The organism is Streptomyces sp. NPDC007157, from assembly GCF_040634235.1.
Classification (GTDB): domain Bacteria; phylum Actinomycetota; class Actinomycetes; order Streptomycetales; family Streptomycetaceae; genus Streptomyces.
On sequence record NZ_JBEYFE010000030.1, the window covers coordinates 1 to 55,693 of the forward strand.

The 55,693-nt window shown below is 70.7% G+C and carries 53 protein-coding genes and 2 pseudogenes (1 of these 55 cut by a window edge); 28 read left to right on the forward strand and 27 right to left on the reverse strand.

Annotated features, from left to right (window positions below; all coding sequences use genetic code 11):
• The 6 genes from ABZ642_RS38165 to ABZ642_RS38190 form a co-directional block, all read left to right on the forward strand.
• Positions 1 to 3,554, forward strand: a 3,554-nt coding sequence (locus tag ABZ642_RS38165) for a DUF6531 domain-containing protein (RefSeq protein WP_360493408.1), incomplete at its 5' end; no start/stop codon positions are given.
• A 9-nt stretch (positions 3,555 to 3,563) separates the two neighbouring features.
• On the forward strand, positions 3,564 to 4,127 hold the full coding sequence (locus tag ABZ642_RS38170; protein ID WP_360493411.1) for a hypothetical protein: 564 nt from the start codon (positions 3,564 to 3,566) through the stop codon (positions 4,125 to 4,127).
• Between the two features lie 217 nt (positions 4,128 to 4,344).
• Positions 4,345 to 5,160 carry an SAM-dependent methyltransferase gene (locus ABZ642_RS38175; RefSeq protein ID WP_360493414.1) on the forward strand — a complete coding sequence of 272 codons (816 nt, stop codon included), beginning with the start codon at positions 4,345 to 4,347 and terminating at the stop codon, positions 5,158 to 5,160.
• Between the two features lie 213 nt (positions 5,161 to 5,373).
• Positions 5,374 to 5,913 carry a hypothetical protein gene (locus ABZ642_RS38180; RefSeq protein ID WP_360493417.1) on the forward strand — a complete coding sequence of 180 codons (540 nt, stop codon included), beginning with the start codon at positions 5,374 to 5,376 and terminating at the stop codon, positions 5,911 to 5,913.
• A gap of 336 nt (positions 5,914 to 6,249) precedes the next feature.
• Positions 6,250 to 7,083, forward strand: a complete 834-nt coding sequence (locus tag ABZ642_RS38185) for a PIG-L family deacetylase (RefSeq protein WP_360493420.1) — start codon at positions 6,250 to 6,252, stop codon at positions 7,081 to 7,083.
• 409 nt (positions 7,084 to 7,492) lie between these two features.
• Positions 7,493 to 8,611 (forward strand): polyprenyl synthetase family protein, encoded by a 1,119-nt coding sequence (locus ABZ642_RS38190; RefSeq protein WP_360493423.1) that lies wholly within the window; start codon positions 7,493 to 7,495, stop codon positions 8,609 to 8,611.
• A gap of 118 nt (positions 8,612 to 8,729) precedes the next feature.
• Here the strand turns inward: ABZ642_RS38190 and ABZ642_RS38195 are convergent, their stop codons facing one another.
• Positions 8,730 to 9,293, reverse strand: coding sequence for a PadR family transcriptional regulator (locus tag ABZ642_RS38195; protein WP_360493426.1), 564 nt, complete (start codon positions 9,291 to 9,293; stop codon positions 8,730 to 8,732).
• A gap of 169 nt (positions 9,294 to 9,462) precedes the next feature.
• Here ABZ642_RS38195 and ABZ642_RS38200 point away from each other — a divergent pair, with 169 nt between their 5' ends.
• On the forward strand, positions 9,463 to 10,137 hold the full coding sequence (locus tag ABZ642_RS38200; RefSeq protein ID WP_360493429.1) for a sigma-70 family RNA polymerase sigma factor: 675 nt from the start codon (positions 9,463 to 9,465) through the stop codon (positions 10,135 to 10,137).
• A gap of 94 nt (positions 10,138 to 10,231) precedes the next feature.
• Here ABZ642_RS38200 and ABZ642_RS38205 read toward each other — a convergent pair whose 3' ends face one another.
• The 6 genes from ABZ642_RS38205 to ABZ642_RS38230 form a co-directional block, all read right to left on the reverse strand.
• On the reverse strand, positions 10,232 to 10,642 hold the full coding sequence (locus ABZ642_RS38205) for an NUDIX hydrolase (protein ID WP_360493432.1): 411 nt from the start codon (positions 10,640 to 10,642) through the stop codon (positions 10,232 to 10,234).
• A gap of 109 nt (positions 10,643 to 10,751) precedes the next feature.
• Entirely contained in the window at positions 10,752 to 11,384 is a 633-nt protein-coding gene (locus ABZ642_RS38210; RefSeq protein WP_360493435.1) for a DUF1345 domain-containing protein, read from the reverse strand.
• A 103-nt stretch (positions 11,385 to 11,487) separates the two neighbouring features.
• A complete protein-coding gene (locus ABZ642_RS38215; protein ID WP_360493438.1) occupies positions 11,488 to 12,387 on the reverse strand; it encodes a dihydrodipicolinate synthase family protein in 900 nt (299 codons plus the stop codon).
• Positions 12,388 to 12,525: 138 nt separating this feature from the next.
• Positions 12,526 to 13,524: a MerR family transcriptional regulator gene (locus ABZ642_RS38220; RefSeq protein WP_360493441.1), complete on the reverse strand. Its 999-nt coding sequence runs from the start codon at positions 13,522 to 13,524 to the stop codon at positions 12,526 to 12,528.
• 162 nt (positions 13,525 to 13,686) lie between these two features.
• On the reverse strand, positions 13,687 to 14,088 hold the full coding sequence (locus tag ABZ642_RS38225; RefSeq protein ID WP_360493444.1) for a MazG-like family protein: 402 nt from the start codon (positions 14,086 to 14,088) through the stop codon (positions 13,687 to 13,689).
• Between the two features lie 31 nt (positions 14,089 to 14,119).
• Entirely contained in the window at positions 14,120 to 14,665 is a 546-nt protein-coding gene (locus ABZ642_RS38230) for a DoxX family membrane protein (RefSeq protein WP_360493447.1), read from the reverse strand.
• A gap of 120 nt (positions 14,666 to 14,785) precedes the next feature.
• On the opposite strand from ABZ642_RS38230, the gene ABZ642_RS38235 reads away from it, so the two are divergent.
• Positions 14,786 to 15,112, forward strand: a complete 327-nt coding sequence (locus ABZ642_RS38235; protein ID WP_360493450.1) for a nuclear transport factor 2 family protein — start codon at positions 14,786 to 14,788, stop codon at positions 15,110 to 15,112.
• 115 nt (positions 15,113 to 15,227) lie between these two features.
• A complete protein-coding gene (locus ABZ642_RS38240; RefSeq protein ID WP_360493453.1) occupies positions 15,228 to 16,214 on the forward strand; it encodes an aldo/keto reductase in 987 nt (328 codons plus the stop codon).
• A 144-nt stretch (positions 16,215 to 16,358) separates the two neighbouring features.
• On the opposite strand, the pseudogene ABZ642_RS38245 reads toward ABZ642_RS38240, so the two are convergent.
• Positions 16,359 to 17,033: pseudogene (locus ABZ642_RS38245) on the reverse strand (ABC transporter ATP-binding protein); the annotation flags it as partial.
• An 88-nt stretch (positions 17,034 to 17,121) separates the two neighbouring features.
• Entirely contained in the window at positions 17,122 to 18,588 is a 1,467-nt protein-coding gene (locus ABZ642_RS38250; RefSeq protein ID WP_360493456.1) for an FtsX-like permease family protein, read from the reverse strand.
• A gap of 200 nt (positions 18,589 to 18,788) precedes the next feature.
• Between ABZ642_RS38250 and ABZ642_RS38255 the strand changes: the two genes are divergently transcribed.
• On the forward strand, positions 18,789 to 19,967 hold the full coding sequence (locus ABZ642_RS38255; RefSeq protein WP_360493459.1) for a D-alanyl-D-alanine carboxypeptidase: 1,179 nt from the start codon (positions 18,789 to 18,791) through the stop codon (positions 19,965 to 19,967).
• Between the two features lie 233 nt (positions 19,968 to 20,200).
• On the opposite strand, the gene ABZ642_RS38260 is transcribed toward ABZ642_RS38255, so the two are convergent.
• Entirely contained in the window at positions 20,201 to 20,959 is a 759-nt protein-coding gene (locus ABZ642_RS38260) for an SDR family oxidoreductase (RefSeq protein ID WP_360493462.1), read from the reverse strand.
• A gap of 33 nt (positions 20,960 to 20,992) precedes the next feature.
• A complete protein-coding gene (locus ABZ642_RS38265) occupies positions 20,993 to 21,991 on the reverse strand; it encodes a Gfo/Idh/MocA family oxidoreductase (protein WP_360493465.1) in 999 nt (332 codons plus the stop codon).
• Positions 21,992 to 22,135: 144 nt separating this feature from the next.
• Here ABZ642_RS38265 and ABZ642_RS38270 point away from each other — a divergent pair, with 144 nt between their 5' ends.
• From ABZ642_RS38270 to ABZ642_RS38285, 4 genes are all read left to right on the forward strand, one after another.
• The gene (locus ABZ642_RS38270) at positions 22,136 to 23,440 is read left to right on the forward strand and encodes a multidrug effflux MFS transporter (RefSeq protein ID WP_360493720.1); all 1,305 of its coding nucleotides are present in this window, start codon (positions 22,136 to 22,138) and stop codon (positions 23,438 to 23,440) included.
• Positions 23,380 to 24,579, forward strand: coding sequence for a serine hydrolase domain-containing protein (locus tag ABZ642_RS38275; RefSeq protein ID WP_360493468.1), 1,200 nt, complete (start codon positions 23,380 to 23,382; stop codon positions 24,577 to 24,579). Before ABZ642_RS38270 ends, ABZ642_RS38275 begins: the two co-directional genes overlap by 61 nt.
• A gap of 54 nt (positions 24,580 to 24,633) precedes the next feature.
• Positions 24,634 to 25,632, forward strand: a complete 999-nt coding sequence (locus tag ABZ642_RS38280) for a small ribosomal subunit Rsm22 family protein (protein WP_360493471.1) — start codon at positions 24,634 to 24,636, stop codon at positions 25,630 to 25,632.
• 307 nt (positions 25,633 to 25,939) lie between these two features.
• Positions 25,940 to 26,683, forward strand: coding sequence for a bifunctional DNA primase/polymerase (locus ABZ642_RS38285; RefSeq protein ID WP_360493474.1), 744 nt, complete (start codon positions 25,940 to 25,942; stop codon positions 26,681 to 26,683).
• 1 nt (position 26,684) lies between these two features.
• On the opposite strand, the gene ABZ642_RS38290 is transcribed toward ABZ642_RS38285, so the two are convergent.
• From ABZ642_RS38290 to efeO, 4 genes are read right to left on the reverse strand one after another with little or no spacing between them, the layout of a single operon-like run.
• Positions 26,685 to 27,599, reverse strand: a complete 915-nt coding sequence (locus tag ABZ642_RS38290) for a hypothetical protein (RefSeq protein WP_360493477.1) — start codon at positions 27,597 to 27,599, stop codon at positions 26,685 to 26,687.
• A 34-nt stretch (positions 27,600 to 27,633) separates the two neighbouring features.
• Positions 27,634 to 28,527: an iron uptake transporter permease EfeU gene (gene efeU, locus ABZ642_RS38295; protein ID WP_360493480.1), complete on the reverse strand. Its 894-nt coding sequence runs from the start codon at positions 28,525 to 28,527 to the stop codon at positions 27,634 to 27,636.
• A 3-nt stretch (positions 28,528 to 28,530) separates the two neighbouring features.
• A complete protein-coding gene (gene efeB / locus ABZ642_RS38300; protein ID WP_360493483.1) occupies positions 28,531 to 29,784 on the reverse strand; it encodes an iron uptake transporter deferrochelatase/peroxidase subunit in 1,254 nt (417 codons plus the stop codon).
• A gap of 10 nt (positions 29,785 to 29,794) precedes the next feature.
• Positions 29,795 to 30,931, reverse strand: coding sequence for an iron uptake system protein EfeO (efeO, locus tag ABZ642_RS38305; RefSeq protein ID WP_360493486.1), 1,137 nt, complete (start codon positions 30,929 to 30,931; stop codon positions 29,795 to 29,797).
• Between the two features lie 147 nt (positions 30,932 to 31,078).
• Between efeO and ABZ642_RS38310 the strand changes: the two genes are divergently transcribed.
• Positions 31,079 to 31,333 carry a hypothetical protein gene (locus ABZ642_RS38310; protein WP_360493489.1) on the forward strand — a complete coding sequence of 85 codons (255 nt, stop codon included), beginning with the start codon at positions 31,079 to 31,081 and terminating at the stop codon, positions 31,331 to 31,333.
• Complete coding sequence (locus tag ABZ642_RS38315) at positions 31,326 to 31,997, forward strand: PhzF family phenazine biosynthesis protein (protein WP_360493492.1); 672 nt, start codon at positions 31,326 to 31,328, stop codon at positions 31,995 to 31,997. The genes ABZ642_RS38310 and ABZ642_RS38315 overlap by 8 nt, the downstream gene beginning before the upstream one ends.
• Here the strand turns inward: ABZ642_RS38315 and ABZ642_RS38320 are convergent.
• The 3 genes from ABZ642_RS38320 to ABZ642_RS38330 form a co-directional block, all read right to left on the reverse strand.
• Positions 31,987 to 32,169, reverse strand: a complete 183-nt coding sequence (locus ABZ642_RS38320; RefSeq protein WP_360493495.1) for a hypothetical protein — start codon at positions 32,167 to 32,169, stop codon at positions 31,987 to 31,989. The genes ABZ642_RS38315 and ABZ642_RS38320 overlap by 11 nt on opposite strands.
• Before the next feature lie 112 nt (positions 32,170 to 32,281).
• Positions 32,282 to 33,007, reverse strand: coding sequence for an NADPH-dependent F420 reductase (gene npdG, locus ABZ642_RS38325; protein WP_360493498.1), 726 nt, complete (start codon positions 33,005 to 33,007; stop codon positions 32,282 to 32,284).
• Between the two features lie 37 nt (positions 33,008 to 33,044).
• Positions 33,045 to 34,124, reverse strand: a complete 1,080-nt coding sequence (locus tag ABZ642_RS38330) for a sialidase family protein (protein WP_360493501.1) — start codon at positions 34,122 to 34,124, stop codon at positions 33,045 to 33,047.
• Positions 34,125 to 34,204: 80 nt separating this feature from the next.
• Between ABZ642_RS38330 and ABZ642_RS38335 the strand changes: the two genes are divergently transcribed.
• Together ABZ642_RS38335 and ABZ642_RS38340 are read left to right on the forward strand one after the other, a co-directional pair.
• Positions 34,205 to 34,804 (forward strand): hypothetical protein, encoded by a 600-nt coding sequence (locus ABZ642_RS38335; RefSeq protein WP_360493504.1) that lies wholly within the window; start codon positions 34,205 to 34,207, stop codon positions 34,802 to 34,804.
• 206 nt (positions 34,805 to 35,010) lie between these two features.
• Positions 35,011 to 36,226: pseudogene (locus tag ABZ642_RS38340) on the forward strand (MFS transporter).
• On the opposite strand, the gene ABZ642_RS38345 reads toward ABZ642_RS38340, so the two are convergent.
• Positions 36,227 to 36,460 (reverse strand): hypothetical protein, encoded by a 234-nt coding sequence (locus ABZ642_RS38345; protein ID WP_360493507.1) that lies wholly within the window; start codon positions 36,458 to 36,460, stop codon positions 36,227 to 36,229.
• Between the two features lie 58 nt (positions 36,461 to 36,518).
• Between ABZ642_RS38345 and map the strand changes: the two genes are divergently transcribed.
• Positions 36,519 to 37,376: a type I methionyl aminopeptidase gene (gene map / locus ABZ642_RS38350; RefSeq protein WP_360493510.1), complete on the forward strand. Its 858-nt coding sequence runs from the start codon at positions 36,519 to 36,521 to the stop codon at positions 37,374 to 37,376.
• Between the two features lie 147 nt (positions 37,377 to 37,523).
• On the forward strand, positions 37,524 to 38,171 hold the full coding sequence (locus tag ABZ642_RS38355) for a biliverdin-producing heme oxygenase (protein ID WP_360493514.1): 648 nt from the start codon (positions 37,524 to 37,526) through the stop codon (positions 38,169 to 38,171).
• Positions 38,172 to 38,191: 20 nt separating this feature from the next.
• Here ABZ642_RS38355 and ABZ642_RS38360 read toward each other — a convergent pair whose 3' ends face one another.
• Positions 38,192 to 38,992: a site-2 protease family protein gene (locus ABZ642_RS38360; protein ID WP_360493517.1), complete on the reverse strand. Its 801-nt coding sequence runs from the start codon at positions 38,990 to 38,992 to the stop codon at positions 38,192 to 38,194.
• Between the two features lie 135 nt (positions 38,993 to 39,127).
• On the opposite strand from ABZ642_RS38360, the gene ABZ642_RS38365 reads away from it, so the two are divergent.
• On the forward strand, positions 39,128 to 39,673 hold the full coding sequence (locus tag ABZ642_RS38365) for a Uma2 family endonuclease (protein ID WP_360493520.1): 546 nt from the start codon (positions 39,128 to 39,130) through the stop codon (positions 39,671 to 39,673).
• 35 nt (positions 39,674 to 39,708) lie between these two features.
• Entirely contained in the window at positions 39,709 to 42,975 is a 3,267-nt protein-coding gene (locus ABZ642_RS38370; protein WP_360493523.1) for a BTAD domain-containing putative transcriptional regulator, read from the forward strand.
• 22 nt (positions 42,976 to 42,997) lie between these two features.
• On the opposite strand, the gene ABZ642_RS38375 is transcribed toward ABZ642_RS38370, so the two are convergent.
• From ABZ642_RS38375 to panB, 3 genes are all read right to left on the reverse strand, one after another.
• Entirely contained in the window at positions 42,998 to 43,831 is an 834-nt protein-coding gene (locus ABZ642_RS38375; RefSeq protein WP_360493526.1) for an ABC transporter permease, read from the reverse strand.
• Positions 43,828 to 44,835 (reverse strand): ATP-binding cassette domain-containing protein, encoded by a 1,008-nt coding sequence (locus ABZ642_RS38380; RefSeq protein WP_360493529.1) that lies wholly within the window; start codon positions 44,833 to 44,835, stop codon positions 43,828 to 43,830. The genes ABZ642_RS38375 and ABZ642_RS38380 overlap by 4 nt, the downstream gene beginning before the upstream one ends.
• Positions 44,836 to 45,056: 221 nt before the next feature.
• Complete coding sequence (panB, locus tag ABZ642_RS38385) at positions 45,057 to 45,932, reverse strand: 3-methyl-2-oxobutanoate hydroxymethyltransferase (RefSeq protein ID WP_360493532.1); 876 nt, start codon at positions 45,930 to 45,932, stop codon at positions 45,057 to 45,059.
• A 192-nt stretch (positions 45,933 to 46,124) separates the two neighbouring features.
• On the opposite strand from panB, the gene ABZ642_RS38390 reads away from it, so the two are divergent.
• From ABZ642_RS38390 to ABZ642_RS38405, 4 genes are all read left to right on the forward strand, one after another.
• Positions 46,125 to 47,723 carry an MFS transporter gene (locus ABZ642_RS38390; protein WP_360493535.1) on the forward strand — a complete coding sequence of 533 codons (1,599 nt, stop codon included), beginning with the start codon at positions 46,125 to 46,127 and terminating at the stop codon, positions 47,721 to 47,723.
• A gap of 84 nt (positions 47,724 to 47,807) precedes the next feature.
• Positions 47,808 to 48,461, forward strand: coding sequence for a TetR/AcrR family transcriptional regulator (locus tag ABZ642_RS38395; RefSeq protein WP_360493538.1), 654 nt, complete (start codon positions 47,808 to 47,810; stop codon positions 48,459 to 48,461).
• Between the two features lie 204 nt (positions 48,462 to 48,665).
• Complete coding sequence (locus ABZ642_RS38400; protein ID WP_360493541.1) at positions 48,666 to 49,715, forward strand: endonuclease/exonuclease/phosphatase family protein; 1,050 nt, start codon at positions 48,666 to 48,668, stop codon at positions 49,713 to 49,715.
• 157 nt (positions 49,716 to 49,872) lie between these two features.
• Entirely contained in the window at positions 49,873 to 51,093 is a 1,221-nt protein-coding gene (locus ABZ642_RS38405; protein WP_360493544.1) for an MFS transporter, read from the forward strand.
• 75 nt (positions 51,094 to 51,168) lie between these two features.
• On the opposite strand, the gene ABZ642_RS38410 is transcribed toward ABZ642_RS38405, so the two are convergent.
• The 3 genes from ABZ642_RS38410 to ABZ642_RS38420 all read right to left on the reverse strand — a co-directional run bounded on the left by ABZ642_RS38410 (position 51,169) and on the right by ABZ642_RS38420 (position 53,250).
• Positions 51,169 to 52,491 carry a hypothetical protein gene (locus ABZ642_RS38410; protein ID WP_360493547.1) on the reverse strand — a complete coding sequence of 441 codons (1,323 nt, stop codon included), beginning with the start codon at positions 52,489 to 52,491 and terminating at the stop codon, positions 51,169 to 51,171.
• 178 nt (positions 52,492 to 52,669) lie between these two features.
• Positions 52,670 to 53,026: an ATP-binding protein gene (locus ABZ642_RS38415; RefSeq protein WP_360493550.1), complete on the reverse strand. Its 357-nt coding sequence runs from the start codon at positions 53,024 to 53,026 to the stop codon at positions 52,670 to 52,672.
• Positions 53,023 to 53,250, reverse strand: a complete 228-nt coding sequence (locus ABZ642_RS38420; RefSeq protein WP_360493553.1) for a hypothetical protein — start codon at positions 53,248 to 53,250, stop codon at positions 53,023 to 53,025. The genes ABZ642_RS38415 and ABZ642_RS38420 overlap by 4 nt, the downstream gene beginning before the upstream one ends.
• Before the next feature lie 111 nt (positions 53,251 to 53,361).
• Between ABZ642_RS38420 and ABZ642_RS38425 the strand changes: the two genes are divergently transcribed.
• On the forward strand, positions 53,362 to 54,246 hold the full coding sequence (locus ABZ642_RS38425) for a helix-turn-helix transcriptional regulator (RefSeq protein WP_360493556.1): 885 nt from the start codon (positions 53,362 to 53,364) through the stop codon (positions 54,244 to 54,246).
• Positions 54,218 to 54,418 carry a DUF397 domain-containing protein gene (locus tag ABZ642_RS38430; RefSeq protein ID WP_360493559.1) on the forward strand — a complete coding sequence of 67 codons (201 nt, stop codon included), beginning with the start codon at positions 54,218 to 54,220 and terminating at the stop codon, positions 54,416 to 54,418. The genes ABZ642_RS38425 and ABZ642_RS38430 overlap by 29 nt, the downstream gene beginning before the upstream one ends.
• Before the next feature lie 73 nt (positions 54,419 to 54,491).
• Here ABZ642_RS38430 and ABZ642_RS38435 read toward each other — a convergent pair whose 3' ends face one another.
• Positions 54,492 to 55,693 carry the 3' portion of a S53 family peptidase gene (locus ABZ642_RS38435; protein ID WP_360493723.1) on the reverse strand. Its footprint extends 718 nt past the window's final position, so only the last 1,202 of its 1,920 coding nucleotides appear in the window; the start codon falls outside the window, past its right edge; the stop codon is at positions 54,492 to 54,494.

Sequence of the window (55,693 nt, forward strand, 5' to 3'; positions counted from 1 at the left end):
ACATGGTCAAGACGTTCGTGCGGGACCCGATCGACGTGGCCACCGGGGACATGGCGCTGTCCCGCACCGACGTGTCCCTGCCGGGCGTGCTGCCGTTGGTCCTGGAGCGCACACACATATCGTCCTACCGCCATGGTGGCTGGTTCGGGCCCACCTGGGCCTCCACGCTCGACCAACGCGTCCAGGCCGACGACGAGGGCTTCGTGTACGCGGCCGCGGACGGCGCACGTCTCTGCTTCCCGGTACCTGACACCGACACCGGCGAACCCGTACGACCGAGCACCCCCGGCTCACGCCTGCTGCTGTCCTGGGACACCGAGATCGACGGCGGTATCCGCGTCCACGACCCCGACGCGGGCCTGGACCACGTCTTCCACAGTCCTGTGCCCGCGGCCGACGACACGGCCGTCGACCTGCCGTTGCAGTACATCCAGGACCGCAACGGCAACCGCATCACCATCGAGTACAAGACGGGGGACATCCCCGGCGCCGTCGTCCACTCCGGCGGCTACCGCATCGCACTCGAACACAATCCCGCTCGCTCCCGCGTCACGGGCCTGCGCCTGACGGATCCCGCCAACCCGGACCGGCCCGGCACCACACTGGTCACCTTCGGCTACGAGAACGGCCACCTCGCCGAGGAGGCCAACTCCTCGGGCCTGCCGCGGCGTTACACCTACGACTCCGAAGGCCGTATCACCTCCTGGACCGACCGCAACAACACGGCCTACTGGTACCGGTACGACGACCAGGGTCGAGTCACCGCCACCGGCGGCACCGGAGGTGCCCTCGCCTCCACCCTCGCGTACGACGAGGCATCACGCACGACCCGCGTCACCGACTCCCTCGGCCACGTCCGCACCTACGAACACAACGGGGCGCTGCGCCTGATCCGTGAAACGGACCCGCTCGGCAACTCCACCCGCCAGGAGTGGGACGACGACCTCCAACTCGTCTCGGAGACGGACCCGCTAGGCCGCACCGTCCGCTACGAACGGGACGAGTACGGACGGGTCGTTTCCGCCGTCCGGCCGGACGGTCGGACGGCTCAGGTCACGTACGGCGCACTGGGGCTGCCGGTGACCGTCCTCGGCACGGACGGCAGGCAGTGGGACTGTGCATACGACGAGCGTGGAAATCTGACATCCGCCACAGCTCCGTCGGGAGCCGTGAGGAAGTCCGTCTACGACCGAGCCGGCCGCCTCACCAGCGTCACCGATGCACTCGGGCACACCACCCGCATCCAGTCCAACGCCGCCGGAGTTCCCGAACACATCACCGACCCGTGCGGAGCCTCGACCCGACACACGCTGGACTCGTTCGGCCGTCCCGTCACACTCGCCGACCCGCTCGGCAACGTAACCCGCCTTGAGTGGACCGTCGAAGGGAAGCTGGCTCGCAGCACCGCCGCGGACGGCACCAGCGAGTCGTGGTCCTACGACGACGAGGGAAACCGCACCGCCCACACCGACGCCGTGGGCTCCGTCTCCCGCTTCGAGTACACGTATTTCGACCTGGTGTCAGCGCGTACCGGCCCGGACGGCGTTCGGTACACCTTCGACTACGACACCGAGTTGCGCCTGATCGGCGTCACCAACCCCCAGGGTCTGACCTGGAGGTACAAGCACGACGCCGCCGGACGGCTGGTCACGGAGACAGATTTCGACGGCCGCACCCTGACCTACACCTACGATGCGGCGGGCCAGCTCACCAGCCGCACCAACGTGCTCGGCGAAACGACCCGCTTCGAACGTGACGAACTGGGCCGGACAACTCTCAAGGACGTGGCCGGCCGGCAGACTACCTACGCCTACGACCTGACCGATCAGCTCGCCCAGGCGGCCGGTCCGGACGGTACGACCCTCACGCTGCTCAACGACATCCATGGACGCCTGAGTTCTGAGACGGTCGACGGGCGCACCCAGACCTACACCTACGACGTCCTGGGCCGCCGGACCAGCCGCACCACCCCTGCCGGCGCCACCACCACCTGGTCCTACGACGCCACCGGCCGCCCCACCGGGATGCAGGTCTCCGGTCGCAGCATCGAATTCGCCTACGACGATGCGGGCCGGGAACTGAAGCGCCGCATCGGCGGGGCCGCCACCCTTGAACACGGTTTCGACGCCCTGGGTCGCCTGACCACCCAGTCGGTATCCCGAGCGGACGGCCGCACGCTACAGCACCGGGCCTATGCCTACCGGGCCGACGGCTATGTGACCAACATCGACGATCAGCTCGACGGCACCCGCCGCTTCGACCTCGACCCGACCGGCCGCGTCACCGCAGTCCACGCCCACAACTGGACCGAGACCTACGCCTACGACAACGCCGGCAACCAGACACACGCCACCTGGCCCACCCAACACCCCGGCCACGAGGCCACGGGCGCCCGCACCTACACCGGCACCCGGATCACCCGCGCGGGCAACGTCCGCTATGAACACGACGCCCTCGGCCGCATCATCCTGCGGCAGAAGACCCGCCTGTCCCGCAAACCCGACACCTGGCACTACCAATGGGACGCGGAAGACCGCCTCACCCAGGTCACCACCCCCGACGGCACCCGCTGGCGCTACACCTACGACCCTCTGGGTCGCCGCACCGCCAAACTCCGCCTCGCAACGGACGGCGAAACCGTCGCGGAGCGCGTCGACTTCACGTGGGACGGCGCGACACTCTGCGAACAGATCACGCGATCCGCCGACCTCCCGAACCCCGTCACCCTCACTTGGGATCACCAGGGCCTCAAACCCATCGCCCAGACCGAACGCATCACCGCCGCCCACGCACCTCAACAGGAGATCGACGCCCGCTTCTTCGCGATCGTCACGGATCTCGTGGGCTCTCCCCGTGAACTCGTCGACGAGCAAGGGGATATCGCTTGGCGCGCCCGCAGCACCCTCTGGGGCGCCACCACCTGGAGCAGCGATGCCGCCGCCTACACCCCTCTCCGCTTCCCCGGGCAGTACAACGATCCCGAAACCGGCCTCCACTACAACTACTTCCGCCACTACGACCCCGAAACCGCCCGCTACCTCAGCCCTGACCCCCTCGGCCTCACCCCCGCCCCCAACCCCAGCACCTACGTGCACAACCCGTACACAAGGACCGATCCGCTCGGTCTTGAGGAGTGCGGCGAGGATCTGATCTCGGTCTACCGCAAACAGACCGACCACCCATTGAGCCAGCGGATTCACATCGGTGAGAACGGCGAGGTGACGATCACCGGTAAGGGAAAGCTCTATCTGAACATGAGCGGCAATATCAACCACACGCTGGAATACCGGGGTGCCGACGGCCAGATCGTCTCTTTCAAGATCCCTGAAGACTACCTGGTCAAGATCCGTGAGTCCGCTCTGCCGCAGAACAAGGACGATCATCCTGACGGTGGTGCCTTCACCCGCACGGAATGGAAAGGCCTGCTCCAGGAGTACCCGGAAATCTCCGATCCGACCAAGGGGAAGGACCTCTACGGAATCCCGGCCAAGCTCCTAAACGAACTCCGCGACAACATCATCAAGGACTCCGGACGTGTCGTACAGGACGGATAGGATCGTGCGATGATTCACAGCGAGGAGAGTGTCGCTGCCGAACTGGACCGCGTTCGGCAGCGCCCCGCGATCGAGTCGGCTCCGCCGGTTCTGGCCGTTTTCACCGTCGATGTGTCCGAGGGGACCCTCGAGGAATACGCGCTACGCGTACGTCGCGTCCTGTCGGCCGCCCTCCACCTGGCCTGCACGGCGGAGTTCGGCGAGGAGGACCTGCCGACGGACGAGTTCCCCGACTGGTTCACGACGGTCTCCGTCCGGGACGGTGAGGTGCCGCCGCCGGAATTCGCCCGAAACGGCCGCACCGCGTACACAGACCGTAGCGGCGGAGGCCCTTGGTCTTTGCAGAACTGGATCTATCGGTTCGACCCGGAAGAGGATTCTCGCGGCTGGGAGTTCTGGGACATTGTCCGGGTGGGGCCGTCACGGGTCTGCGTCTGGGTCGACAGCTGGGGAGAGTCCTTCTTCGGATCTCTTGAGCTGCTGTGGCTGCTGTACGCGGCCGGTGCCACACGCGTCGAGGGACCGGAGGTTCACAAGGCGGGTACGTGGGCGTCCGAGGTGCGCGGTCGGTGACGGAGGCGGAGCGGGGCCGCGTCGTGCGGGCGGCACCGGCCGATTCCAGGAGCGAGTACCGGCTTGGTCGGTGGAACGGCTCCGGTCGGTCGAGAACCGGGCGCCCCTGTCCCGACCGCGTGGAAGGGAGACGTGAACTGGTAAGCCGGAGAAGGGAGTTCGATCGTAGGATGTGCCTCGGATGATCCCCGCCCCGGTTGAAGGACGTACACGACTCATGAGTGACCCTGTGACGACGCCCGAGCCGGCGGAGCAGCAGAAGATCGACACGTCGGTGCCGCACTCCGCCCGTATCTGGAACTACTGGCTCGGCGGCAAGGACAACTACCCCGTCGACGAGGCGGCCGGTGACGCGTACACCGAGGTGTTTCCCGGGATCGTCACCATCGCCCGCTCCAGCCGTGGCTTCCTGCGTCGCAACATCGCGTATCTCGTTTCCGAGGCGGGTATCCGGCAGTTCCTGGACGTCGGTACCGGGCTTCCGACCGCGCAGAACACCCACGAGGTCGCCCAGGGACTCGCTCCCGAGGCGCGGATCGTCTACGTCGACAACGATCCGATGGTGCTCGCCCACGCCCGTGCGCTGCTCTACTCCACCGACGAGGGCGCGACCGCCTACATCGATGCCGACGTGAACGACCCGGATCGCATTCTTGAAGTCGCCGCCAGGACGCTGGACTTCGGTCGTCCCACCGCGCTCATCCTCAGCAACATCCTGGGGCACGTCGCCGACCTCGACCAGGCCCGTTCCATTGTCACCCGCCTGATGGGCGCTCTGCCCTCGGGGAGTTATCTCTCCATCAACGACGGGTCCCGTGGCATTGACCCCGTGTTCGAGCAGGCCCAGGACGCCTACAACAGCAGCGGCGCCGTTCCGTACAACCTGCGCTCCATCGATGAGATCACCGCGTACTTCGACGGTCTGGAGCTCGTCGAGCCCGGTGTCGTCTCGGTGACGGAGTGGCGCCCGGAGCCCGGATCGGGCGTCCCGGAGGTCGTCGCCGAGCACGGTGGGCTTGCGCGTAAGCCGTAGGGAAAGTCGTGGTGCGGTGCGGTCAGAACCGACGGCACCGGGTCAGCCCAACCGGAGGCGGCGGCGCAGGCGGGGAGCGCTGAGGTCTCACGGGGCCCCTGGTGCTGGACGGGCCCCTGCGCCGCAATGGGCTGCTCCACTGCGCACAACCTTCCGGAAGGCCGCCGGTCTGAACAGACAGACATACACCTGCGCGAGCTACCGGGGGTAGTCATGCGACGGATAGGTACTGCACTGGCCGCGATGATGCTGGCGGGCGGTGGTCTGCTGGCCGGCACGGTTCCGGCGGTGGCCGCGCCGACGGCCGTGGACTGTGGCGTGACGTGGGGAAGTCTGGAGAAGAGCGGTGACTCTGTCGCCTCACGGCGGCTCACCGACGTGAGGGCCGGACAGCACGAGTGCTTCGACCGGCTGGTCTTCGACGCCCAGGGGACGGGGGCCGACCCGATCGGGTACACGGTTCGCTACGTCGACGTGCTGCACCAGGACCCCAGCGACGTCGTGGTTCCGATCAAGGGCGGAGCCATTCTGGAGATCTCGCTGTTCGCCCCGCGCTACGACCCGGCGACCGGACAGCCCTACCCGTCGCTTCCGTCCGTCGACGTCACCGGGTACCGGACGTTCCGGGAGTTCAAGGTCACAGGCGGCTCCGAGGGCTACACCCAGGCCGGACTGGGCGTCCGCGCCCGACTGCCGTTCCGGGTCTTCCAGACGGCCAACCATCTCGTGGTGGACGTGGCTCACACCTGGTGATCCCGTACGGGCACGGGGCACCACTGTGCCGGGTGGCGCGGTGGCGCGGTGGCGCGGTGGCGCGGTGGCGCGGGCACGGGGGCGAGACCGGTGCTGGGTGCCGGGTGCCGGGTGCTCCGGCCTTCCCCGACGGGCGTTGGTCGGGGCGGCCGGGGAACCTGCCGGTGTGCGGCGGGAACAGTCTGTTCGGCCTGCGCTGTTGCAGCGGTCGAGGAAGCGGTGTCGCGAGGGCGATGAAAATCGGTGTGCTCGGTCGTCTTTCATTAGGGGGCGGACGCTCGACCATGTACCCGCCGTGGACTCAGACCGAGGATTTCCCAGCAGGAGGACTGTTTTATGAACGACCGGCCCTTGACGCTCATGGCCGTGCACGCCCACCCCGACGACGAGGCCACGAGTACCGGAGGCGTCCTCGCGCGGTATGCGGCTGAAGGCGTGCGCACGGTCCTCGTGACCTGTACCGACGGCGCTTGCGGTGACGGGCCGGGGGGTGTCAAACCGGGTGATCCCGGGCATGACCCGGCGGCCGTCGCCGCGATTCGGCGTCGGGAGCTGGAGGCCAGCTGTGAGATTTTGAAGATCAGTCATCTGGAGATGCTCGGCTACGGCGACTCCGGAATGATGGGCTGGCCGTCCAACGACGCCCCCGGGGCGTTCTGGCAGACGCCGGTCGAGGAGGGGGCCGCACGGCTTGCGGAGCTCATGCGGCAGTACCAGCCCGATGTGGTCGTCACCTACGACGAGAACGGCTTCTACGGGCACCCCGACCACATCCAGGCCAACCGCATCACGATGGCGGCGCTGGCGATGACCGAGTCCGCGTCGAAGGTGTACTGGACGACGATGCCCCGTTCGGCGATGCAGCGGTTCGGGGAGGTCATGCGCGAGTTCGGTGAGGAGATGCCGGAGCCGGATCCCGCCGAGGCCGCCGCGCTGGCCGAGATCGGCCTCCCCGACGAGGAGATCACCACCTGGGTGGACACCACCGGGTTCGGCGGCCAGAAGTTCGACTCGCTGGCCGCGCACGCCAGCCAGGGCGAGAACATCTTCTTCCTCAGGATGGGCCAGGAGAGGTTCACCGAGTTGATGGGCGTCGAGACCTTCGTACGCGTCCAGGACACCACCGGCGCGGCCTTGCCCGAGAACGACCTCTTCGCCGGACTGCGCTGACTGCCCGCGCGATGGCACTCAGGTCGCAGCCGCCCGGCTGATCGTCGCCCTGATGTGCTTCACCAGAGGCTGGTCGCTCTGGTCGCTCTGTTCGCTGTAGTCGCACAGGGCGACCAGGACGTTCGTCTCCGGGCCGGAGCAGGCTGACGGCCGAGCCGTCGAGGTGCTCGCTTCCGGTGGCGCGGTATGCCGACGGCTGTCCGGCCACCGTGTGCCGGCAGCGGCCGGTGTCCAGCCGGCAGGTGAGCGCCTCGACGGGAGTGCCGTCGACGGCGATGCCCCCGGCGCACGACTTGAGCAGCGCCCGGGGCATGGCGTCCCGTTCGGTACGGCCGTCGGCAGGGCGGTGGGCATCCCGTCGCGCATGATGGGACACCCGCGTCCGCACGCCCTCCTCAGGAGCCCCGCCATGCCCGACACCGCTGGTGTCCATGACCAGTTGACGGCTCGTCTCGCCGGTCACACCCAGGCCTTCGAGAAGCTCTTCGCGGAGTACTTCGAGTCCCTGGGCGGTGCCCTCGACACCCCCTCGTTCAGCAGGTTCACCCCGGAGTGCCTGCACCTGCTGAGGGAGCTGTCGCTGCGCGGCGGGAAGCGGATCCGTGTGGTGATCCTGAACGAGGCGGCCCGCCTGGTGACGGACGGGCCGGTGCCGGGACTGGAGCAGGCGGCCCTGAGCCTCGAACTCCTGCACAGTCACGGCCTGATCCACGACGACCTCATCGACGACAGCCCCACCCGCCGAGGCGGTCCCTCCACCTACTACGCCTACCGCGAGCGGTTCCCCGGCCGCCCCCGGACCGCGCTCGGCCTCACGGTGCTCGCGGGCGACCTCGCGCTGGCCCTGTCCCTGCGGGTCCTCCTCGACGCGGAGGCCGCGCCGCCGGTACGGCAGGCCATGATCGAGGCGCAGACCAGGGCGGCGGCGGAGACGTTCCTCGGCCAGATCATCGACCTGGAGCGCGATGTCACCGGCGGACTCCCAGTCGTCGAGGTCATCGACCAGGTGGCGGACTACAAGTCGGCCCGCTACTCGCTGCTCGCGCCCCTGCGGCTGGGACTCCTCGCCGCCGGTGCGCAACCGGAGCGCCACGACCGGGAGTTGAGCCGCTACGCACGCCTGGTGGGGATCTGCGCACAGATGCGGGACGACTATCTGGACCTGTTCGGGGACGGCGAGGTGATGGGCAAGCCGACCGGAACCGACATCCGTGACGGGAAGCGCAGCTATGTGGTGACCGCGCTGCTGTCGTCCCTCGATGGGCAAGACGGGCTCGACGGCCTCGCCAGGGCGGAGCGGGCCGTGCTGGAGGCGGCGCTCGGCGACCCCGCCTGCACCGCCGGGACGATCGACACGATCCGGGAGATCGCCGAGGCGCGCGGGGTGGCCGGCCGGCTACGGGCGCGGATGCGTGACCACGCCGAGCAGGCCGCCCTGGTGGCCGAGGGCTGGCGGCCGCGCTGGCGGAGCGAGGCGGTCGCCTTCTTCGAACTGCTGCCGCACTGGAGCGTCGAGCGCTCCCACTGACCCGGCCGCCCACCGACTCTGCCGCCCGCTCACCCGCAACGCCCCGCTCACCCGCAACGCCCCGCTCACCCGCAACGCCCCACGCGCCCGGAACCGGTATGGCAGGGCCGTACCGGTTCTACTCCGGTTCCGGTGCCTCCGGCCGGTCGGCCGGTCCCTTGACGTGCCCCTCGCGGAGCTGCTCGGCCGCCCAGTGGGCCCACTCCTGTTCCAGGACGCGCTGGCGCAGGCCGTGCTCCAGGACGAGCCGGCCGCACTCGGTCAGCGCGTCGCGGTCCCACTCCTCCGAATCGCGCAGTGCCAGCAGGGCGTCGTACTCCTTCGCGGCGGTGTCCGCGTGTCGCAGGAGCCGTTCCACGGCCTCCTCGCGCGACAGGAGTCCCAGGAAGAACGTCTGCAGCAGCATCGGGTTGCGCTGCGGCCGGTGCTCCTCCGTCTCGGCCAGCCAGCGCCGCGCCTCCGTGTGCCCCGCGGGGGTGAGCGAGTACTGCTTGCGGCCCCGCGGGCCCTCGTCGGTGACCTTGATCAGGCCGGTGGCGTCCAGCTTGGTCAGCTCGCCGTAGATCTGGCTCTGCTTGGCCGGCCAGACGTAGCCGAGCGAGGTGTTGAACATCTTCAGCAGGTCGTAGCCGCTGCCGGGGCGGAACACAAGCAGACCCAAGAGGGCGTGGCGAAGGCTCATGCCCGCACTTTAACCCCTGTCCCTCCACTGCTGACAGGTCGTACTCCGACGTTCCGGTGTTGACATGTTGGTTACGGAGCTTCTACGTTCCACCTGTCAAAGTTGGAATGTCGACCTCGCCGCGCTCGCCATGGCCCGCCATGGCCCGGGATCCGGAAAAGGGGACGTGATGCTTCGGGAAGCCGCGGACGTCGCGTCGGTGCAGGACGCGGTACTGACGCGGGCGGCCCAGTCCGGCGAGGTCGCCGCGCTGGGGGTGCTGCTGGAGCGGCACCGGGCGGGCATGCGGGCGGTGGCGCTGAGCCTGCTGGGGGCGGGCACGGACGTCGACGACGTGCTCCAGGACGCGGCGCTCACCGCACTGCTGCGGATCGGGGACGTACGCGATCCGGCGGCGGTGGGCGCCTGGCTGCGGATGATCGTGCGCAACGGGAGTCGGGCCGTGCTGCGGCACTCCGCCCTGGTCCGGCCGGTGGAGGAAGTGCCCCTGCAGTCACCGGGCGCCGGTCCGGAACAGTGGCTGGAGCACACCGCGGTGCGGGACTGGATATGGGCGGCCATGGCGGAGCTGTCCCCGGTGCTGCGCATGCCGCTGGTGCTGCGTTACTTCTCGGCCGGGGACGCCTCCTACGAGCAGGTCGCCCTCGCGTGCGGGGTTCCGGTGGGGACGGTGCGCAGTCGGCTCAGCCGGGGGCGGGCCGAGCTGGCGGCGGCCCTGGCCGCGACCGCGGACGTCGCGCACGGTGACGCCAGGCAGCGGGTCCGCGCCAGCCGCGTCGAGGCCCGCCGGATGCTCGACGCCGCCCGGGAGCGGGCCGCCGCCGGTCGTATGCCGGCCTCCTGACGGTTCGCGCGGGCCGCTGTGCCGCCCTCAAGACGGGGAAGCGGGCGCGGAGTCCGACGCCCGGCCCGTGCGGTGATCACAGGGGCCGGTCGTCCTACACGGGCGTGTGGCCCTTCAGATAGACACGCACGGGTCCAGGAAGTCCGGCGCCGATGGCTTCCGCGAACGGGGACCACCGGAGCTGCTCCGGGTCGAGCCGCGCCTCCGCGGACGGGGTTTCGGACAACAGCTGGCACACCACGAACGAGCGCGCGTCCGGTGGAGCGGTATCCGGCGTAGCGGTATCCGGCGGAGCCGTGCCCGTGGGCCGTAGCAGCGTGGAGCCGTCGACGAGATAACCGGTCAGCTCGTACACCAGGCGCGCCGCGGTGGCCGTCGCCGATTCGGCTGGTTCAGAAGTGCCGGACGGCAGTTCCCAGCCGCCCCTCTCGTTCACCAGCAGCAGACGCCCGTCGTACACGACGACGGCATCCACCACGCTTCCGACGACCTGCTCCGACGCCATGGCCCACCCCTGCCTTCCCACTCCGCCTGACTGCCGTCCGGTCACGTCAGCGCGACGCATCCTTCCTACCCTGGCCACACCGGCTTGACCCTGACCAGGAGCGGTCACCTCAGCCGCTGACGATTCCCACGACGAGATTGATGGCGGTGGCGAGAATGCCGGTGCCGAAGACGTAGGACAGCAGTGTGTGACGCAGCACGATGGCCCGGATCGCCGAGCTCGACACATTGGTGTCGGACACCTGATAGGTCATGCCGAGGTTGTAGCTGAAGTAGAAGAAGTCCCGGTACGCCGGTGGGTCGTCCGAATTGAAGTCGATCCCGCCCGCGGACTCGTAATACACGTAGGCGTACCGGGCGGCGTACATCAGATGCAGCGCGGCCCAGGCCGTGAAGACGCCGCACAGGGCGGTCGCGGCCGCCACATGGCCGGGGTCGGACTTGCCGCGCAGGAGCAGCAGCACGATGGCGGCCAGTCCGCACAGGGCCACCGCGACCACCACGAGTTCATCGGTCACGGGACGGAAGTCCTCACGCCGTGCATTGCGGTGGGTGGCCGTGGCGTCCATCGGCCACAGCACCGCCCAGCCCGCCACGACGAAGGACAGTTCCGTCGCGGCGATCGCGGCCAGTGCGCCCAGCGCTCCATCGGCCGCCAGCGCCACGGCCGCGCCGACCACCGCTCCGACGATCGCCGCGCCGGTGAGGCGGGGCACGGCGTCCAGGGGCAACGAGCGTCTCATGCGTCATCACGGTAGCCCCGTCGCCGCCGGTCAGCGCGCTTCACGGGGTCTGATCGACACGGCGGGGCACGGAGCCGTCCGCCTGGGCGACCTCGCCGACCCGTCAGGCCGTCGTTCCGAGGTCCAGGTCGTCCAGTACGGTGATCAGCCGGCCTCGGGCGTCGGCGGGCAGGCCCCGGAGCGGGAGCGGCAGGTTGGGCTCGGTGGTGAGGCCCAGGTGCGCGGCGGCCGCCGACATCACGCGCAGGCCGCCGTACCGGCGGTTGAGGTCCCAGAGAGGTTCCAGGCGTTCGGAGCGGGCGGTGGCCTGCTCGGCGTCGCCGGCCTGGGCGGCGCGGGTGAGGGCGAGGGCGGTTCGTGGGAACAGGCCGCCGAGGACCGAGAACCACGCCTCGCATCCGGCGTTCAGACCGCCGGCCGCCGCCCAGTCACCGCTCACGCCGATGCTCACCGTCTCGGGGAGCCGTGCCCGCAGTGCCGTCACGCGCCGCTCCGCGGCGGCCGGGTCGTCCGGCACCGGCGGGATCTTGACGGCGGCGACGTTCGGCAACTCGGCGATACGGCCGTGGAGTTCGTCGGTGAAGTCGACGTGGGTGGTGCGGGGGTTGTCGTACACGCACAGCGGCACGGACAGTTCGCGGGTGACGTCCTGGTACAGGCCGAACACCTCGTCGTCGGTGAGCGGCTGGTACGTCATCGGGGCGAGCAGGACCGCGGACGCGCCCGCCTTCTGGGCGTCCTCGGCGTGGGCGAGGACCTGCGAGGTCCGCAGGGCCCCGATACCGACCATGACCGGCACACCGTCGGCGGCCTCGACCGCGAGCGCCGTCACGCGGGCGCGCTGCTCGCGGGTGAGGTAGGCGTAGCCGCCGGTGGAGCCCAGGGCCCCGATGGAGTCGACGCCGGCGGCGGCGAGGCGGGAGACGAGGGCGCGGAAGGCGTTCTCGTCGATGCCGTCCTCGCTGGTGGGGGTGAGGGGGAAGGCGCTGAGGCCGCGGAACATGGAGAACTCCTTGGAACGGTACGAGCAGTGACGGGTCGGTGGAGACGCGGACCATCTTCGTACCGTGAGCGGTCCGCTCCCCGGCGGTCAGGACGGTGTCGCCGCACGCGGGTGGTGGATGTGGCCGCGGCAGACGAATCATCCGTGGGTGTGTCGACGCGGCGCGTGCCGATCCTCCGAGGGGCCTTGCAGCGGGTGGTCGCGCAGCCAGTCCAGGACCTGCTGGGCGTGCTCGTTCGGCGGGAAGACCGGGTAGAAGACGTGCTCGACGGTGCCGTCGCGGACGACGAGGGTCAGGCGCCGGAACAGTCTCGCGCCGTCGGCCTCGAAGGTGGGCAGGCCGAGCGCGTCGGCGAGGGCGAGGGCGGGGTCGGAGAGCATGCCGAAGGGCAGGCCGAGCCGTTCCACGACCTCGTTCTGGTAGTCGCCGTCCTGGCTGGACAGCCCGTACACGCGGCCGGCGCCGGCTTCCAGGAGGTCCTGGAAGTGGTCCCGGAAGCCGCAGGACTCCGGGGTGCAGCCGCGGGCGCCGGGGATGGAGTTCCAGCCCTCCGGCAGGTCGGTGCCGGGGCGGCCGGTGAGGGGGTAGACGTAGATCACCGTACGGCGGGGCCCGAGCGTGTCCAGGCGGACCGCCCGGCCCGCGGTGTCCGGCACGGTGAGGGGCGGCATGGCCGTGCCGGGCAGGTGAGCGGCGGCGCCGTCGTCCACGGGGACCGGCAGGTCCGCGGGGAGGGCCAGGTAGTTCTTACCCGCGGTTCCTTCGGGCGGTACGACGCCGCTGCCCCGGTGGGCCGCGATCTGCAGGTTGGTGATCAACGTGGAGCGGCGGGCGTTGAGGGCCTCGATGCGCTCGGTGAGCTCGTCGATGGCCTCCCGGTAGGTGGCCAGCGAGGCGGGGCAGTCGTCGGCGTGCAGGCTCCCGGCGGCCAGGCACTCCAGGAAGGGCCGGGTGCGTTCGACGGGGATGCCCAGCCGGTGCAGGGTCTTGATCTCCCGCACGAGGCGCACGTCGTCCTCGGCGTAGTCCCGGTAGCCGTTCGCGAGACGCTCGGGCGTGACCAGCCCCAGCGATTCGTAGTACCGCACCGCTTTCGTCGTCACGTCGGCTCGACGCGCCAGCTCACCGATCTTCATGCCGTTCACCTCGCTGCCCAAACGCTAGACCCTGCCCCCAGGGGCAAGGTCAAGCGAACGCGCCGGGGCGTGGCCGCACGCGGCGGCCCGCGGGCACGCCGTCCACTGCCGGTGCGGCGAGGCGCAGCCGACGTGCCGTCCGGCGCCGGTCAGGGAGCGGCTTCACGCCGACGGGCCCAGTGGCCGGTCCCTGACACCCTTCAAGTGGGCCTCGAACACCTCCCGCGCCTGCGGAGTCAGCGTCCGCAGTGCCACCAGGGCCGTGATGGCCACGTCGCACAGTTCGCCCTGTACGTCGTCCCAGGTGTGGGTCACGCCCTTGCGCGGGTTCTGACCGGTGGCGCCGATAACCGCTTCGGCGACCTCGCCGACCTCCTCGGAGAGTTTGAGGATGCGCAGGAGGACGCCCTCCGGTCCGGCGTGCACGCGGGTGGCCTCCAGACGTGCCCAGAGATCGTCCACGGTGGGCCACAGGTCGACGGAGGCGACGGAGGCGACGCGGTCGACGGCGGTGGTGACAGGGGCCGCGACGGGGGCGGTGACGGGGGTGTCCTGTTCGCTCATGGGCCGTAGTCTGCCTCGCACCAACCTGGCGCTACTCCTCGAACAACGCCTCCTGCTCGCCCTCCCGCCGCCGCTGCAACCGCTGGTTCCGGGCCCCGATCACCGCCGCCGTGACCGCCGCCGTCACCCCCAGCGCCGCCGGGACCATCCAGCCCCGGTCGAAGACATGCCCGAACGTGTGGTCCAGGGAGAGCCGGCCGGGACCCGAGACGGCCAGGCCCGCGGCGGCCAGGCCCAGGCTCGCCGCGTACTCGTAGCCGCCCTCCGCCGCGAAGAAGCCGTTCGGCATGTGCAGCGCGGCCGCGCCCGCCATCGCGCCGGCCGCCGCGGCCCCCGCCGCCGGGGTCGCCAGGCCCAGCGCCAGCAGAGTGCCGCCGCCCGCCTCCGCCAGGCCCGCCGCCAGCGCGCTCTGCCGTCCGGGCGCGTACCCGACCGACTCCATGAACTGGCCGGTGCCCTCGATCCCGCCCCCGCCGAACCAGCCGAACAGCTTCTGCGCGCCGTGCGCCGCCAGCACCCCGCCGGTTCCCAGCCGGAGCAGCAGCAGGCCCACATCACGTCGGTCGTAGCAGGTCACGGTGGCTCCTCCGGCCAGGGGTGCGATCAGGTCTCCACCGTCGCACCGGGCCACCCGGGTGGCCCGCCCGCGCCGCCGTTCGGGTGGCGGACCCCCGGCCGCGATGTGACGCTGGCTCGCATGACGATCAAGACAGCCAAGCTCAGCGACCCGGCGGTCCGGGCCTTCGTCACCGCCGTCAACGGCAACGACCGCGAACGCCTCCTGGGCCTCCTCACCCCGGACGCGACCATGGCGGACGACGGCTCCGACCGGAACCTCGACGAGTGGATCGACCGGGAGATCTTCTCCTCCAACGGTCACCTCGACGTCGACAACGAGTCCAACGGCGGCCGTTCCCTCGTCGCCCACTACCGCAACGACACCTGGGGCGAGATGGTCACCCGCTGGAACTTCACGGTCGAGGACGACGGCCGTATCTCCCGCTTCGAGACCGGGCAGGCCTGACCGCCCCCTCATCCGCCCCTTTGTCCGCTCCCTTTCCGGCCCTTTGTCCGCCGCCTCGCTCTCCTTGTCCGCCCCCTTGCCCTCGCGTGCACTTCAACTCCTAGCGTCCTCAGGCATGGACAGCTACAGCACCACCAGGACCCTGGGACGATCCGGCATCGAGGTCAGCGCGCTCGGCTTCGGCTGCTGGGCCATCGGCGGCGAGTGGCAGGACGGCACCGGGCAGCCGCTCGGCTGGGGCAAGGTCGACGACGAGGAGTCCGTACGGGCGGTCCACCGCGCCCTCGACCTCGGCGTCACCTTCTTCGACACCGCCGACACCTACGGCGCCGGGCACAGCGAGCGCGTCCTCGGTCGCGCCCTCGGCAAGCGCCGGGACGACGTCGTCGTCGCCACCAAGTGGGGCAACGTCTTCGACGAGGAGACCCGCACACTCACCGGCAGCGACGACTCCCCGGCCTACGTGCGCCGCGCCCTCACCGCGTCGCTGCGCCGCCTCGGCACCGACCACGTCGACCTCTACCAGCTGCACCTCTCCGACGCCGACCCGGCCCGCGCCGCCGAACTGCGCGATGTCTGCGAGGAGTTGGTGGCGGAGGGGCTCATCCGCGCCTACGGCTGGAGCACCGACGACCCGGCCCGTGCCGCCGTCTTCGCCGAGGGCCCGCACTGTACGGCCGTGCAGCACGCCCTCAACGTGCTCCAGGACGCACCCGAACTCCTGCGAGTCGCGGAGGACTTGGGTCTTGCCGCCGTCAACCGCAGCCCGCTCGCGATGGGGTTGCTCGGCGGGCGGCGGCAGGCGGCCGGTGCGGGGGACATCCGGAGCAGGCCGCCGGCCTGGCTGCCCGGGTTCGGGGACGGGGACGGCGCCGATCCCGAGTGGGTCGTGCGGGTCGACGCGCTGCGGGCCGTCCTCACCGGCGGCGGCCGGACCCTGGCGCAGGGTGCGCTCGCCTGGATCTGGGCCCGCAGCCCGCGCACGGTCCCCATCCCCGGCTTCCGGTCCGTCGCCCAGGCCGAGGAGAACGCCGGGGCGATGGCGAAGGGGCCGCTCACCGCCGGGCAGGTGGCCGAGATCGACCGGCTGCTCGGGCGCTGAACGGCCCCCGCGGACGGGTCAGTAGCCCGGTCCGCCGCCGTACTGCTGCTGCACGTAAGGCTGCTGCACGTGCGGCTGCCGGCCGTAGCCCTGCTGCTGCGGGCCGTCGTGGCCCGCGGCCTGCTGCGCGTACTGCTGTCCGCGGCCCTGCTCGGTGAGGGTGATCTGGCCGGCCTTGATGGTGGCCAGGCGCGGGGCGCGGCGGGCGATGGAGGAGTCGTGGGTGACCATGATGAAGGTCAGCCCGTACTCGTGCCACAGGCCCTCCAGCAGGCCCATGATGTCGTCCCGGGTGCCCTCGTCGAGGTTGCCGGTGGGCTCGTCGGCGAGCAGTACCTTCGGCTTCTTCACCAGCGCACGGGCGATGGCGACCCGCTGCTGCTGGCCGCCGGAGAGCTCGGCGGGGGCGTGGGTGAGGCGCTCGCCCAGGCCCACCGAGCGCAGCGCCTCCGCCGCCCGCTCGCGCCGCTCGGCCGGCTTCACGCCGAGCGGCACCAGGGCCGTCTCGACGTTCTCCTGCGCGGTGAGCGTCGGGATCAGGTTGAACGACTGGAAGATGATGCCGATCTTCTCGGCCCGCAGCCGGGTCAGCTTCGCCTCGCTGATCCGCGCGAGGTCGACGCCGTCCAGCTCGACACTGCCCTCGGTCGGCCGGTCCAGCCCGCCGATCATCTGGAGCAGCGTCGACTTGCCGCCGCCGGTCGGGCCCTGGATGACGAGCTGGTCGCCGTCCTCGATGGTCAGGTCGATGCCGCGCAGCGCCTCGACCGTCTCCTTGCCCCGGGTGTAGCGCTTGGTGACTCCGGTGAGTCTGTACATGGGTTCTCCACTGGGTGGTGAGTGGGGTGGGGCGCCGCGTCCCGGGGGGATCGGAAGCGGCGCCCCGGTCCGAGGGGGACTGCCGGTGCTACGAGACGCTGCGCAGGGCGTCGGCCGGGCGCATCCGGGAGGCGCGCCAGCCGCCCATCGCGCCGGCGATCAGACCTCCGGTGACCGCGAGGCCGACCGCGAGCGCGATGGTGGTGAGGGAGACGGGTGCGGTCAGCGCGATCTCCAGGGTGTTCTGGGTGGCCTGCTGGCCGGGGCCGCCGCCACCGCCCGGGCCGCCGCCCATGCCGCCACCGCCGCCGCCGGTGCTGCCCAGCTGGGCCGTCAGCTTCGGGCTGATCGCGGTGACCGCGTAGGCCGCGCCGACGCCGAGGGCGATCCCGAGGGCGCCGCCGATCAGGCCGTTGACCATGGACTCGCCGACGACCTGCCGGGTGACGTTCCGGGAGGGCCAGCCCAGCGCCTTCAGGGTGCCGAACTCACGCACCCGGCGGGAGACCGCGGAGGAGGTCAGCAGCGCCGCCACCAGGAAGGCCGCCACCAGGACGGCGATGGACAGCCACTTGCCGACGCTGGTCGCCAGGCTGGAGGCGGTGGAGAGGGAACCGGAGACGGTGGACGCCAGGTCGGCGGAGGTGGTGACCGTCGTACCGGAGATGTTGGAGGTGATCTCCTTCTTCACCGTGGAGATCTGCTTCGAGTCGGTCGCCTTGACGTAGATCGTGGTGACCTGGTTCTTGGCGTCGCCGAGGGTCTGCGCCGGCTTGAGCGGGATGTAGAGGTCGGTGTCGGACTCGCTGCTGTCCGGGGTGGCGATGCCGATGACGGTGAACTTGGTGCTGGAGATCTTGAAGGTCGAGCCGACCTTGTACTTCTTCTCCTTGGCGTACGACTTGCTGACCACGGCGACCTTGGTGCTGGTCTGCGCCGAGGTGAAGGTCTTGCCGGAGGTGATCTTCATGGAGGACAGCGGGCCGAGGCCCTGGTGGGCCACGTCGACGCCGACGACGGAGTAGCTGTTGACGTTGAAGTTGGCGCCGCCGCCCTGGACCTGCGGCTGGCCGGTGGAGGTGCCGCCGCCCGGCTGGCCCTGGCCGCCGCTGTTGCCGCTCCCGCTGGAGCTCTGCGCCTTGCCCTGGGTGAAGGAGCCGTTGACCTTGGTGACGTTCAGGGAGAGCGCTCCGACCGCGCTCTCCACGCCCTTCTGCGCGTCGACCTTGGTGACCAGGGTCGACTTCAGGGCCTGACCTCCCTGCGTCTGCACCCGGTCCGAACTCTGCGTGGAGCTGCTGCTGGACTTGGCGCCGAACTTGAAGTTCGGGCCGCCGGAGCTGCCCGAGGTCGGTGCCGTACGGGCCTTGGTGACCGTCATGTCGGTACCGAGGCCGTACAGCGACTTGAGGACCTTGTCCTGCGCCTGGGTCATGCCGGCCGACACCGAGTTGACCGTGATGACCAGCGCGATTCCGAGCGCCAGACCCAGTGCGATGACCAGGGCCGCCTTCTTTCTACGGCCCAGCTCGCGCTTGAGATAGATGCCAAACATCCCGTTCCTCGAAGGTTCTTGGCGCCCGCTGTGGACGCGAGCTCAAGCTAGGGAGAAACCTTTGAGTCGGCCTGGGTAAAAGATGTGTCAGAGCTGAGAAACGGGAAGGTCTTATCAAACTTTCATAAGACGGCAAATTCCTCCGCCGCCGAGGGGGTACTGCCAGGTAACCCCTGGTGCGGTCGGTGTACGGTCCCGGGATGCGCGATTCTTCTCGGCTCACCCGGCGTGCCGCCCTCGGGCTGACGGCTGCCGCCCTCCCGCTGGCAGCCGCCACCCCTGCCTCCGCGACCACCGTCATAGGTGGCGAGCGACTCGCCCGCGGCGGCGTCCAGGTGCGCGGTGCCACCGGCCTTCCCAAGAAGATCACCGCCCATGCCTGGCTGCTCGCCGACTGCGCGAGCGGAGAGGTGCTGGCCTCCTACGACGCGCACCGGCGCCTGGCGCCCGCGTCCACGCTGAAGATGCTGTTCGCGGACACCGTGCTGAAGAAGTTCGAGCGCACCGAGCGCTACCGGGTCAAGGACAGCGACATCTCCGACGTCCCGGCCGGCTCCAGCCTGGTCGGTATCAAGCCCGGCATCACCTACACCGTCGAGCAGCTGTGGCAGGGCGTCTTCCTGCGCTCCGGCAACGACGCCGTGCACGTCCTCGCCCACATGAACGGCGGCATCGCGAAGACCGTCGCCGAGATGCAGGCCAGGGCGGCCGACCTGCAGGCCCTGGACACCCACGTGGTCAGCCCCGACGGCTTCGACCACCCCGGTCAGCTGTCCTCCGCCTACGACCTGACCCTCTTCGCCCGGCACGGGCTGAAGGACGACGACTTCCGGGGCTACTGCGGGACCAGGACCGCGGACTTCCCTGCGGGCGGCAAGAAGACCTTCCAGATCCAGAACACCGACCGCCTGCTCACCGGCTCCTGGGGACTCGGCGTCTACAAGGGCCTGTTCGGCGTCAAGAACGGCTACACCAGTCACGCCGGCAACACCTTCACCGGCGGTGCCACCCGGGGCGGACGCACCCTGCTGGTCACGGTGATGCACCCCGACAGTGGCAGCAACGCCGTCTACGAGGAGACCGCCGCGCTGCTCGACTGGGGCTTCGGGAGGGGGAGTTCGGCGCAGGCGGTGGGCATGCTGGTCGACCCGTTGAGCGAGGGCGGCGCGAGCGCGAGCCCGTCGCCGAGCACGGCCAAGGGCGCCGCGGGAGCGGCCGGGACGGGGGCAGCGGCCGGTTCGGGGCCGTCCGGACCGTCGCCGTGGCGGCTCGCGGAGGGCGGCGCGGGAACGCTCGCGCTGCTGGGTGCGGGGGCCTGGGCGCTGCGCCGGCGTCGCCGGGCGGCCGGCGCCGACTCGGCCGACATACCTGCGAGTTGACGTCACGCGGCAGCCGTCCCACCCACCGGTGCGTACCCGCGGTCCCGCACGGGCCCACCCCCCATCCGGTCCGGTGGGACGGCTGCCGCCTCCCCCCTCGATGTGGTCGGCGGAACACCAGAGCCTCAACTGTGAAGTTCTGGTGGAGGAAAGTTGAGCATAGGCGCGTTACCGGCCGCAATACCGCGGATGTTTGAATTCCGGTTGTGCGGAGTGCCGGGCCGAACGGCGGTTCAGCCCCGGCCCACGTACGGCATCGTCGTCGCCAGCACCGTCGCGAACTGCACGTTCGCCGCCAGGGGCAGCTCGGCCATGTGCCGGACGGTACGCGCCACATCGGCCACGTCCATCACGGGTTCGGGAGCCATCTCCCCGTTGGCCTGGAGGGCGCCGGTCTGCATCCGGGACGTCATGTCCGTGGCCGCGTTGCCGATGTCGATCTGCCCGACCGCGATGCCGTACGGCCGCCCGTCCAGGGACAGTGACTTGGTGAGGCCGGTCAGCGCGTGTTTGGTCGCGGTGTAGGGGGCGGAGTTCGGGCGGGGCGTGTGCGCCGAGACGGACCCGTTGTTGATGATCCGCCCGCCCTGCGGCTCCTGCTCCTTCATCTGCCGGAACGCCGCCTGCGCGCACAGGAACGCCCCGTTGAGGTTGGTGTCCACGACATGCCGCCACGCTTCGTAGGCGAGATCCTCCACGGGCACCCCGCCGGGCCCGAACGTCCCCGCGTTGTTGAACAGCAGGTCCACCCGCCCGAACCGCGCCACGGTCGCCGCGAACAGCCCGGCCACGTCCTCCGGTTGCGCCACGTCCGTCCGTACGACGAGGCAGGCGCCCTCGGGCACCAGCCCCGCCGTCTCCTCCAGCGTCCGGGGCCGCCGGCCGGCCAGCGCCACCGACCAGCCGGCCCGCAGCAGTTCCACGGCCACGGCCCGCCCGACACCGGAACCGGCGCCGGTGACCACCGCGATCTTCGATTGCTTGGCGTTCATGGAGCCGCAGCCTAGGGAGTGCGGCTCCTCAGGTCACGCCTCACCCGCGTAGCGGACGCCGATCAACTCCCGGAGGGTGTCCAGGGTCCGCATGACGGCGAGGGTGCCGTCGAGCGGGACCAGCGGGGACTCCTTCTCGCCGGCCCGCAGGGCGCGCATGACCTCCCGGGCCTCGTGGCGGAGGGTGTTGCGGGGGCCGTCAGCCGGGTCCAGGGCGAACTCCTCGGGGTCGCGGCCGTCGCGGTGCAGGACGAAGCGTTCGGGGTTGAAGAAGCCGTCCGGGATGTCGATCCGGCCTCGGGAACCGGTGACCGAGGCGGTGGTGCCGGTGCCGCCGACGATGGAGCAGTGCACCGCCGCGAGAGCACCGCTCTCCCAGGAGAGCAGCGCACCCGTCTGGAGATCGACGCCCTCATCCGAGAGCACCGCTCGCGCCGACAGCCCGTCCGGTTCGCCCAGCAGCAGATGCGCGAACGACACCGGGTACACCCCCAGGTCGAGCAGCGCGCCGCCGCCCAGCGCCGGGTCCCGCAGCCGGTGCGCCGGCGGGAACGGGCCCTCGAGCCCGAAGTCCGCCTGCACGGTCCGCACCTCGCCGATCGCCCCGTCCGCGACCAGCGCCTTCAACCGCCGCACCAGCGGGTTGCAGTACATCCACATCGCCTCCATCAGGAAGCGGTCGTGCTCCTTCGCCAGCGCCACCAGTTCCCCGGCCTCGCGGGCGTCGATCGTGAACGCCTTCTCGCACAGCACGTTCCGCCCCGCCTCCAGGCACAGCCCGGCGGCCGCCCGGTGTGCCGAGTGCGGAGTGGCGACGTACACGACATCGATGTCCTCGTCCCGGGCCAGCGACTCCCAGTCGCCGTACGCCCGCCCGATCCCGAACCGCTCCGCGAACGCCTCCGCCGACTCCGCCGACCGCGAGGCCACCGCCGCGATCTCCGCGTCCGGCAGATCCACCAGGTCCGCCGCGAACGCGGCCGCGATCCCGCCGGTCGCCAGGATCCCCCACCGCACACTCTGCTCAGCCATCCCGGCAGCCCCACCCTCGCTCATGTGTTTCCAGGCAGTCCGTACGAGCTGAGAGCATAGGCGGCGGACATCGGGGTTCATCAAGGGTGGATCCGCAGGGCGAGACCGCCGGGAACTGAAGCAGCGGGGGGACACATGCGCCAGATGCCGGAGCGGCCGGCACCACCGACGCCGGACGCCCAGGACACCGCCGTAGGCCCCACGACCAACCCCACCGCCCGCCGCGCCGGTCTGCTGCTGGTGCTGGTCCTCGGCGCGCTCACCGCGACACCCCCGCTGGCGATGGACATGTACCTCCCGTCCCTGCCGGAGGTCACCCGCTCCCTGCACGCCCCCGCCGCGACCGTCCAGCTCACCCTCACCGCCTGCCTCGCCGGCATGGCCCTCGGCCAGCTGGTCGTCGGCCCGATGAGCGACCGCTGGGGCCGCCGCCGCCCGCTGCTGGCCGGCCTCGCCGTCTACGTCGCCGCCACCGCCCTGTGCGCCCTCGCGCCGAACGTCGAGACGCTGGTCGCCTTCCGCCTGGCCCAGGGCCTCGCGGGCGCGGCCGGCATAGTCATCGCCCGGGCCGTCGTACGCGACCTCTACGACGGTGTCGCGATGGCCCGGTTCTTCTCCACCCTGATGCTGGTCTCCGGAGTGGCCCCGATCGTCGCCCCGCTGATCGGCGGGCAGATCCTGCGGGTGACGGACTGGCGGGGCGTGTTCGTCGTCCTGACGGCCGTCGGCGCGGTCCTCGCCGCGACGGTGTGGACGAAGCTCCCGGAGACCCTGCCGGCGGCCGACCGGCACGCCGGGGGAGCGGCCGCCGCCGTCCGCGCCATGCGCACCCTGCTCGCCGACCTGCCCTTCACCGGCTACATGCTCGCCGGCGGCTTCGCCTTCGCCGCGCTCTTCGCCTACATATCGGCCTCGCCCTTCGTCGTCCAGGAGATCTACGGCGCCTCCCCGCAGACCTTCAGCCTGCTCTTCGGGCTCAACTCGGTCGGGCTGGTGATCGCCGGGCAGGTCAACGGCAAGGTGCTGGTCGGCCGGGTCAGCCTGGACCGGGTGCTGGGCGCGGGCCTGGCCGTGACCGTGCTCGCCGCGACCGCCCTGCTCCTCATGTCGGCCGGGGTCTTCGGCCCGGTCGGTCTCGCCCCCGTCGCCACCGCCCTCTTCGTGCTGATGTCCGCGATGGGCTTCACCCTTCCCAACGCCCAGTCCCTCGCCCTGCTGCGCACCCGGCACGCCGCCGGAACCGCGTCCGCGCTGCTCGGGACGTCCTCGTTCCTGGTGGGCGCGGTCGCCTCGCCGCTGGTCGGGATCGCCGGGGAGAGAACCGCCGTGCCCATGGCGATCGTCCAACTGGCGGGGGCACTGGTGGCACTGGCCTGCTTCGTGGGAATGTGCCGTCCCTGGAGAACACGTGGGAACACACGTGCGGGGATGGAGGGAGTGGGGAGCTGAGCGTACCGAGACTGCGCGTCGAGACACCGGAACGGGCCGGGCTCGACCCCGCGGAACTCAGGCACCTCGTGCGCGAAGTGCATGCCCTCACCGCCGGTGAGCGGCCCTGGGCGGCCGGAGCGGTGGTGGTCGCCGGACGCGGTCCCGTGATCGCCGTACAGCAGGCGGTCGGCTGGGCCGTGCGCTGGTCCGCGTACGACCCCGAGGCCGACGCCGGTGTCGAACTGCTGCCCGCGGCCCGGGTCCCGATGACCGTCGACACCCCCTTCGACCTGGCCTCCCTCACCAAGCTCTTCACCGCGGTCGCCGCCGTGCAGCAACTCGAACGCGGCACCCTCGGCATCGACGCCCGGGTCGGCGCCTACCTCCCCGACTTCCGGGCGGTCGCCGTACACGGCATCACCGTCCGCCAGCTCCTCACCCACACCTCCGGTCTGCGCCCCGAACTCCCGCTCCACGACTGCCCCGACGACGCGGCCCGCCTCGACCTGCTCCGTGCCGAGGCCCCGAGCAGCGCGCCCGGCGCCTACCGCTACTCGGACCTCAACATGCTCCTCCTCCAGCTCGTCCTGGAGCGGATCACCGGCCGCACCCTCGACGTCCTGGTCCGCGAGGGCATCACCCGCCCGCTCGGCATGACCGCCACCGACTTCGGCCCCTGCCCCGGCGCGGCCGCCACCGAGTACCAGCGGCGGCCGTGGGCCAAGGCGGACCGGGGCATGCTGCGAGGTGTCGTGCACGACGAGAACGCCTGGGCGCTGGGCGGGGTGGCCGGGCACGCGGGCCTGTTCTCCACGGCCCGGGACCTGGCCGTCTTCTGCCGGGCGCTGCTGGCCGGCGGTGCGTACGGCCCGGCGCGCATCCTCGGCCCCGACTTCGTGGACCTGCTGCTGGCCCCGCCCGGTCTGGGGTTCCTGGTGGATCAGCGGTGGTTCATGGGCGAACTGGCGGGCCGGGGCGCGGCCGGGCACACCGGGTTCACGGGGACGAGCCTGGTGCTGGACCGGGCCACGGACACGTTCCTGGTCCTGCTGGCCAACACCGTGCATCCACGGCGGCGGCCGGGCGACAGCGCCCCGAGAGCGGCGGCGGCCACCCGGCTGGCGAGGGCGGTGTTCCTCAGCCCGTCGGGGGTGTGAGGGTGCGGGCCGGCGGGCGGTCGGCGTGGCGCCGGAGCCCCCTACAATCGCCGGGTGAACCACCCCGCATCCCCGGCCGACCGGCTCCGTGCCACGCTCGCCGAACTCCTCGACGGCCTTCCTCCCAAGCAGGCCGCCGGAGCCGTCGAGCGGCTGATCGCCAGCTACCGGGGGGCCACCCCGACCGACGCGCCGATCCTGCGGGACCGCGCGGACGTGGTGGCCTACGCGGCCTACCGGATGCCGGCCACCTTCGAGGCGGTACGGGCGGCGCTGGCGGCGTTCGCCGACGCGGCGCCGGAGGGCTGGGTGCCGGGGAGCCATGTGGACGTCGGCGGCGGGACGGGCGCGGCGACCTGGGCGGTGACCGACACCTGGGCCGGGGTGCGCCCGGTGACCGTCCTCGACTGGGCCGAGCCGGCGCTGGCCCTCGGCCGGGAGATCGCCGCGGCCAACCCGGAGCTGCGGGAGGCGGTGTGGCGGCGCTCTCGGATCGGAGCGGCGCTCACCATCGAGAGCACTGATCTGGTCACGGTGTCGTACGTCCTCAACGAACTCGACGAGGCCGCTCGTACCGCCCTCGTCGACGCCGCCGCGAGTGCCGCACAGGCCGTCGTCATCGTCGAGGCCGGCACCCCGGCGGGTTACGCCCGGGTCATCGAGGCCCGCGACCGCCTGGTCGCCGCCGGCTTCCGCGTCGCCGCGCCCTGCCCGCACAGCGCCGCCTGCCCGATCGTCGCCGGCACGGACTGGTGCCACTTCTCGGCCCGGGTCAGCCGCTCCTCCCTGCACCGGCAGGTCAAGGGCGGATCACTGCCCTACGAGGACGAGAAGTTCAGCTACGTGGCCGCCACCCGCCTGCCGGCCGCCCCGGCGCCGGCCCGGGTGGTCCGGCGCCCGCAGATCCGCAAGGGCCAGGTCCTCCTCGACCTGTGCGAGAGCGACGAGCAGCTGCGCCGGACGACGGTCACCAAACGCCACGGCGACCTGTACAAGGCGGCGCGGGACGCGGACTGGGGCGACGAGTGGCCGCCGCCCGGTCCGAGGGCGTAACTCCCGCGAGTGTTTATCGCTCCAGCGTGAGGGTGTAACTCCTGCGAGTCTTCATCGCTCCAGCGTGAGGGCGGGTAACGGCGCGTAAGTAACTCCCGCGAGTGTTTATCGCTCCAGCGAGAGGGTCTAACTCCCGCGAGTCTTCATCGCTTCAGTGTGCAGGCGTCACGCCTGCCACCACCTATCGCCCCGGTGAGGCCTTCCCGCCCCTTGTCCCGCCCGGGTTCTCGACCCTCGCGTACCCCCCTTCACGCCCAGATGGGACGATAAGGCATGCTGTCGGGACCACAGCGAGGCGAGGCGATACATGAGCGGGACGTTCCGCGGCCGTAGTGGCCGGCAGACCAAGCTCTCCCAGTGGCTGCTCGGACGGCGACCCAGGGAAGCCGCCGCCACCGACGACGACAGCCGTGCGGCCCTGCTGCTCGCCGCTGCCGAGGCGGGCCTCCCGCTGGCCCCCGCCGCGCATCCCGCCCCCGGCTACGGCTGCTCCTGCGACCGCGTCGGCTGTCCCACCCCGGCCCGGCACCCCGTGTCGTTCGCGTGGCAGACGCAGTCCACCACCGACCGCGCCCAGGTCGAGCGCTGGGCCCGGCACCAGCCGCAGGCCAACTTCATCACCGCGACCGGCATGACGCACGACGTCCTGGACGTCCCCGTGGAGGCCGGCCGGCAGGCGCTGGAGCGGCTGCTCGCGAACGGCGTCGAGGTCGGTCCGGTCGCCGAGAGCGACGACGGCCGCATGCTGTTCTTCACCCTCACCCGCGGCACCCCCGAGGACGAGGACGAGTGGTGGCCGTGCGAGCTGGACTGCCGCCCCGAGACCATGGACGAGCACCCCGGCCTGCGCTGGCACTGCCGGGGGTCGTACGTGCTCGTGCCGCCCGCCCGGCTGCCCGGTGACGGCGACCGGCGGGTGCGCTGGGTGCGCGGCCCCGAGCACCCGCTGCCCGACCCGCTGACCCTCCTGGAGATCCTCACCGACGCCGGCGCCCGGCACGCCGACGAGGAGTCCGACCAGGTGGGTGCCGCCTGGCCGGTCCGCCGTTAGGTCAGGAACCCTCTGCGGACGTCAGGCCCTGGATGCGGCCCAGGACCGAGACCTTCCCGGTGCCCGCCGGGTCCAGGGCGACCTGGTTGGAGACGAACTCCATGGTCAGCGACTGCTTGATCTCACCCTTGGTGAGAGCCTTCACGTCCTGGTTCGGCGTCGGCACCGAAGTGCCCGCGGCCGCCGTCTCCTTGGCGTAGTAGCGGGTGGTGAAGAACACCATCGCGCCGCCGTCGGCGGTGCGCAGGGCGAGCGGCGCGTAGCCGCCGTTGGTCAGCGGCTCGTCGATGTACTGGGTCGCGAGGCCCGGCTTGGTCGACTTCTTGCGGTCCGTGCGCCAGCCGCTGGTGTGCGCGCCGTCCGCGAAGACGGCACCGCCGCTCTTCAGGTACGTGGCGTAGTCCTGGGCCAGGTCGGTGGGGGAGACGGCCAGTTGGGCACTGTTGGCCGACACGGCCTCGGCCCAGCCGTCCTTGTCGGTCGTGAACTTCGGTACGGCGTCCGGCGCGACCAGCGTCAGATAGGCCACCTGGAACGGCTCGGAGAGGCTGTTGCGGGTGAAGACCAGCAGCCAGCGGTCGTCGCCGCCCTTGTTGCCGTGCGCGTCGGCGAGGAACCAGCGCGGCCAGCCGGCCTTCTTGGGGATGGTGTAGGTGACGTCGTCGAACTCCAGCGCCGAGTGGCCGGAGTTGCCGCTCGGGCTGTTCACGTGCCCGGCCTTCAGACGCGCGGAGTCGATGTCGGCGAGGGCGCCGGTCGTGTAGTCGGCGTCCAGGGAGCCGTCGTAGGCCTCGTCGGCCTTGTTGTAGGCGTCCGTGAACTGCTTCAGGGCCTTGGCGGCCTCGGCGCGGGTGGTGGTGGGGAGCACCTCGCGCTCCCCGTGCACCACCACGCATCCGCTCGCCGTCAGCGACATGGCGGTCAGCGAGACCGCCAGAAGCGCGTTCCGATCACGCCTGCGGAGTCTGCGGAGCCGTCGAGGACCGCGATCCCTGGTCGTCAGGTGCGTCATCAGGTGCCTTCACCTTCCCCTTCCCGGAGCCGAACCCTACCGGGGCGAAGAAGAACGCGAGCGCCGGGATCAGGTAGAGCAGCCACACCGTGACCTGGAGCACGGTCGGGTCGGGCTGGAAGTTGAAGACGCCCTTGAGGAGGGTGCCGTACCAACTGTCCGGCGGGATGGTGTCGCTGATGTCGAAGGCCAGGTTGGTCAGGCCCGGGATCCGGTCGGCCTCCTGGAGGTCGTGGAAGCCGTACGCCAGCACGCCGGCGGCGACCACGACCAGCATGCCGCCGGTCCAGGTGAAGAACTTGGCGAGGTTGATCCGCAGGGCGCCGCGGTAGAACAGCCAGCCGAGCAGGACCGCGGTGGCCAGGCCGAGGGCGACGCCGATCAGGGGGCGCGGGGTGCCGTCGCTGGCCGCGTGCACGGACGCCCACACGAACAGGGCGGTCTCCAGGCCCTCGCGGCCCACGGCGAGGAAGGCGGTGGCGACCAGTGCGCCGGTACCCATCGCGAGGGCCGCGTCCAGCTTGCCGTGCAGCTCCGCCTTGAGGTGCCGGGCGGTGCGCCGCATCCAGAACACCATCCAGGTCACCAGACCGACCGCGACGATGGACAGGGACCCGCCGAGCGTCTCCTGCGCCTGGAACGTCAGCTCCTGGGAGCCGAATTCGAGGGCGCAGCCGAAGCCCATGGCGATGAGCACCGCCACGGCGATGCCGGTCCAGATCGGCCGCAGGGCGTCCCTGCGTCCGGTCTTGACCAGGTAGGCGATGAGGATGCAGACGACGAGCGAGGCCTCAAGGCCTTCGCGCAGCCCGATCAGATAGTTGGAGAACACGGCTCACGCCCCCTTGGAGGACTCGGAGAACAGCGTCCGGCCCCACCAGTCGTCCTTGTCCCGGACGCCGGGCGGGACCGCGAAGACCGCCGAACCCACGTGCTGGATGTACTCGTTGAGCGCGTCGGACGCCGACAGCCTGCGCTGCAGCGGGATGAACCCCTTGCGTACGTCACGCTGGTAGGCCAGGAAGAACAGGCCCGCGTCGAGCCGGCCGAGCCCGTCCGTGCCGTCGGTGAACGAATAGCCCCGGCGCAGGATGGTGATCCCGTCGTTGGAGTCGGGGTGTGCGAGCCGCACATGGGCGTCCGGCTTCATCGCCTTCAGGAACGGCGCGTCGTGCTCCTTGGCCTTGCCGACCGGGGCGCCCTCGCCCTTGTCCCGGCCGAAGACGTCCTCCTGCTCCTGGAGCGAGGTCCGGTCCCAGGTCTCGATGTTCATCCGGATGCGCCGGGCGACGAGGTACGACCCCCCGCTCATCCACGCCGGACCGTCGCCGTCGCCCACCCACACGAACTTCTTCAGCCGGTCGGTCTCGGTGCCCGCGATGTTGCGGGTGCCGTCCTTGAACCCCATGAGGTTGCGCGGGGTCTGGGCGTCCGGCGTGGTCGAGGACGTCTTGCCGAAACCGAGCTGGGACCAGCGGATGGCGACCTTGCCGAAGCCGATCCGGGCGAGGTTGCGGATGGCGTGCACGGCGACCTGGGGGTCGTCGGCGCAGGCCTGGACGCACAGGTCGCCGCCGGTGCGGGCGGCGTCGAAGTTGTCGCCCGGGAACTGCGGCAGATCGACCAGGGCGGCCGGGCGGCTGTCCCCGAGCCCGAACTTCTCGAAGAACGAGGGCCCGAAGCCGATCGTCAGCGTCAGCCGGTTCGGCTTCAGCCCGAGCGCCTCGCCGGTGTCGTCCGGGGGTGCCTCGGCGAGTCCGCCGTAAGCGCCGTCGCCGATCGCCTTCCCGGCGGTCAGCCGCCGGGCCGCGGCCGTCCAGTCCTTCAGCAGCTGGACGAACTCGGCCCGGTCGTCGGTCTTCACGTCGAACGCGGCGAAGTGCAGCCGGTCCTGGACGGCGGTCGCGATACCGGCCTGGTGGGCGCCGTGGAACTCCACCGCGCCACCGGCGTCGGCGGCGGCCGGGTCCATGTCGTCGCCGGCCTCGGTCATCGCCACCGCGCCTCCGGCCACGGCGGCGCCGAGCGCGAGCCCGGCCCCGCCCCAGCCGATGAGCGCGCGCCGCGAGGGATTGGATTTCTCGGCCATGACCCGCCCCTTACTTGACGACGGTCGCGGCGAGCTTGGACAGCGGCTCCGCGAGGGCGTTGACGGCGTCGGACAGTTCCTTGCGCTGGGCCTTGGTGACCTTGTCGTACGACACGAAGCCGTCCGAGGTGGCGGTCGTGCGGTACTTGTCGAGCAGCGTGTTCAGCGCGGTGAACTGCTTGTCCAGCTCGGTGGTCAGGGCCGCGTCGTTCTTCTGCGCGACCGGCTTGAGCAGCTCGTACGCCTTCTGCGCGCCGTCGACGTTGGCCTTGAAGTCGCTGAGGTCGGTGTGCGAGTAGAGGTCCTCCTCACCGGTGATCTTGCCGGTGGCGACCTCGTCGAGGAGTTCCTTGGCACCGTTGGCCATGGAGGTCGGGGTGATCTCGGCCTTGCCGACCCGCTTCTGCCAGTCCTTCAGGTCGGTGAGCAGCTCGTCGGCGAGGGTCTTCTGCTCGGTGCCTATCTTCTTGTCCTGCCACAGCGCCTTCTCCAGCGCGTGCCAGCCGGTCCACTTCTGGCCCTTCTCCAGGCCGTCGGCGCGGGTGTCCGTCTTGGGGTCGATGTCCCCGAAGGACTCGGCGATCGGCTCGGTGGTCTCCCAGCCGACGCGGGAGGGGGCGTAGGCGTTCTTGGCGGCCTCGATGTTCCCCGCCTTGATGGCGTTGACGAACGTCTCCACCTTCGGGATCGTCGCGTCGGCCTGCTCCTGCGCGTACTCGCGGTAGTCGGCGACGGCCTTGTCGAGCGTCGGGTTGCGCTTGGCGACCGCGCCGGAGCCGGTGACGGTCAGCTTCTGCCGGACCCCGTGCCCCTTCATCCCCGGCCGGCAGGCGATCTCGTACGACCCCTGCTTCACCTCGGCGGTGAGCGTGTACTTGGTCCCCGGGCCGATGTTCTCCTTCTCCGAGACGATCCGGTCGTCCGGGAAGAGGATCTCGACCTCGGTGGCCTTGGAGCCCTTGTTCTCGATGGCGAGCGTGACGTGTCCGGCCGGCACGGACTTGGCCGACGTCTCGCACTTGGAGTCGGCGGCGGTGACCTGGATCGCGTCACCGCCCTTGGCGTCGCTCTTCGCCGTGCAGGCCGAGAGGGCGGTCAGAGCTGCCGCGGTGGCGGCGGCGGTGACGGTGAGTCGGACGGCACGCATGCAGGCTCCAAGCGGGGGAGGTGTGGTGAGGCTGGCCTAACTTACATGAGGCTTACCTCACTGATACCCGGCCGGGTCAGGATTGACCAGGCACAGAAAGATCACAGATACGGCTTGATATCGGCGGCCCAAAACCGCCACCAAGGGGTGGTAAAGGGAGGGTCAAGGGAGCCGCTGCGTTCTACGACGACCGCGAGCAACGGCACGTACGGCCGCGACCTCACCCTCGGCGACATCCGGGCGACGGTCGACGGCGGCAAGGGCGAACTCACCGCCGACGTGACGAGCCTCGGCACCACCACGAAGGACGTGGAACTGGCCGACCCCTGGGCCGACTCCGTCGTCCTCCACGCCTGTGACGACCCGGCCGCCGCCGCAGTGCTTCAATGCCGGAGTGACTGATTACGACGTGCTGCGGGTCTTCTGCGCGGCGAACGGCGGCTACGGCAACGAACTCGGGGTCGTCCGGGACGGCTCGGTGCTGCCCGAGCGGGCGGACCGGCAGGCACTGGCGGCCAAACTCGGGTTCAGCGAGACCGTGTTCGTCGACGACCCCGAGCGCGGGGTGGTCGACATCTACACCCCCACCCTGCGGCTGCCCTTCGCCGGCCACCCCTGCGTCGGTACCGCCTGGCTGCTGGACGTGCCCGAACTGGTCACACCGGCCGGCGTGGTCGGCGCCCGGCTGGACGGGGAGTTCAGCTGGATCGAGGCGCGCCCCGAGTGGGCCCCGCCGCGCACCCTGCGTCAGTACGCCACGGCCGCCGAGGTGGACGCCCTGCCGGTGCCGTCACCGGGGGAGTGGATCTACGCCTGGGCGTGGGAGGACGAGTCGGCGGGGCGGGTGCGCGCCCGCGCCTTTCCCGGCCGCGACGACGGCATCGACGAGGACGAGGCGACGGGGGCGGCCGCGCTGCTGCTCACCGACCGGCTGGGCCGGGCCCTGAACATCACCCAGGGCAGGGGCTCGCAGATCCTCACGGCACCGCAGCCGTACGGCTGGGTGGAGATCGGTGGGCGGGTCCTCCTGGAGGGCACCGAGCGCCGGCCCGGGATCAGGTGGTGACCGAAGTGTCCTGCCGGCCGCGCCGCACGTAGTACCAGGTCATGTTCGACGACAGCCCGGTCAGCAGCACCCAGACGACGCCGATCAGCCAGCTGCCCTGGACGAAGGAGACGACGGCGGCGACGACGGCGAGGACGCAGACGACCAGGGAGTAGAGGGCGAGGCGGGGCATAGGGGGAATCGCTTTCGGGTCGGTCGGATCGGTCGGGGACACCGGTGGCCGTCCACCAGTGTCCCCCATCCGCTCGGAGAGTCCCCTCAGTGGATCCGCTCGGAGGATCCGCTCAGACGTCCGTGACGCGGAGCCCGGCGTGTGCCTTGTAGCGGCGGTTGACCGAGATCAGGTTGGCGACCAGGGACTCCACCTGGTGGGCGTTGCGCAGCCGCCCCGCGAAGATGCCCCGCATCCCCGGGATCCGCCCGGCCAGCGCCTGCACGATCTCCACGTCCGCGCGCACCTCGCCCAGCACCATCACATCGGTGTCGATCTCCTCGACCTCCGGGTCCTGGAGCAGCACCGCCGACAGATGGTGGAAGGCCGCCGTGACCCGCGAGTCCGGCAGCAGCGCCGCGGCCTGCTCCGCCGCGCTGCCCTCCTCCGGCTTGAGCGCGTAGGCGCCCTTCTTGTCGAAGCCGAGCGGGTTGACGCAGTCCACGACCAGCTTCCCGGCCAGTTCCGCGCGCAGCGACTCCAGCGTCTTGCCGTGCCCGTCCCACGGTACGGCGACGATCACGAGGTCACTGCGGCGCGCGCACTCGGCGTTGTCGGCGCCCTCGACACCGTGACCGAGCTCGTCGGCGGCGGCCTGCGCGCGCTCGGCGGCCCGGGAGCCGATGATCACCTTCTGGCCGGCCCGGGCCAGCCGGTAGGCGAGGCCCTTGCCCTGCGGGCCGGTGCCGCCGAGCACACCCACGACCAGGCCGGAGACGTCGGGCAGGTCCCAGGGATCCTTGGCGGGGGCCTTCTCGGCCGCCTGCTGTGCACTGTCGGAAGTGTCGGAAGAGGTCATGGGCCGACTCTACGTCCGTGGCGGGGGCCGTACCCGGTCAGGTGAGCCGGTTCACGGGCACCCGGCGGAAGGTGATCGTCTCGTACGCGCCGAAGTCCCCGGTCTCGTACAGCAGTCCGACGGTGGCCGGGTCGATCCGGGTCAGGTCGGAGTACGCGGCGGGCAGGCCGTCGAGCGGGTGGACGGGGCGCCAGGTGATGCCGCCGTCGACGGAGGAACGGATTGTCATCAGCGCGCGGGTGGCGGGGTCGGCGGGGCCCGAGTAGAGCAGCAGGTCCGGATCCCGCAGTTGCAGTACGGAGGCCTCGCAGACCGGCGCGGTGAGCCCGGCCTGCGGCCGGAACGGCTTCACCAGCGTCCTCCCGCCGTCCTCGGAGTGCGCGTCGGCCCGGTTGCCCGGGGACGGCGAGTCGTTGCGGGTGTTGAAGTAGACGCGCCCGTCGGGGAGTTCGGCGGCGGTGGTCTCGTTTACGTTGATGTAGCCGTTGGTGTTCTCGTCGATGTAGCCGAGGTACCAGGTCTCACCCCGGTCGTCGCTGAGCAGGCAGTGGCCGCTGTTGTACTTGCCCTCGGTGCCGTTGTCGGTCCCGGTGGGCGCGACGGTGTGGTTCGCGGCCACGACGACCCGCCCGGTGCGCAGTTGGATGGCGTGCCCGGGGGTGGTCGCGTACCACCGCCACCCGGCCTTCTTCACCGTCTTGGTGATCTCCTTCGGAGCGGACCACGTCACCCCGTCGTCGTCGCTGTGCTGCACCCACACCCGGCGCCCGTCGGCGTCCGACACCTGCCCGCGCAGAATGGCGTCCTCGGTGGCGGAGGCGGCGCTGCGGACGTGGACGAGCAGGATCCGGCCGGTGTCCAGGACGACGGGGGCGGGGTTGCCGGCGAGGTCGCTGCCGTGGTCGGCGGCGACCTGGAGCGCCCCCCAGGTACGCCCACCGTCGCCGGACCTCTTCAGCACCACGTCGATGTGCCCGTAGTCGGCGCCGGAGTTGACCCGCCCCTCGCAGAAGGCGAGCACGGTGCCCGCCCGGGAGACCACCACGGCCGGGATCCGGAAACTGGCGTAGCCCTCGGTGCCCGCGCGAAAGGGAATGCTTGCTTCTACGTCGCTCATGGGCCGCCTTCTCCCCCGGTCGGGCGAATTCGGGGTGAACTCCGCGTCACGAGTGACCGATTGCGGCAGTATGCGGGGGCATGGACGCCGTACGGGTCGCGTTGCTGCGTGAAGTGCTCGCCGGGACCGAGTGGTTGGGGGCGACGCGGAGATTCGCGGGCGCGCTGCGGGGCTCGGTGGTGACGCACGGCGGCGGACTGCTGCTGCTCGGCACGCCGGAGTACGAGCCGTGGCACCTCGCCGCGCACCTGGTGGACGAGGCCGCGTGGTCCGGTACGCCGGAACTGGCGCCGACGCTCGTACGACACGACGCGCGCCCGTCCGACCCGGCGCACCTCGCCGTCGGTCCCGGCCGTATCGAGTCGGCCCGCCGCGGCGAGACGCTGCTCGTGGTGGCACCGGCTGGATCGGCACCGCTCCTTGACCACGTGCACACCGCCCGCCGGGCCGGGGTGACGGTGCTGGCGCTGTCCGCCACGGCCGACGACGCGCTGACGGCGATGGCCCACGAGACGCTCACGGTCCCGGACGGCGCGGAACTGGACCTGGACACGGTCCAGCACCTGGTCAGCGCCGCGACAGGCGAGAACGGCCCCTCCCCGAGAACCCGCCGCCGCTTCCGGGACCGCCTCTCCAGGCTGGCCGAAACGGTGACGGCCCCGCCCCCGACCCCCTGGTAGCTCTCCACCGACCCACCCGACTCGGTTGATCACCTGCCTTCGGCAGCACCGGAGAAGCTCCTCACCTCGCCTCTCTCCCGACCGGGTCGGTCGGGTGGGTGGGCGAAAAAGGGGTTGAGGGCGGCGCCGGTGCGCGGTCAGCATGGCTCAGCGTGACCGTGCTTCCCGACCTCGCCCCCTGGCGGGCCTCCGCCGACTTCCGTCGGCTGTGGGCCTCCGGCCTGATCAGCAACTTCGGGACCTTCCTGACGTTCGTCGCACTCCCCGTGCAGATCAAGGACCTCACCGGCAGCGCGACCGCCGTCGGCGCCATCGGCGCGGTGGAGCTGCTCCCGCTCATCCTCTTCGGCCTCTACGGCGGCGCTCTCGCCGACGCCCTCGACAAGCGACTGCTGATCCTGTGGACCGAGGCGGGTCAGGGGCTGCTCAGCGCGGCCCTGCTGATCAACGCGCTGCTGCCGCACCCGGCCGTCTGGCCGCTGTACGCCGTCGCCGCGCTCTCCGCCGCGCTGGGCTCGGTCCAGCGCCCCGCCCTCGACTCGCTCTGGCCCAGGATCGTCGCCCACGACGACCTCCCGGCCGGCGGCGGCCCTCAACTCGTTCCGCTGGACGGTCGGCGGCGTCGCGGGGCCCGCCGTCGCCGGCCTGGTCGTGGCCTACGCGGGTCTCGGCTGGGCGTACGGCGCCGACCTCGTCACGTTCGCCGTCTCGGTCGTACTGATCCTGCCGATCGCCGCGTCCCCCGCCGCCCACGAGGCCGTGAAGCCCTCCCTCCGCTCCATCGCGGAGGGCGCCCGTTACGCCTGGGGCCGCAAGGAACTCCTCGGCACCTACGCCGTCGACCTCGCGGCGATGTTCCTGGCGATGCCGCTCGCCGTCCTGCCGTTCCTGGCCGACGAGTTGGACGCGAAGTGGTCGCTCGGACTGATGTACGCGGCCATCCCGGCCGGTTCCCTCCTCGTGAGCCTGGTCAGCGGCTGGACCGGCCGGGTGCGGCGGCACGGCCGGATGGTGGTGCTGTCGGCCGCGCTGTGGGGCCTGGCGATCGCCGCCGCCGGCGCCGTGCGCGACGTATGGCTGGTCCTGCTCCTGCTGGCCGTCGCCGGCGGCTGCGACATGGTCAGCGGGATCTTCCGGGGCGCCATGTGGAACCAGACGATCCCCGACGAGCTGCGCGGCCGGCTCGCCGGGATCGAGCTGTTGTCGTACTCCGTGGGTCCGACCCTCGGCCAGGTACGGGCCGGCGGTATGGCCGGATGGCTCGGCGTCCGGGCGTCCGTCGGCGTGGGCGGCCTGCTGTGCGCGGGCACGGTCGGCCTGCTGGCCCTGTGTCTGCCCGCCCTGATGTCGTACGACGCCCGGACCAACGAGCACGCCGTGCGGCTGCGCGCTCAGCGCACGGCCGCACCGACCCGGCTCTGATCACCCCTCTTCGGAGGAGTCACCCGCCGGGGCGTCGTGCCAGCGCGGATCGTTCTCCCACTGGAGGTTGCGCTCCCGCGCGCTCTCCATCGCGTGCTCCGCCTCCTGCCGGCTGGCGTAGGGGCCGAACCGGTCCTTGGCAGGGCACTCGGGGCCCTCCTCGACCTTCTTGTGCTCCAGGCAGTAGTACCACTCGCCCGGCTTGCCGACGGTCCGCTTCTTGAACAGGGCCATGACCGGCTCCTTTCGCCATCCACATGTTCCCCCATGCCCGCTGGTTAGACTCGCTGGCATGTCTGGCCAGTCGCTGCTCGTACCAGGGGAGCTCTCTCCCACCCGTCCGGTACCCGGAAACATCCGCCGCCCCGAGTACGTCGGCAAACCCGCGCCGAGCCCGTACACCGGGCCCGAGGTGCAGACCCCGGAGACCATCGAGGCGATGCGGACCGCCGGCCGTATCGCCGCCCAGGCGATGGCGGAGGCCGCGAAGATCATCGCGCCGGGGGTGACCACGGACGAGCTGGACAAGGTCGCGCACGCGTACATGTGCGACCACGGGGCCTACCCCTCCACGCTCGGCTACCGCGGCTTCCCCAAGTCCCTGTGCACCAGCCTCAACGAGGTCATCTGCCACGGCATTCCGGACTCGACCGTCCTCCAGGACGGTGACATCGTCAACCTGGACGTGACGGCGTACATCGGCGGGGTGCACGGCGACAACAACGCGACCTATCTGGTCGGGGACGTCGACGAGGAGAGCCGGCTGCTGGTCGAGCGGACCCGGGAGTCCCTGGACCGCGCGATCAAGGCGGTCAAGCCGGGCCGGCAGATCAACATCATCGGCCGGGTCATCGAGTCGTACGCCAAGCGTTTCGGCTACGGAGTCGTCCGTGACTTCACCGGCCACGGCATCAACTCCTCCTTCCACTCCGGGCTGATCATCCCGCACTACGACAGCCCGCACGCGACGACCGTGATGCAGCCCGGGATGACCTTCACGATCGAGCCGATGCTGACGCTCGGGACGCACGAGTACGACATGTGGGACGACGGCTGGACGGTCGTCACCAAGGACCGCAGGCGGACCGCGCAGTTCGAGCACACCCTGGTGGTGACCGACACCGGCGCGGAGATCCTCACCCTGCCGTAGCCCCCGCCGTTCCGCCGGGCCCGTCCTCCCCTCGGAGGGCGGGCCTTTTTCGGGTACGCTTTTACCGACAGCATGTCGGTAACGTTCCCGACAGGGTGCCGGTAAGAGCATTGACTTAGGTAAGCCTTACCTTGGAGGGTGTTGCCCATGGACTCCTTCTCGACACTCATCCGCAGCGCGTCCCACGAGCAGCACGTGGAGGTGGGGACCTCGACGTTCATGAGCGATCTGCTGGGCGGCCGGCTCGGCGTGCGGGCGTACACCCGCTACACCGAGCAACTGTGGTTCGTGTACGACGCGCTGGAGGGCGCGGCCGACCGGCTGGCGTCGGACCCGGTGGCCGGGCCGTTCGTCCGGCCCGAGCTGTTCCGGCTGACGGCGCTGGAGCGGGACCTGGCGCATCTGCGCGGGGCCGGGTGGCGGACGGGGCTCACGGCGCTGCCGGCGACGGAGGAGTACGCGGCACGGGTGCGAGAGTGCGCCGAGCGGTGGCCCGCCGGTTACATCGCCCACCACTACACCCGTTACCTCGGCGACCTCTCCGGCGGCCAGATCATCCGGGACCGGGCCGAGCGGACCTGGGGCCTCGAGAAGAAGGGCGACGGGGTCCGCTTCTACGTCTTCGAGGGCATCGCCAACCCGGCCGCCTTCAAGCGCGGTTACCGCGAACTCCTCGACGCGGTGCACGCCGACGACCTGGAGAAGCAGCGCGTCGTGGCCGAGTGCAAGCGGGCGTTCGCCCTCAACATGGCGGTGTTCCGGGCGCTGGGCGAGGAGTTCCCGCTCTCGGCGTGAGGGCTGTCAGAGCCCTCTGCTCACCGGGCCATCGAGCAGTACTCGTTCGTCCCCTGCCAGAAGCGGTACAGCTCCTGGCCGCAGTAGCGGTCCACGTCGTCCACACCCAGGCCGCGCAGCAGCGCGTCGATCACGTCGAAGAACGCACTGTTGATCGACGGCACCCACAGCAGCGCGAAGACGAAGAGCAGGCCGAAGGGGGCGAACGGCTCCACCTGGCGCTTGATGCCGTACGACAGCCAGGGCTCGATCACGCCGTAGCCGTCCAGGCCCGGCACCGGCAGGAAGTTCAGGATCGCGGCCGTCACCTGGAGCAGGGCGAGGAAGGCGAGGGCGTAACGGAAGTCGCGCGGGACGCCGTCCAGGGAGTGCAGCCAGAACGGCGCGGTGCAGACGGCGGCGAAGACCACGTTCGTCAGCGGGCCGGCCGCCGAGATGAGGCTGTGCCGCCACCGGCCGCGGATCCGGTTGCGCTCGATGAAGACCGCACCGCCGGGCAGACCGATCCCGCCCATGATCACGAACAGTACCGGGAGCACGATGCTCAGCAGGGCATGGGTATAGGCGAGAGGATTAAGGCTCAGATAGCCCTTCGCGCGGACCGAGGTGTCACCGCTGTGGAGGGCGGTGCGCGCGTGCGCGTACTCGTGCAGGCAGAGCGACACGATCCAGGCCGCCGTCACGAAAAGGAACACGGCGACGCCGGGCTGCTCGGCGAACCCGGACCAGGTCGCCCACCCGGTGACGGCGGTGACGGCCAGGATCCCGACGAAGACGGGACTGATCCGCCGGTCGCTGTGGCGGGTGGTGGTGGCGGTCATGGGGCGGGACTCCTGGGGCGCGGCGGCGGGGGCGTGCGGGGTCGACCGTACAGGTGACGTGAGAAGAACGTCATACGGAGGCCCATGGGTTCCTGCTACTGATTAGGCTGGAATCAACTGGATCTGGGAGGTGCCATGACCGTCGCCGAGGGCTGGGTGGCCGATGTCCTTGAGACTCTGCAGCTGCCCAGGCGGATGCGCCTCCGACTGACCCGGAACGGACTCACTGTGGTACCTGTCACACAGGCGCATGTGACGACTCAGATGCGCATCTTCGGCCAGATCGATGCGCGGCTTCCCGGATGGGTGCCGATCGGCGAGTTCAGGGTCAGGCCCGCCCGTGAGGGCTACATGCCCGAACCGGACGTCTCCGCGCTCCCTCAGGAACAGTTGGATCCGGGCAGCAGCGAATTCGACGAGGGAGCACTGCCCTTCGTCGTCGAAGTCGTCTCGCCCGAGAGCAAGAACCGTGACTACAGCACGAAGCCGGATCACTATGCGTTGCGTGGCATCCCGGTGTACCTGATCGTCGACGTGCTCGCCGCCCGCTGGACCCTGCTGACCCGCCCCCAGGACGGTGAGTACCAGCACCAGGAGTCCGGCGTCTTCGGCGACCGGATCGAGATCCCCGTCGTCGACCAGACCCTCACCCTGGACTCCTCCCAGTTCATGCGCATCTGAAACCCTGAGGCGGGGGCCGGGCGTCCCCAGGGACAATGGACCCCGTGCGCTACGCGATCCTCGGCACCACCCAGGTACTCCGCCCCGACGGCACGGCCGTCCCCGTGGGCGGTTCTCGGCTGCGTGCCCTCCTGACCGTGCTCGCGCTGCGCCCCGGGCGCGGGGTGCCCGCAGGGCTGCTCGTCGACGAGGTGTGGGGCGACGAACCGCCCGCCGACGCGACCGGCGCGCTGCAGGCGCTGGTCGGCCGGCTGCGCCGGGCGCTCGGCGCGGACGCGATCGAGTCCACCGACGGCGGCTACCGGCTCGCGGCCGCCCCCGACGACATCGACCTGCACCGCTTCGAGCGGCTCACCGGCGAAGCCCTGCGCGCGCTCGCCGACGGCGACCCCGCCAAGGCGGCGACCGTCCTCGACGACGCCCTCGCCCTGTGGCACGGCCCGGCCCTGGCCGACCTGCCCGACCGCACCGCCGAGGCGGCCCGTGTCGACGTCCGCCGCCTGGACGCGCTGCGCGCCCGCCACACCGCCGCCCTCGCCCTCGGCCACGCCGAACAGGCCCTGCCCGAGCTGACCGCCCTGTGCGACGCCCACCCCCTGGACGAACCCCTCCAGACGCTGCGGCTGCGCGCCCTGCACAGCTGCGGCCGCACCGCCGAGGCACTGGCCGCCTTCGACGACGTCCGACACCTGCTCGCCGATCGCCTCGGCTCCGACCCCGGGCCCGAACTGCGCGCCCTGCACACCGAGTTGCTCGACCCGGCACCGGCCCCCGAGGAGCCGTCCCGGCCCGGCAACCTGCGCGCCCGGCTCACCTCCTTCGTCGGACGCGAGAGCGACCTGGAGGTCATCCGGCGCGACCTCGCCGCCGCCCGCCTGGTCACCCTGCTCGGGCCCGGCGGGGCCGGCAAGACCCGGCTGTCCCAGGAGGCCGCCGAGACCGTGCGGTACGCCGCCCGGGACGGCGTGTGGCTGGCCGAGCTGGCCCCCGTCGACGACCCGGCCGACGTCCCCGAGGCCGTGCTCAGCGCGCTCGGCGCCCGCGAGACCGTGCTCTACGGCGCCGGCGCCGAGGGCATGCGGGCCGCCGCCGACCGGCACGACGACCCGGTCGAGCGGCTCGTCGACCACTGTTCCCGGCGCCGGATGCTGATCGTCCTCGACAACTGCGAGCACGTCGTCGACGCGGCGGCCGATCTGGCGGCCCGGCTCCTCGAGCGCTGCCCGGACCTGACGATCCTGGCCACCAGCCGTGAACCCCTCGGTGTCCCGGGCGAGTTGCTGCGCCCGGTGGAGCCGCTGCCCGATCCGGTGGCGCTGCGGCTGCTCGCCGACCGGGGCGGCGCGGCCCGGCCCGGCTTCACGGTCGACGCCGACGAGGAGACCGCGGCGGCCTGCGCCGAGATCTGCCGCCGCCTGGACGGACTGCCCCTCGCCATCGAGCTGGCCGCCGCCCGGCTGCGTATGCTCACGCCCCGCCAGATCGCCGACCGGCTCGACGACCGGTTCCGCCTCCTCACCTCCGGCAGCCGTACCGTGCTGCCCCGCCAGCAGACCCTGCGCGCGGTCGTCGACTGGTCCTGGGACCTGCTCGACGCCGGCGAACGGGACGTCCTCGGCCGGCTCTCCGTCTTCGCGGGCGGCTGCGACCTGGCCGCCGCCGAGGCGGTCTGCGGCCCCGCCGCCCTCGACGCGCTCGCCTCCCTGGTCGACAAGTCCCTGGTCGTCGCCGCCCCTTCGGACGGGCAGGGGATGCGCTACCGGCTTCTGGAGACCGTCGCCGAGTACGCCGGTGCGCGCCTCGACGAGAGCGGCGATCGTGCCGCCGCCGAGCGCGCCCACCTGACGTACTACCGCGAACTCGCCCGCACCGCCGACCCGTTGCTGCGCGGCTCCGGCCAGCGGGCCGCCGTGGCCCGGCTGGAGCTGGAGTACGAGAACCTGCGCACCGCCATCCGCCACGCCATCGCCACCAGGGACGAGCAGGAGGCGCTGTGCCTGGCCCACTCCCTGGTCTGGTACTGGCAGTTGCGTGACAAGCGGGTCGAGACCCGCACCTGGTGCGCCGACATCATGGCTCTCGGCCCGGACCCCTTCGCCGAGCCGGTCCGCCGTGCGGAACCGGTGTGGCAGCGCGTGCACGACACCCCGCCGCCGTACGCCGGAGAAGTCCTCGTCGAGGCCCGGCGCGGCATCCATCTGGCCCATCTGGCCTGTATGGACACCGAGTTGGAGGTCTGGCAGACCCCGGCCGCGCAGGCCAAGATGCGCGCCGTCGTCCAGGCCTACGAGCCCGGTCTGCCGCAGACCTGCCGGGCCCCCGGCATGTTCTGGTTCTTCGCAGTGATGCTGACCGGCGGCCTGGAGCAGCTGCGCACCATCGTCGACGCCGGCGTCGAGACCTGCCGTCGTACGCCCGGCTACGAGTGGGAACTCGCCGGCGCCCTCCAGCTGCGCGCCAACGTGTTCGCCAACTTCGCCACCTCGGCCGGTGCCGCCACCCGCGACGCCGACGAGGCCCTGGAGATCTTCCGGCGCCTCGGGGACGACTGGGGCACCGCCGAGGCCTTCTCCGCGCGCGCCGAGTCCCGGGAACGCATGGGGGAGTACCAGGAGGCCGCCGCCGACTACGAGGCCGCCATCGAGTGCGCCGAACGGCTCGACGCCCGCACCCAGGTCGCCGTGCTCAACGCCCGCCTCGGCATGGCCCTGCTCGAACTGGGCCAGATCGAGCGCGGCGAACGGCTGCTGCGCGAGGTCATCGCCGACCACGACAGCAGCCACAACGAGGCGATGCCCGCCGCCCGGCTCTTCCTCACCGTGTGGCTGCTGCTGACCGACCGGATCGCCGAGGCCCGCGAGCAACTCCGGTTGCTGCGCACCCAGTTCAAGATCTCGCACTTCGTCGTCTTCGACGCCATGATCCTCATCCAGGAGGCCTGGGTGGACGCCCTCGACGGCCACCACACGGACGCCCTGGCCAAACTGCGCGCGGCGATAGCGCACTCCGACGACCCGCTGGCCCAGGCCGTCACCCCGCACTCCGGCTCCTCCAGCCTGACCGTCGCCGCCTTCGCCCTGGCCGGCATGGACGACGGCGCCCGCGCCCAGGACGCCGCCCGCTGTCTGGGCGCCGCCGCCGCCCTGCAGCCGCCCGGCCATGTCTCCTCCGGCATGGAACGCAGGCTGCAGGCCCGCGCGGAGGCCCGGGTCCGCGCCGCACTCGGGGACGACGCCGCCTACGAGAGCGCATACGCCGAGGGCGGCGGCCTCTCCCTCGTGGAGGCCACCGCCCTGCTCTGATCCGGGACCGGGTCGCCGGACGTCAGCTCTTGGTACGGAACTTGTAGACCGCGTACGGCGCCGCCACCGCCGTGATCGCCACCGACCAGGCCAGCGTGATCCACAGGTCGTGGGCGACCGGGCCGCCGATCATCAGTCCGCGGGCCGCGTCGGCGAGCGTGGACAGCGGGTTGTAGTCGGTGAAGGCCTGCAGCCAGCCCGGCATCGACTTGGTCGGTGCGAAGATCGACGAGCCGAACTGCAGCGGGAACAGCACCAGGAACCCCATCGCCTGTACGGACTGCGCGCTCTTCAGGATCACGCCCAGGGTGAGGAACACCCACATGATCGAGGAGGCGAACACCGCGGACAGGCCCACGGCGGCGAACAGCCCGCCCCAGTGGGTGATGTGGAACCCGACCAGCACGGCGACGATCATCAGCACGGCGGTCGCGAACAGCATCCGCACCAGCTCGACGGAGATCTTCGCGAACAGCACCGAGCCGCGCCCGATCGGCAGCGACCGGAACCGGTCCATCACGCCGGAGTTGAAGTCCTGGCTGAAACCGGTGCCGACGCCCTGCGAGAGCGTCATGCTCATCATCGCGATCATGCCCGGGATGACGTACTGGACGTAACCGTCCTGGCCGCCGCCGAGCGCCTGCCCGATCGAGCCGCCGAAGACGTACACGAACAGCAGCGTGAAGACGACCGGCATCAGCAGCGCGTCGAACATCGACTCGGGGTCCTGCCGGATCCACAGCAGGTTGCGGCGGATCAGGGCCCCGGTGTGCCGCAGATGCCCGCGCAGCGGGATCCGGGCGTCGGCGGCGCCCGGCGTGGTGGTGACGGCCGGGGTGGTGGTGACGGCGCTCATACGGCGACCTCCTCGCGGTCGTCGGCGGGCGTGGGGTCCTGCGGGGCACTGGCGCGGTGGCCGGTGAGGGACAGGAAGACCTCGTCCAGGCTGGGCAGTTCGGTGACGATGGAGCTGATGGTGATACCGCGGGCGGTGACGGCGCCGACCACGGCGGTCAGCTGCTCGTCGCTGAGGATGGGCACCAGCAGGGTGCCCCGCTCGGCGTCCACGGTCGTGCCGGCGAGCCCGGTGATCCCCAGCTCGTCGATCATGGTGGCGAGCGGCCGCACCTGCAGCGGGTCGACCGGCTGCACGCGCAGCGTCCGCCCGCCGACCTTGGCCTTCAGCTCCTCCACCTTGCCGCCGGCGATGACCTTCCCGCGGTCCACGACGGTCAGCTCGGAGGCGAGTTGCTCGGCCTCCTCCATGTACTGGGTGGTCAGCAGCACGGTCACGCCCTCGTCGACCATCGTCTTGACCTCGTCCCACACCTCGTTGCGGGTGCGCGGGTCGAGACCGGTGGTCGGCTCGTCCAGGAACAGCACCTGGGGGTGGCCGATCATCGAGGCGGCGAGGTCCAGCCGCCGGCGCATGCCGCCCGAGTAGGTGCCGGCCGGGCGCTTGGCGGCGTCGGTCAGCGAGAACCGCTCCAGCAGCTGGTCGGCCCGGGCCCGGGCGTCCTTGCGGGACAGGTCGAGCAGCCGCCCGATCATGTAGAGGTTCTCCCAGCCCGGCAGCTTCTCGTCGACCGAGGCGTACTGCCCGGTCAGTCCGATCACCCGGCGCAGCTGGCGGGGCTGGCGCAGGACGTCGTAGCCGGCGACGGTCGCCTGCCCGGCGTCGGGCTTCAGCAGTGTGGACAGAATCCGGACGATGGTCGTCTTGCCGGCCCCGTTCGGCCCGAGGACACCCATCACGGTGCCCTCGCGGACGTCCAGATCAACTCCGTCGAGAGCCTTGGTGTCGCCGTAGTGCTTCACCAGCCCCCGTACGGTCACGGCGGTGTTGTCGATTCGCGTCATGGGAAGAACCGTGCCAGGCCCCACCGACAAACCGCCGGCAGGCCGCCGACACCGGGTTACGTCCCGCCGACAACCCGCCTACGAGCCGCCGACACGGGGCGGCGTACCGGGCCGGCCATGACCGTCCCCGCCGCTCACGCGCGCCGGCTTGGGCGTAAAAAGCGGCCAGCCCGCCGACGGGGGAAGATCGGCGGGCTGGCCGTGGTGTTTCCGCAGTGGCTCTAGTGGACGGAGTGCTCCTCCAGCGGGAACGTTCCGCCGACGACGTCCTCGGCGTAGGCGCGGGCCGCGTCGCCCATGACCTCGCGCAGGGCCGCGTACTTCTTCACGAACTTCGGCACCCGGCCCGAGGTCAGGCCCAGCATGTCCGTCCAGACCAGGACCTGCGCGTCGGTCTCGGGACCGGCGCCGATGCCGACCGTCGGGATGTGCAGCACCCGGGTCACCTCGGCCGCCAGCTCCGCCGGGACCAGCTCGAGGACGACCGCGAACGCGCCCGCGTCCTGGACCGACTTGGCGTCGCGCAGCAGCTGCTGGGCCGCCTCCTCGCCGCGGCCCTGTACCCGGTAGCCCATCGCGTTGACGGACTGCGGGGTCAGGCCGATGTGCGCCATCACCGGGATGCCGGACTCCACGAGCAGCCGGATCTGTTCGTGCGAGCGCTCGCCGCCCTCCAGCTTGACCGCGCCGACACCGGCCTCCTTCACCAGCCGGGTCGCCGAGCGCAGCGCCTGCACCGGGCCCTCCTGGTAGGAGCCGAAGGGGAGGTCGCCGACGATGAGGGCGCGCTGGGTGCCGCGGACCACGGCCGCCGACAGCATCGTCATCTCGTCCAGGGTGACGGGCACCGTCGACTCGTACCCGAGGTGGCAGTTGCCCGCCGAGTCGCCGACCAGGAGCACCGGGATCCCGGACTCGTCGAAGACCGACGCGGTCATCGCGTCGTACGCGGTGAGCATGGGCCACTTCTCGCCGCGTTCCTTGGCGAGGGCGATGTCGCGGACCGTGATGCGGCGGGTGCCCTTACCCCCGTACAGCGTCCTGCTGCCGTCGGAGGGGCTGTTCTGCGCAGGCTGGGCAGCCGAGAGCTGCGTCATGGCAACGGCTCCTTCAATTCATCTCGAGGCACCCTGACGGTGTCCCCGGATCGCATCCATGGTGGCACTTCGTGCCGCCCTCGGCCAGAGCACCGCCGTGTGATCCATCGGTCACCCCTCCTGCGTAAGGTCTCGGTAAAGGAATTCAGATACGAGACGGTACCGTATTGAAATGGCCCTAGGGTCGTCGCCATGACAACTCCTGCCGACCACGCTCCAACCGGCCCGCGCATACCCGAGGAGGTGCACCGGCGCCGCTGGGCGATCCTCGGCGTGCTCATGCTGAGCCTGCTGATCGTGGTGCTCGACAACTCGATCCTGAACGTCGCCATCAAGACCATCTCCACCCCCGCCCCGACCGGCCTGGGCGCCACCCAGAGCCAGCTGGAGTGGGCGATCAACGCCTACACCCTGGTCTTCGCGGGCCTCCTGTTCACCGCCGGCCTCATCGGCGACCGGCTCGGCCGCAAGAAGGTGCTGATCGGCGGCCTCGTCGTGTTCGGCGTCGGCTCCGCCCTGGCCGCCGAGTCCGGCTCCCCGGGCCAGCTGATCACCTACCGCGCCCTGATGGCCCTCGGCGCCGCCTTCGTGATGCCCGCCACCCTCGCCGTCCTGATGAACGTCTTCGAGCGTCAGGAACAGCCCAAGGCCATCGGCATCTGGGCCGGCGGCGTCGGCCTCGCCATCGCGATCGGCCCGATCACCGGCGGTGTGCTGCTCGACCACTTCTGGTGGGGCTCGGTCTTCCTCGTCAACGTGCCGATCGTGATCGTCGCGCTCGCGCTGATGCTGTGGCTGGTCCCCGACTCGCGCGACCCGCGTCCGGGCCGCCTCGACCCCGTCGGCGTGGTGCTCTCCGTCGTCGGCCTGGTCCTGCTGGTCTACGGCATCATCAAGGGCGGCGAACTCGCCGACTTCACCGACGCCAAGGTGCTCGCGACCATCATCGCCGGTGCCGTGGTGCTCGCCGGCTTCGTGATCTACGAGATGCGCAGCGACCACCCGTCCCTGGACGTCACCTACTTCAAGAACAAGGTCTTCTCGTCCGCCATGGCCGCCATCGCGCTGGTCTTCTTCGCGCTGATGGGCGTGACCTTCTTCTCCGTCTTCTACACCCAGAGCGTGCGCGGCTACTCGCCGCTGCAGTCCGGTCTGCTGCTGCTCCCGCTGGCCGTCGCCCAGCTGATCTTCGCGCCGCGGGCCCGGCTGGTCGTGGACCGGATCGGCAACAGGGCCACCACCACCGCGGGCCTGGTGCTGATCGCGGCGATGCTGGGCATGTTCGCCACCTTCGAGGCCGACACCCCGATCTGGCTCCTGGAGGTCGTCTTCTTCCTTATGGGCACCGGCATGGCGCACATCATGACGCCGACGTCGGTCGTCATCATGCAGGCCCTGCCCCGGGAGAAGGCCGGTTCCGCCTCCGCGCTCAGCAACACCTTCCGCCAGGTCGGCGGCGCCCTCGGCATCGCCGTCCTCGGCTCGGTGCTGTCGACGTCGTACCGCAACGGCATCGAGGGCAAGCTCGGCGCGCTGCCGCCCGGCCTGCGCGGGACCGCCGGCGAGTCCATCGAGGCCACGCTGGGCGTCGCCCAGAAGCTCGGGACGCAGGGCAAGGCCCTGGTCACGCCCGCCAACGACGCCTTCCTGCACGCGATGCACATGACCGCCCTGTGCGGTGTGGGCGTCGCGCTGCTCGGTGCCGTGGTCACGGCCCTCTTCCTGCCGGGCAAGCCGCCGGCCGGTCAGCAGGGCGAGCGGGAACAGGAGTTGGTCGCCGCCGCGGAGTGAGCTGACGCACGGTACGGCACGGATCCACGGGGGGAGGCTTGGGCTGCGGGAGAATTCCCGCAGCCAGTGAGAGGACGGTATGACGTGAGGCTTGCCGACAGTCGGCCGCGGTCCGTGGGTCCGGCCCGGGGCCGTCCGCGCAGCGAGGCGGTGGAGAGCGCCATCCTGGAAGGGGTGATGAAGCTCCTGGAGGAGGGTGTTCCGCTCGCCGAACTGTCCATCGAGCGCATCGCCCGGACCGCCGGCGTCGGCAAGGCCACCATCTACCGCCGCTGGAACGGCAAGGACGAGCTCTTCGTCGACGTCATGCGCGCCGCCGAGCCCCCCGACCCCGAACTCCCCGGCACCTCCATGCGCGACGACCTCGTCGTCCTGCTCGAATCGCTGCGCCGACGCGGGCTGATGAACCGTTCGTCGGCGATCCTGCACAACGTGTACGCCCAGATGAAGAGCAGCCCCCGCATCTGGAACGCCTATCACGTCAACGTCGTCAACCCGCGGCGCGAACTCGGCAAGGAAGTGCTGCGCCGCGGCCAGCGCAACGGCGAACTCCGCGCGGACATCGACGTCGACCTGGCCAACGACATGTTCACCGGCCCGATGCTGCTCAGGGCCATCCTGCGCCCGGACGCGGAGCTCCCCGAGGGTCTGGCCGAACAGATCGTCGACTCGGTACTGGCCGGGCTACAGCCCGTCAGCTCACCGGAGCCGGAGCCGGAGCCGGAGCCGCAGCCGTAAGTGCTGTTGTTGTCGCCGTCGGTGGAATGTGCTCGTTTTGTCACAGTCCACTCCGACCGGGCGGTAACCGGAACCCCTCCGGTCGACTTGTTCGTCCTCGTCTTCCGTACGGCCGTCATGTGACGGCGGGATCGGAGCCGATCATCCCCTAGGGTCGTATCCCGGGGGACGACGGTGTGCACGGCGGGTTGTGAGGCAGGCGGTATGGCGCAGCAGGCGTACATGACGGAGACGGACAACGGCGGCTCGGGGCCCGAGCGTCGGGGAGACCGGTTCCGGCGCCTGGTGAACCGCCTGCTGTCCGGCTGGCGTGACGACCCGCACATCTGGCGCCGGGGCCTCGTCCTCGCGGCCGTCGCCCTGCTGCTGGCCGGCGTGATGCTGATGCACTCCCGCATCCCCAACGCCATCGGCAACCTCGGCAGTCTCACCGAGACGTTCCTGCCCTGGCTGGGCCTGCTGATCCCGGTGCTGGTGCTGCTCGGCTTCCTGCGCAAGTCGGCGACCGCGCTCATCGCCGTCCTTCTCCCGGCGATCGTCTGGCTGAACCTGTTCGGCGGGCTGCTCACCGACAAGTCCGGTACCGGCGGCGACTTCACGGTCGCCACGCACAACGTGAACGCCGACAACCCCGACCCGACCGGCACCGCCGACCGACTCGCCGCGTCCGGTGCCGATGTGGTGGCCCTGGAGGAGCTGAAGTCGTCGGCCGTACCGGCGTACGAGAAGGCGCTGGCCTCGACGTACAAGCACCACGCGGTCGAGGGCACCGTGGGGCTGTGGAGCAAGTACCCGCTGACCGGGGTGAAGGCCGTCGACATCAAGCTCGGCTGGACGCGCGCGATGCGGGCCACGGTCGCCACGCCGGAGGGGGCCCTGGCGGTCTACGTCGCTCATCTCCCCTCGGTCCGGGTGAAGCTGAACGCCGGGTTCACCGCCCGGCAGCGGGACACGAGCGCGGACGCGCTGGGCGAGGCCATCGCCGACGAGACCTTGCCGCGGGTGATCCTGCTGGGCGACCTCAACGGCACGATGAACGACCGCTCCCTCAACGGCGTCACCTCGCAGATGCGCTCCACGCAGGGCGCGGCGGGCAGCGGGTTCGGGTTCAGCTGGCCGGCCGCGTTCCCGATGGCCCGGATCGACCAGATCATGGTCAAGGGCGTCGAACCGGAGAGCTCCTGGACCCTGCCGAGGACGGGCAGCGACCACCTCCCGATCGCGGCCCGTGTGAACCTGACCACATCGGATTAGCGAAAGCTCCTGGTCAGGGCGGTGTCGCTGTCTTTGTAAGGACAATCGGACACTGGACTGTAACCTGTCGGAATACTGGGCCTGGGATGCTTTGTTCCGTAGCTGAACTTAAACGTGCTCGCACGGAACCCCGCTCCCCGAAAGGCAAAGCCCTCCCATGCCCCTGGCCCTGCTCGCTCTGGCCGTCGGCGCTTTTGGTCTCGGCACCACCGAGTTCGTGATGATGGGCCTGCTGCCCGACGTCGCCGACGACCTGCACATATCGATCCCCGCCGCCGGGCACCTGGTCTCGGCGTACGCGCTCGGCGTCGTCATCGGCGCCCCGCTCCTTGCCGCGCTGACCGCGCGCATGCCCCGCCGCACGGTCCTCATCTCCCTGATGGCCCTCTTCGTGGCGGGCAACGCGCTGTCGGCCCTGGCCCCCACGTACGACTGGTTGCTCGCCGCCCGCTTCCTCAGCGGCCTGCCGCACGGTGCGTTCTTCGGCGTCGGCGCGGTGGTCGCCACCAACCTGGTGGCACCGGAACGCAAGGCCCGCTCGGTCTCCCTGATGTTCATGGGCCTGACGGTCGCCAACATCGCGGGCGTCCCCGTCGCCACCCTCATGGGCCAGCACCTGGGCTGGCGGGCGACCTTCCTGGGCGTGAGCCTGATCGGCGTCGCCGCGATGGCGGCGGTCGCGCTGCTGATCCGGGGGGCCGACGCCCCGGCTCCGGTCTCCGGCCTGCGCGGCGAACTGGCCGCCCTGCGCTCCCTGCCGGTCTGGCTGGCCCTCGCCACGACCGTCGTCGGCTTCGGCGCCCTCTTCTCCGCGTACAGCTACATCACGCCGATGCTGACGGACTCCGCCGGGTACGCCGACTCCGACGTGACCCTGCTGCTGGCGCTCTTCGGTGTCGGCGCCACCGCCGGCAACCTGATCGGCGGCCGCCTCGCCGACCACGCGATGCGCGGCACGCTCTTCGGCGGCCTGGCCTCCATGGTCGCGGTGCTGTTCCTCTTCCCCGTCCTGATGCACGCGCAGTGGAGCGCGGCCCTCGCGGTGACCCTGCTCGGCGTGGCTGCCTTCATCACCGGCTCGCCCCTCCAGCTGATGGTCATGGAACGCGCGGCGGCAGGCCCCTCCCTCGCCTCCTCCGCCAACCAGGCGGCCTTCAACCTCGCGAACGCGGGCGGCGCCTGGATCGGCGGCGTCGCGCTCGCGGCGGGCTTCGGCGCGACGTCCCCGGCGGTGGCGGGCGCGGCCCTCGCGGTCCTGGGTCTGGGCGTCGCGAGCGTGGCGTTCGCGGTGGACCGGCGGCGGGATGTCCCGTCGACGCCCCACGTACGGGTGGTCGCCTCGCACGTACCGGAGGCGACGCAACCGGTCCGCTCCTGACCGACGGCGCCCCCGGCCGGAGTGGCTGTTGTGCTCCCTTTCGGGTCCGCCGTCGCCTGCCGTGGGCAGCTCGGCTCATTGTGCTGAGGCAACGAAGTGAGCCTTCGGCAGGTCTTCCCTCTCGAACTGGGCGCGGTCCATGCCGCAGAGGGCGGCGAGCCGTTGGCGGGGTACTTGCGCGAAAGGGCGCAGAACATGGTTCCGGCGGGCGCGGGTCAGCTGCACGAGCAGGGATTCCTGCATTCCCGTGGAGCCGATGCGGTTCGAGACCAGGGGGCGGTCACCCACACCCGAGCGGTCGCGACTTCGCTGGGGTTTGAACATGTACTTCTCGGTGAGCCGAAGGTGTACGGCGCTGTACTTGGCGTTCGCCGCGAGCAGGAAATACCAGGCGGCCAGTTGTGGATGCTCGCCGGCCGTTCGGGCAAGGTGGGCGGGCGAGGACGCGGTGAGAGCGGCGGCGCTGATTCCCAGAGAGCCAAGGAGACTGACGGGCAACGGGGGGCGAGTGACACACCTGTCGAGTTCGGTCCGTTCGCTGTCGAGCAGTGCCGGGTACATACGCCGGACATGCCGGTCGTATTCGGGGAAGTCGATACCCAGCAGCAGGTCCCGGCGGAGAAATTCTGAGTCCTGTGCCCCGCTGGGCGGCACATCTCCCGGTCGCCAGTGTGCCAAGAACTGTCTGAAGACATCCAGGAAATGCCCGATGTCCAGTCCGCCGTTCTCCGGCGGACTGGACAGGAAGTCCTCGCTGAGCTGAATCAGCGAGGACATGAGCCGTGCCCCTGCCAGCGCTCTCCCTGCCGCCTCCGGGGACCGGATGTCCGTCGTCCCCTGGGCCACGGGTTCGAGTGTGTTGTTGATGGCCAGCTCAAGAGCCTCGGATTTCTTCAGCAACTCGAAGAAGGCGTACTCGCCGGGGTTCCCGGTGTACGTTCTTATGTTCAGATCCGGAAAGCTCCCGGGCAGGACCGCGAGGGTCTGGCCGTCGAGTTCCACCCGCGTGGTCGGAGCGTTCCAACGTACCAGCGAGGCATAGCAGTCGCGGTCGGCGTGTCCGGTGCCGGTGGCTGCGGCGAGTTCGGCGAAGTATCCGAGGAAGGGTGTCCCGGTCGTCCCGACGGGGAGCTGGCTGAATGAATCGCTCGGCCGTTGCTTGAGTGACAGGTCCGCTTCCTGGCGATGCCGCGCCACCGACGCGCCGACCAGGTCCAGCAGTACCAGCATGCGGCGCGCGTCAGCAGCCGGGAAGACCTCCGCGGGCGGCAGCGTGTCCAGGAACTCGAAGCGAAGCTGCGCTATCGATCCCTCCGGAGTCTCGGCTCCGGACAGGACAGCGCGATTCAATCGCGGCAGTTCGACGAGTATCCACTTGTTCCAATGTTTCCAGTCCACTTCGAATGCTCCCTGTTCACAAGGACATGTTCATCGAGTTTTTGCCGGCACCGGGAAAACCAGCCGATAGAAGTCACTTGTGTTTACCAGCGGCGCATGGGTAATCGTCAAGAGTCCCTAATTGGGTGACTGGACAACAGGCCGCGACAGCCTTTGAGGCGACCGTCCAGGAGGCGGATCAGTTCCTCAGCTCGCACCACACCGTCTTGTGGTCCTGGGTTCGGTCCACGCCCCACCGGTCCGTCAGCGAGTCCAGGACGGCCATGCCTCGGCCCGACTGCTCCGTCTCTGTCGCGGGCAGGAGGACGGGCCGTGTGCGTGGATCGGGGTCGGTCACCTCGATGCGGGTGCTGCAGTGGCCCGGTGCGCCGATGACCCGGACGGTCACCGGTGTTCCCTCGCCGATGTGCTCGATGACGTTCGTCAGTAACTCCGTTGCGCACAGCCGGACGTCGTAGGGGTGGTCGCGGAGCCAGTGGCGCAGTTCCGGCGCGGCCTTCGGGGTGGCCAGGAGGTGGAGTTCGAGGTGCGTCATCGCTCCACCGCCGCCGTCTTCCTGAGCGCGGCGGCAAGAGCCCGTGCCGTGGCCGTGTTGCAGTTCCCGAGCGCGACGAGGCCGGCGGGCGGGGCGTACGTGCCCGCGAAGCTCGGCAGGTCGACGCGGAGGGAGGGGAGTGTGATGCCGTGCTCGGCGAGGGCGGTGCGGAGGTCCTCGACGCACAGGGTGACGTCGTAGGCCGTGGGGGAGTGGTCGGGCATCAGGTGGGCAACTTCCTGTGCGGTGTGTGACGAACACCTCACAGACTGTCGATCGCCTCGCTACCGTGGAAGAGCATTCGCGTCCGCGACGCGAACTGCGGAAACAGCCCCATGAGTTACGGCGGTGAGCGCGTGGTGCGACGCAAGGACATCGACGGTTCGATGAGCGTCCCGACCTTCTACGGCAAGGAGTTGCGATGGAAGCGGGAGGCGGCGGGACTGTCGTTGGAGAAGCTGGTCGAGGGCAGCTTCTACGGCAAGTCGCATCTCAGTGACATCGAGCGCGGGGAGCGCCGGATGCCGTTGGAGCTGGCCCGGCATGTGGATCGGGCACTGGGGACGGACGGGTACTTCGAGCGGCATTGCGAGGATGTGCGGCGGGCGCGGAGAGGGCCGCATGCGGCGTACTTCGAGAAGGTCCTGGAGGCGGAGAAGCACGCCGAGTCCATTGAGGAGTGGTGTCCCAACACCCTTCCGGGTCTGCTCCAGACCGCTGCGTACGCGCGGGCGCTGGTCTGGTCGGCCCACCCGGCCGCGGTCGATGAGTGGGTGGAGGAGAAGGTGAAGGCTCGTCTCGCCCGCGCCCGGCTCTTCGACGAGGACCACTCCACCCTTGAGTACTGGGCGATTCTGCATGAGTCGCTGCTCACGGACGCGATCCTGCCGCCGCATGAGATGGCGGAACTACTCGACCGAGTGGCGGAGCTGGCTGGGCGCCGCCGGATTGTTCCGCAGATCGTCCCGCGGAAGGCCGGGGCGTATCCCCTGTTGGCGGCTTCCATCAAGGTCATGACGTTTCCCGACGCACCACCACTGGTCTACGCGGAGGCGTCCTACAGCGGCGACACCATCGACGATCCGGCCCTCGTGAAGCAGTACCGCAAGGCATACGATCGGCTCAGGGCCGTCGCGCTGTCACCGGAGACGTCCCTGGCCATGATCGAGGCAGCGGCAGGGGATTACCGAAATGGCAAGCAGCCTAATCGACTTGAGTGACGCGCTCTGGTTCAAGAGCAGCCACAGCAACGGTGATGGCGGCGACTGCGTCGAAGTCGCCCACGGCATCCCCGGCCTCATCCCCGTCCGCGACTCGAAGACGGCCCCCCACGGCCCCGCCCTCCTCCTCTCCGCCACCGCCTGGGCCCCCTTCATAGCCGCTCTCAAGTAGGCGTAACGCAAAGGGGCGTGAGGTCCGTCAGGACCTCACGCCCCTCTGCTCAGTGGTTCACCGCGTCAGCGGGTCAGTGCTTCCGGTGCGACTGCGCCTTGTACGACTCGACGTAGCCGGCCGCCGGGGTGCCGACGCCGGTCACGTCGTCGTAGCCCTTCACCGCGGACAGGGAGCTGTCCTTGCCGAGGCTGCGGACCGAGGACAGCAGGCCGCCGGTGGCGTCGAAGCCGTTGGCGAAGTCGATGCGGGCGACCGCGAGGTCCTTGCCGGTCGGCTTGTCGGTGACGTCGTGGTAGACCTTCGTGCCGTACTTGGAGTAGATCAGCGGGTTGGCGAAGCCGATCGCCTTGCCGCGTGCCTCCTGGGCGAGGGCCTGGACCGCCGCGATGACCGGCGCGGCCAGCGACGTGCCGCCGATGCGGTACTCGCTGTACGCCTCGGTGCCGTCCGCCTGGGTCTGCGTCTGGCCGACCTTGAAACCGGTGTTGGGGTCGGCGATCGCCGAGATGTCCGGGACCACGCGGTTACCGGAGGCGCTGTTGGCCTTCGCGAGCGAGTCCGGGACGACGCCCTTCTGGTAGGAAGGCTCGTTCACCGTCTTGCTGGTGCCGCCGCCCGCGCCCGAGGTGAACGGGCCGGGGAAGCCGGTCCAGCTCTTGCCGTCGGCCGACAGCGAGGCCTTCTCGGTGCCCCAGCCGGTCTCCCACAGGTACTTGTCGCCCTTGCCGACGGCCAGCGAGGTACCGCCGACCGCCGTCACCCAGGCGGAGTTGGCCGGGGTGTCGACCTGCTTCGTGTTGGTGTTGGCGACCTCGTCGCCGTTGTCACCGGAGGAGAAGTAGAAGCCGATGCCCTGCACCGCGCCCAGCTGGAAGACCTGGTCGTAGGCGGCCTGGACGTCCGGGGTCTCGTTGCCCTCGATGTCGCCCCAGGAGTTGGAGACGATGTCGGCCAGGTGGTTGTCGACGACCTTGCTGAGCGCGTCCAGCAGGTCGCTGTCCTGGCAGGACGCGGCGCCCACGTAGGTGACGTCGGCGTCCGGCGCGACCGCGTGCACGGCCTCGACGTCGAGGGTCTCCTCGCCGTACCAGCCGGAGGCGTCGCACTCGTCGGCGCCGGTGTTCGTGTAGTTCGCGGGCAGCACCTGGTGGAGCTGGCTCGTCTTCCACGAGGAGTCGCCGTGCGCCTTGGCGTAGGTGCCGGCGTCGAAGGCGATGGTCGGCGAGGCGAACGCGTCGGTGATCGCGACGCGCACGTGCTTGCCGGTGTACT

Coding starts and splice junctions, on each gene's coding strand:
- ABZ642_RS38170 (WP_360493411.1), top strand. CDS start 3,564: ATGATTCACAGCGAGGAGAGTGTCGCTGCCGAACTGGACCGCGTTCGG.
- ABZ642_RS38175 (WP_360493414.1), top strand. CDS start 4,345: ATGAGTGACCCTGTGACGACGCCCGAGCCGGCGGAGCAGCAGAAGATC.
- ABZ642_RS38180 (WP_360493417.1), top strand. CDS start 5,374: ATGCGACGGATAGGTACTGCACTGGCCGCGATGATGCTGGCGGGCGGT.
- ABZ642_RS38185 (WP_360493420.1), top strand. CDS start 6,250: ATGAACGACCGGCCCTTGACGCTCATGGCCGTGCACGCCCACCCCGAC.
- ABZ642_RS38190 (WP_360493423.1), top strand. CDS start 7,493: ATGCCCGACACCGCTGGTGTCCATGACCAGTTGACGGCTCGTCTCGCC.
- ABZ642_RS38195 (WP_360493426.1), bottom strand. CDS start 9,293: ATGAGCCTTCGCCACGCCCTCTTGGGTCTGCTTGTGTTCCGCCCCGGC.
- ABZ642_RS38200 (WP_360493429.1), top strand. CDS start 9,463: ATGCTTCGGGAAGCCGCGGACGTCGCGTCGGTGCAGGACGCGGTACTG.
- ABZ642_RS38205 (WP_360493432.1), bottom strand. CDS start 10,642: ATGGCGTCGGAGCAGGTCGTCGGAAGCGTGGTGGATGCCGTCGTCGTG.
- ABZ642_RS38210 (WP_360493435.1), bottom strand. CDS start 11,384: ATGAGACGCTCGTTGCCCCTGGACGCCGTGCCCCGCCTCACCGGCGCG.
- ABZ642_RS38215 (WP_360493438.1), bottom strand. CDS start 12,387: ATGTTCCGCGGCCTCAGCGCCTTCCCCCTCACCCCCACCAGCGAGGAC.
- ABZ642_RS38220 (WP_360493441.1), bottom strand. CDS start 13,524: ATGAAGATCGGTGAGCTGGCGCGTCGAGCCGACGTGACGACGAAAGCG.
- ABZ642_RS38225 (WP_360493444.1), bottom strand. CDS start 14,088: ATGAGCGAACAGGACACCCCCGTCACCGCCCCCGTCGCGGCCCCTGTC.
- ABZ642_RS38235 (WP_360493450.1), top strand. CDS start 14,786: ATGACGATCAAGACAGCCAAGCTCAGCGACCCGGCGGTCCGGGCCTTC.
- ABZ642_RS38240 (WP_360493453.1), top strand. CDS start 15,228: ATGGACAGCTACAGCACCACCAGGACCCTGGGACGATCCGGCATCGAG.
- ABZ642_RS38250 (WP_360493456.1), bottom strand. CDS start 18,588: ATGTTTGGCATCTATCTCAAGCGCGAGCTGGGCCGTAGAAAGAAGGCG.
- ABZ642_RS38255 (WP_360493459.1), top strand. CDS start 18,789: ATGCGCGATTCTTCTCGGCTCACCCGGCGTGCCGCCCTCGGGCTGACG.
- ABZ642_RS38260 (WP_360493462.1), bottom strand. CDS start 20,959: ATGAACGCCAAGCAATCGAAGATCGCGGTGGTCACCGGCGCCGGTTCC.
- ABZ642_RS38265 (WP_360493465.1), bottom strand. CDS start 21,991: ATGGCTGAGCAGAGTGTGCGGTGGGGGATCCTGGCGACCGGCGGGATC.
- ABZ642_RS38270 (WP_360493720.1), top strand. CDS start 22,136: ATGCCGGAGCGGCCGGCACCACCGACGCCGGACGCCCAGGACACCGCC.
- ABZ642_RS38285 (WP_360493474.1), top strand. CDS start 25,940: ATGAGCGGGACGTTCCGCGGCCGTAGTGGCCGGCAGACCAAGCTCTCC.
- ABZ642_RS38290 (WP_360493477.1), bottom strand. CDS start 27,599: ATGTCGCTGACGGCGAGCGGATGCGTGGTGGTGCACGGGGAGCGCGAG.
- efeB (WP_360493483.1), bottom strand. CDS start 29,784: ATGGCCGAGAAATCCAATCCCTCGCGGCGCGCGCTCATCGGCTGGGGC.
- efeO (WP_360493486.1), bottom strand. CDS start 30,931: ATGCGTGCCGTCCGACTCACCGTCACCGCCGCCGCCACCGCGGCAGCT.
- ABZ642_RS38320 (WP_360493495.1), bottom strand. CDS start 32,169: ATGCCCCGCCTCGCCCTCTACTCCCTGGTCGTCTGCGTCCTCGCCGTC.
- npdG (WP_360493498.1), bottom strand. CDS start 33,007: ATGACCTCTTCCGACACTTCCGACAGTGCACAGCAGGCGGCCGAGAAG.
- ABZ642_RS38330 (WP_360493501.1), bottom strand. CDS start 34,124: ATGAGCGACGTAGAAGCAAGCATTCCCTTTCGCGCGGGCACCGAGGGC.
- ABZ642_RS38335 (WP_360493504.1), top strand. CDS start 34,205: ATGGACGCCGTACGGGTCGCGTTGCTGCGTGAAGTGCTCGCCGGGACC.
- ABZ642_RS38345 (WP_360493507.1), bottom strand. CDS start 36,460: ATGGCCCTGTTCAAGAAGCGGACCGTCGGCAAGCCGGGCGAGTGGTAC.
- map (WP_360493510.1), top strand. CDS start 36,519: ATGTCTGGCCAGTCGCTGCTCGTACCAGGGGAGCTCTCTCCCACCCGT.
- ABZ642_RS38355 (WP_360493514.1), top strand. CDS start 37,524: ATGGACTCCTTCTCGACACTCATCCGCAGCGCGTCCCACGAGCAGCAC.
- ABZ642_RS38360 (WP_360493517.1), bottom strand. CDS start 38,992: ATGACCGCCACCACCACCCGCCACAGCGACCGGCGGATCAGTCCCGTC.
- ABZ642_RS38365 (WP_360493520.1), top strand. CDS start 39,128: ATGACCGTCGCCGAGGGCTGGGTGGCCGATGTCCTTGAGACTCTGCAG.
- ABZ642_RS38370 (WP_360493523.1), top strand. CDS start 39,709: ATGGACCCCGTGCGCTACGCGATCCTCGGCACCACCCAGGTACTCCGC.
- ABZ642_RS38375 (WP_360493526.1), bottom strand. CDS start 43,831: ATGAGCGCCGTCACCACCACCCCGGCCGTCACCACCACGCCGGGCGCC.
- ABZ642_RS38380 (WP_360493529.1), bottom strand. CDS start 44,835: ATGACGCGAATCGACAACACCGCCGTGACCGTACGGGGGCTGGTGAAG.
- panB (WP_360493532.1), bottom strand. CDS start 45,932: ATGACGCAGCTCTCGGCTGCCCAGCCTGCGCAGAACAGCCCCTCCGAC.
- ABZ642_RS38390 (WP_360493535.1), top strand. CDS start 46,125: ATGACAACTCCTGCCGACCACGCTCCAACCGGCCCGCGCATACCCGAG.
- ABZ642_RS38400 (WP_360493541.1), top strand. CDS start 48,666: ATGGCGCAGCAGGCGTACATGACGGAGACGGACAACGGCGGCTCGGGG.
- ABZ642_RS38405 (WP_360493544.1), top strand. CDS start 49,873: ATGCCCCTGGCCCTGCTCGCTCTGGCCGTCGGCGCTTTTGGTCTCGGC.
- ABZ642_RS38415 (WP_360493550.1), bottom strand. CDS start 53,026: ATGACGCACCTCGAACTCCACCTCCTGGCCACCCCGAAGGCCGCGCCG.
- ABZ642_RS38420 (WP_360493553.1), bottom strand. CDS start 53,250: ATGCCCGACCACTCCCCCACGGCCTACGACGTCACCCTGTGCGTCGAG.
- ABZ642_RS38425 (WP_360493556.1), top strand. CDS start 53,362: ATGAGTTACGGCGGTGAGCGCGTGGTGCGACGCAAGGACATCGACGGT.
- ABZ642_RS38430 (WP_360493559.1), top strand. CDS start 54,218: ATGGCAAGCAGCCTAATCGACTTGAGTGACGCGCTCTGGTTCAAGAGC.